This is a genomic window from Pseudoclavibacter sp. VKM Ac-2867, from assembly GCF_015351275.1.
GTDB lineage: Bacteria > Actinomycetota > Actinomycetes > Actinomycetales > Microbacteriaceae > Pseudoclavibacter.
On sequence record NZ_JADKSL010000006.1, the window covers coordinates 55911 to 112632 of the forward strand.

General features: G+C 69.4%; 45 protein-coding genes. 27 read left to right on the plus strand and 18 right to left on the minus strand.

Going from position 1 to position 56722, the window contains the following annotated elements; all coding sequences use genetic code 11:
• Nucleotides 1-94 precede the first annotated feature (94 nt).
• Nucleotides 95-1822, plus strand: coding sequence for a long-chain-fatty-acid--CoA ligase (locus ITJ67_RS07665; RefSeq protein ID WP_323741421.1), 1728 nt, complete (start codon nucleotides 95-97; stop codon nucleotides 1820-1822).
• Nucleotides 1823-1845: 23 nt separating this feature from the next.
• Here ITJ67_RS07665 and ITJ67_RS07670 read toward each other — a convergent pair whose 3' ends face one another.
• Nucleotides 1846-3066, minus strand: a complete 1221-nt coding sequence (locus tag ITJ67_RS07670; RefSeq protein WP_194677240.1) for an alpha/beta hydrolase — start codon at nucleotides 3064-3066, stop codon at nucleotides 1846-1848.
• Nucleotides 3067-3189: 123 nt separating this feature from the next.
• Between ITJ67_RS07670 and ITJ67_RS07675 the strand changes: the two genes are divergently transcribed.
• Both ITJ67_RS07675 and ITJ67_RS07680 read left to right on the plus strand, forming a co-directional pair.
• Entirely contained in the window at nucleotides 3190-3492 is a 303-nt protein-coding gene (locus tag ITJ67_RS07675; RefSeq protein ID WP_160071618.1) for a DUF4287 domain-containing protein, read from the plus strand.
• Nucleotides 3489-3917, plus strand: coding sequence for a YchJ family protein (locus ITJ67_RS07680; protein ID WP_194677241.1), 429 nt, complete (start codon nucleotides 3489-3491; stop codon nucleotides 3915-3917). The genes ITJ67_RS07675 and ITJ67_RS07680 overlap by 4 nt, the downstream gene beginning before the upstream one ends.
• Before the next feature lie 129 nt (nucleotides 3918-4046).
• Here ITJ67_RS07680 and ITJ67_RS07685 read toward each other — a convergent pair whose 3' ends face one another.
• The 4 genes from ITJ67_RS07685 to ITJ67_RS07700 form a co-directional block, all read right to left on the minus strand.
• Nucleotides 4047-6749, minus strand: coding sequence for a phosphoenolpyruvate carboxylase (locus ITJ67_RS07685; protein WP_160071620.1), 2703 nt, complete (start codon nucleotides 6747-6749; stop codon nucleotides 4047-4049).
• Between the two features lie 105 nt (nucleotides 6750-6854).
• The gene (locus ITJ67_RS07690; protein ID WP_160071621.1) at nucleotides 6855-7331 is read right to left on the minus strand and encodes an SRPBCC domain-containing protein; all 477 of its coding nucleotides are present in this window, start codon (nucleotides 7329-7331) and stop codon (nucleotides 6855-6857) included.
• A gap of 9 nt (nucleotides 7332-7340) precedes the next feature.
• The gene (locus ITJ67_RS07695) at nucleotides 7341-8450 is read right to left on the minus strand and encodes a DNA alkylation repair protein (protein WP_194677242.1); all 1110 of its coding nucleotides are present in this window, start codon (nucleotides 8448-8450) and stop codon (nucleotides 7341-7343) included.
• Complete coding sequence (locus tag ITJ67_RS07700; protein WP_194677243.1) at nucleotides 8437-9177, minus strand: TetR/AcrR family transcriptional regulator; 741 nt, start codon at nucleotides 9175-9177, stop codon at nucleotides 8437-8439. The genes ITJ67_RS07695 and ITJ67_RS07700 overlap by 14 nt, the downstream gene beginning before the upstream one ends.
• Nucleotides 9178-9359: 182 nt before the next feature.
• Between ITJ67_RS07700 and ITJ67_RS07705 the strand changes: the two genes are divergently transcribed.
• The 4 genes from ITJ67_RS07705 (at nucleotide 9360) to ITJ67_RS07720 (ending at nucleotide 13441) form a co-directional block, all read left to right on the plus strand.
• Nucleotides 9360-9968 carry a hypothetical protein gene (locus ITJ67_RS07705; protein WP_194677244.1) on the plus strand — a complete coding sequence of 203 codons (609 nt, stop codon included), beginning with the start codon at nucleotides 9360-9362 and terminating at the stop codon, nucleotides 9966-9968.
• A gap of 68 nt (nucleotides 9969-10036) precedes the next feature.
• Nucleotides 10037-11215, plus strand: coding sequence for an aminotransferase class I/II-fold pyridoxal phosphate-dependent enzyme (locus tag ITJ67_RS07710; RefSeq protein ID WP_194677245.1), 1179 nt, complete (start codon nucleotides 10037-10039; stop codon nucleotides 11213-11215).
• 56 nt (nucleotides 11216-11271) lie between these two features.
• Complete coding sequence (locus ITJ67_RS07715) at nucleotides 11272-11955, plus strand: ABC transporter ATP-binding protein (RefSeq protein WP_194677246.1); 684 nt, start codon at nucleotides 11272-11274, stop codon at nucleotides 11953-11955.
• Nucleotides 11942-13441, plus strand: coding sequence for a hypothetical protein (locus ITJ67_RS07720; RefSeq protein ID WP_194677247.1), 1500 nt, complete (start codon nucleotides 11942-11944; stop codon nucleotides 13439-13441). The genes ITJ67_RS07715 and ITJ67_RS07720 overlap by 14 nt, the downstream gene beginning before the upstream one ends.
• Here ITJ67_RS07720 and ITJ67_RS07725 read toward each other — a convergent pair.
• Nucleotides 13426-13989: a dihydrofolate reductase family protein gene (locus tag ITJ67_RS07725; RefSeq protein WP_194677248.1), complete on the minus strand. Its 564-nt coding sequence runs from the start codon at nucleotides 13987-13989 to the stop codon at nucleotides 13426-13428. The two genes, ITJ67_RS07720 and ITJ67_RS07725, sit on opposite strands and share 16 nt — an antisense overlap.
• Before the next feature lie 94 nt (nucleotides 13990-14083).
• Here ITJ67_RS07725 and ITJ67_RS07730 point away from each other — a divergent pair, with 94 nt between their 5' ends.
• The gene (locus ITJ67_RS07730) at nucleotides 14084-15127 is read left to right on the plus strand and encodes an LLM class flavin-dependent oxidoreductase (protein ID WP_194677249.1); all 1044 of its coding nucleotides are present in this window, start codon (nucleotides 14084-14086) and stop codon (nucleotides 15125-15127) included.
• 13 nt (nucleotides 15128-15140) lie between these two features.
• Here the strand turns inward: ITJ67_RS07730 and ITJ67_RS07735 are convergent, their stop codons facing one another.
• Nucleotides 15141-15704, minus strand: a complete 564-nt coding sequence (locus tag ITJ67_RS07735) for a dihydrofolate reductase family protein (RefSeq protein ID WP_194677250.1) — start codon at nucleotides 15702-15704, stop codon at nucleotides 15141-15143.
• Between the two features lie 154 nt (nucleotides 15705-15858).
• Here ITJ67_RS07735 and ITJ67_RS07740 point away from each other — a divergent pair, with 154 nt between their 5' ends.
• Nucleotides 15859-17475, plus strand: coding sequence for an HNH endonuclease signature motif containing protein (locus tag ITJ67_RS07740; RefSeq protein ID WP_194677251.1), 1617 nt, complete (start codon nucleotides 15859-15861; stop codon nucleotides 17473-17475).
• Between the two features lie 220 nt (nucleotides 17476-17695).
• Here the strand turns inward: ITJ67_RS07740 and ITJ67_RS07745 are convergent, their stop codons facing one another.
• Nucleotides 17696-18505 (minus strand): substrate-binding domain-containing protein, encoded by an 810-nt coding sequence (locus ITJ67_RS07745; protein WP_160071637.1) that lies wholly within the window; start codon nucleotides 18503-18505, stop codon nucleotides 17696-17698.
• A 96-nt stretch (nucleotides 18506-18601) separates the two neighbouring features.
• Here ITJ67_RS07745 and ITJ67_RS07750 point away from each other — a divergent pair, with 96 nt between their 5' ends.
• The gene (locus ITJ67_RS07750; protein ID WP_201297726.1) at nucleotides 18602-18958 is read left to right on the plus strand and encodes a DUF5997 family protein; all 357 of its coding nucleotides are present in this window, start codon (nucleotides 18602-18604) and stop codon (nucleotides 18956-18958) included.
• A gap of 7 nt (nucleotides 18959-18965) precedes the next feature.
• A complete protein-coding gene (locus ITJ67_RS07755) occupies nucleotides 18966-19547 on the plus strand; it encodes an MOSC domain-containing protein (RefSeq protein ID WP_160071640.1) in 582 nt (193 codons plus the stop codon).
• A gap of 635 nt (nucleotides 19548-20182) precedes the next feature.
• Here ITJ67_RS07755 and ITJ67_RS07760 read toward each other — a convergent pair.
• The 3 genes from ITJ67_RS07760 to ITJ67_RS07770 are packed head-to-tail and all read right to left on the minus strand — an operon-like array spanning nucleotide 20183 to nucleotide 23350.
• The gene (locus ITJ67_RS07760) at nucleotides 20183-21637 is read right to left on the minus strand and encodes a dihydrolipoyl dehydrogenase family protein (protein WP_194677252.1); all 1455 of its coding nucleotides are present in this window, start codon (nucleotides 21635-21637) and stop codon (nucleotides 20183-20185) included.
• Nucleotides 21627-22268, minus strand: a complete 642-nt coding sequence (locus ITJ67_RS07765) for an MBL fold metallo-hydrolase (protein ID WP_323741422.1) — start codon at nucleotides 22266-22268, stop codon at nucleotides 21627-21629. Before ITJ67_RS07765 ends, ITJ67_RS07760 begins: the two co-directional genes overlap by 11 nt.
• On the minus strand, nucleotides 22265-23350 hold the full coding sequence (locus ITJ67_RS07770; protein ID WP_194677308.1) for an S-(hydroxymethyl)mycothiol dehydrogenase: 1086 nt from the start codon (nucleotides 23348-23350) through the stop codon (nucleotides 22265-22267). Before ITJ67_RS07770 ends, ITJ67_RS07765 begins: the two co-directional genes overlap by 4 nt.
• Nucleotides 23351-23378: 28 nt before the next feature.
• On the opposite strand from ITJ67_RS07770, the gene ITJ67_RS07775 reads away from it, so the two are divergent.
• A complete protein-coding gene (locus ITJ67_RS07775) occupies nucleotides 23379-24311 on the plus strand; it encodes a DUF4031 domain-containing protein (protein ID WP_194677253.1) in 933 nt (310 codons plus the stop codon).
• On the opposite strand, the gene ITJ67_RS07780 is transcribed toward ITJ67_RS07775, so the two are convergent.
• The gene (locus ITJ67_RS07780; RefSeq protein ID WP_194677254.1) at nucleotides 24308-26557 is read right to left on the minus strand and encodes an ATP-binding cassette domain-containing protein; all 2250 of its coding nucleotides are present in this window, start codon (nucleotides 26555-26557) and stop codon (nucleotides 24308-24310) included. The genes ITJ67_RS07775 and ITJ67_RS07780 overlap by 4 nt on opposite strands.
• Before the next feature lie 69 nt (nucleotides 26558-26626).
• Here ITJ67_RS07780 and mgtE point away from each other — a divergent pair, with 69 nt between their 5' ends.
• A complete protein-coding gene (mgtE, locus tag ITJ67_RS07785) occupies nucleotides 26627-27979 on the plus strand; it encodes a magnesium transporter (RefSeq protein WP_160071648.1) in 1353 nt (450 codons plus the stop codon).
• A 331-nt stretch (nucleotides 27980-28310) separates the two neighbouring features.
• Complete coding sequence (locus ITJ67_RS07790; protein WP_194677255.1) at nucleotides 28311-30788, plus strand: helix-turn-helix transcriptional regulator; 2478 nt, start codon at nucleotides 28311-28313, stop codon at nucleotides 30786-30788.
• Nucleotides 30789-30804: 16 nt separating this feature from the next.
• On the opposite strand, the gene ITJ67_RS07795 is transcribed toward ITJ67_RS07790, so the two are convergent.
• Genes ITJ67_RS07795 through ITJ67_RS07805 form a run of 3 tightly spaced genes read right to left on the minus strand, consistent with a single transcriptional unit; the run spans nucleotide 30805 to nucleotide 35578 of the window.
• The gene (locus ITJ67_RS07795) at nucleotides 30805-31827 is read right to left on the minus strand and encodes an NAD-dependent epimerase/dehydratase family protein (RefSeq protein ID WP_194677256.1); all 1023 of its coding nucleotides are present in this window, start codon (nucleotides 31825-31827) and stop codon (nucleotides 30805-30807) included.
• Nucleotides 31824-34562: an alpha/beta fold hydrolase gene (locus tag ITJ67_RS07800; RefSeq protein WP_194677257.1), complete on the minus strand. Its 2739-nt coding sequence runs from the start codon at nucleotides 34560-34562 to the stop codon at nucleotides 31824-31826. The genes ITJ67_RS07795 and ITJ67_RS07800 overlap by 4 nt, the downstream gene beginning before the upstream one ends.
• Nucleotides 34556-35578, minus strand: coding sequence for a 3-oxoacyl-ACP synthase III (locus tag ITJ67_RS07805; RefSeq protein ID WP_160071656.1), 1023 nt, complete (start codon nucleotides 35576-35578; stop codon nucleotides 34556-34558). Before ITJ67_RS07805 ends, ITJ67_RS07800 begins: the two co-directional genes overlap by 7 nt.
• 110 nt (nucleotides 35579-35688) lie before the next feature.
• Between ITJ67_RS07805 and ITJ67_RS07810 the strand changes: the two genes are divergently transcribed.
• Nucleotides 35689-36819 (plus strand): hypothetical protein, encoded by a 1131-nt coding sequence (locus ITJ67_RS07810; RefSeq protein WP_160071658.1) that lies wholly within the window; start codon nucleotides 35689-35691, stop codon nucleotides 36817-36819.
• A gap of 128 nt (nucleotides 36820-36947) precedes the next feature.
• On the opposite strand, the gene ITJ67_RS07815 is transcribed toward ITJ67_RS07810, so the two are convergent.
• Nucleotides 36948-38654: a cation:proton antiporter gene (locus tag ITJ67_RS07815; RefSeq protein WP_194677258.1), complete on the minus strand. Its 1707-nt coding sequence runs from the start codon at nucleotides 38652-38654 to the stop codon at nucleotides 36948-36950.
• Between the two features lie 191 nt (nucleotides 38655-38845).
• Here ITJ67_RS07815 and ITJ67_RS07820 point away from each other — a divergent pair, with 191 nt between their 5' ends.
• Nucleotides 38846-40093, plus strand: a complete 1248-nt coding sequence (locus tag ITJ67_RS07820; RefSeq protein ID WP_194677259.1) for an LLM class flavin-dependent oxidoreductase — start codon at nucleotides 38846-38848, stop codon at nucleotides 40091-40093.
• Nucleotides 40090-41499, plus strand: a complete 1410-nt coding sequence (locus tag ITJ67_RS07825; protein WP_194677260.1) for an NtaA/DmoA family FMN-dependent monooxygenase — start codon at nucleotides 40090-40092, stop codon at nucleotides 41497-41499. Before ITJ67_RS07820 ends, ITJ67_RS07825 begins: the two co-directional genes overlap by 4 nt.
• Here ITJ67_RS07825 and ITJ67_RS07830 read toward each other — a convergent pair.
• Complete coding sequence (locus tag ITJ67_RS07830) at nucleotides 41451-42914, minus strand: helix-turn-helix transcriptional regulator (RefSeq protein ID WP_194677261.1); 1464 nt, start codon at nucleotides 42912-42914, stop codon at nucleotides 41451-41453. The genes ITJ67_RS07825 and ITJ67_RS07830 overlap by 49 nt on opposite strands.
• Before the next feature lie 134 nt (nucleotides 42915-43048).
• Here ITJ67_RS07830 and aceA point away from each other — a divergent pair, with 134 nt between their 5' ends.
• Nucleotides 43049-44359, plus strand: a complete 1311-nt coding sequence (aceA, locus tag ITJ67_RS07835) for an isocitrate lyase (protein ID WP_194677262.1) — start codon at nucleotides 43049-43051, stop codon at nucleotides 44357-44359.
• 94 nt (nucleotides 44360-44453) lie between these two features.
• Nucleotides 44454-46121, plus strand: a complete 1668-nt coding sequence (gene aceB / locus ITJ67_RS07840) for a malate synthase A (RefSeq protein ID WP_160071665.1) — start codon at nucleotides 44454-44456, stop codon at nucleotides 46119-46121.
• Nucleotides 46122-46239: 118 nt separating this feature from the next.
• Here the strand turns inward: aceB and ITJ67_RS07845 are convergent, their stop codons facing one another.
• Nucleotides 46240-46938 (minus strand): MarR family transcriptional regulator, encoded by a 699-nt coding sequence (locus ITJ67_RS07845; RefSeq protein WP_160071666.1) that lies wholly within the window; start codon nucleotides 46936-46938, stop codon nucleotides 46240-46242.
• Nucleotides 46939-46998: 60 nt separating this feature from the next.
• Here ITJ67_RS07845 and ITJ67_RS07850 point away from each other — a divergent pair, with 60 nt between their 5' ends.
• From ITJ67_RS07850 to ITJ67_RS07885, 8 genes are all read left to right on the plus strand, one after another.
• Nucleotides 46999-47883, plus strand: coding sequence for a VOC family protein (locus ITJ67_RS07850; protein ID WP_194677263.1), 885 nt, complete (start codon nucleotides 46999-47001; stop codon nucleotides 47881-47883).
• Nucleotides 47880-48518: an alpha/beta hydrolase gene (locus ITJ67_RS07855; RefSeq protein ID WP_194677264.1), complete on the plus strand. Its 639-nt coding sequence runs from the start codon at nucleotides 47880-47882 to the stop codon at nucleotides 48516-48518. Before ITJ67_RS07850 ends, ITJ67_RS07855 begins: the two co-directional genes overlap by 4 nt.
• Nucleotides 48519-48651: 133 nt before the next feature.
• Nucleotides 48652-50253: an ABC transporter substrate-binding protein gene (locus ITJ67_RS07860; RefSeq protein WP_194677265.1), complete on the plus strand. Its 1602-nt coding sequence runs from the start codon at nucleotides 48652-48654 to the stop codon at nucleotides 50251-50253.
• Nucleotides 50254-50257: 4 nt separating this feature from the next.
• Nucleotides 50258-51292, plus strand: a complete 1035-nt coding sequence (locus ITJ67_RS07865; RefSeq protein ID WP_160071670.1) for an ABC transporter permease — start codon at nucleotides 50258-50260, stop codon at nucleotides 51290-51292.
• Nucleotides 51289-52248, plus strand: a complete 960-nt coding sequence (locus tag ITJ67_RS07870; protein WP_194677266.1) for an ABC transporter permease — start codon at nucleotides 51289-51291, stop codon at nucleotides 52246-52248. The genes ITJ67_RS07865 and ITJ67_RS07870 overlap by 4 nt, the downstream gene beginning before the upstream one ends.
• Nucleotides 52245-53909 carry a dipeptide ABC transporter ATP-binding protein gene (locus tag ITJ67_RS07875; RefSeq protein WP_194677267.1) on the plus strand — a complete coding sequence of 555 codons (1665 nt, stop codon included), beginning with the start codon at nucleotides 52245-52247 and terminating at the stop codon, nucleotides 53907-53909. Before ITJ67_RS07870 ends, ITJ67_RS07875 begins: the two co-directional genes overlap by 4 nt.
• On the plus strand, nucleotides 53906-55948 hold the full coding sequence (locus ITJ67_RS07880; RefSeq protein ID WP_228502428.1) for an FAD/NAD(P)-binding protein: 2043 nt from the start codon (nucleotides 53906-53908) through the stop codon (nucleotides 55946-55948). The genes ITJ67_RS07875 and ITJ67_RS07880 overlap by 4 nt, the downstream gene beginning before the upstream one ends.
• Nucleotides 55875-56663 (plus strand): DUF1684 domain-containing protein, encoded by a 789-nt coding sequence (locus ITJ67_RS07885; protein WP_194677268.1) that lies wholly within the window; start codon nucleotides 55875-55877, stop codon nucleotides 56661-56663. The genes ITJ67_RS07880 and ITJ67_RS07885 overlap by 74 nt, the downstream gene beginning before the upstream one ends.
• The last annotated feature ends 59 nt before the right edge of the window (nucleotides 56664-56722 follow it).

Consider the following 56722-nt stretch of genomic DNA (forward strand, 5'->3'; position numbering starts at 1 on the left):
GGCAGTGACCGACGCACGGCTCCAGCACAACCGCCCCGTCATAGGGTTCGAGTGCACCGCTGTGCGCGCAGCCGTGATTGTCGAAGGGACCCCGGTGAACGACGCCAACGAGACCAGCAAGACTTCCGCCCTCGCATCCCGCCCTTGGCTGGCCGCCTACGCGGAAGACGTGCCCCATGACATCCCGGAGGTCCGGGAATCGCTCGTTGACCTGCTCGACAACGCGGTCAAGCGGTTCGGGTCTCGCCCCGCGCTCGAGTTCTTCGGCGCGGAGACCAGCTACGGCGAGCTCGGCGAGCAGGTGGCTCGGGCCGCCGAGGGGCTCCGCAAGCTCGGAGTCGGGGCAGGCGACCGGGTCGCACTCGTGCTCCCCAACTGCCCGCAGCATGTCGTCGCCTTCTACGCGGCGCTCCGCCTGGGGGCCATCGTCATCGAGCACAACCCGCTGTACACGGCCCGGGAGCTGCGGCACCAGTTCGAAGACCACGGCGCGAAGCTCGCGATCGTCTGGGACAAGGTCGCGGACCTCATCTCCCAGCTGCCGAGCGATGTGGTCCCGGAGACGATCGTCGCCGTCGACATGTCCTCGGCGCTCCCGTTCGGGAAGCGACTCGCTCTGCGTCTGCCGATCGCCAAGGCGCGCGAGTCTCGCGAGGCCATGACGGCGACACCCTCGGACCGCAGCGTGCTCAAGTGGGAGCGCATCGCGAACGCCAAGCGCATCTCCAAGCGAGTGCCGCATCCCGGCATCGACGACGTCGCCCTGCTGCAGTACACGAGCGGAACGACCGGCAACCCCAAGGGGGCCATCCTCACGCACCGCAACCTGCGGGCGAACGCGGCGCAGGGACGCGCCTGGGTGCCGGGCCTCACCGAGGGGCGCGAGACCTTCTACGGCGTCCTGCCGCTCTTCCACGCGTACGGCATGACACTGTGTCTGACTTTTGCCATGAGCCTCGGCGCCAAGCTCGTCCTCTTCCCGAAGTTCGACGTCGATCTCGTGGTCGCCGCGGCGAAGGCGTCGCCGCCGACGTTCCTGCCCGCGGTTCCGCCCATCTACGACGCGCTCTCGCGGGCGGCCTCCCGCAAGGGAGTCAGCTTCACGAGCATCCGCTTCGCGATCTCCGGGGCCATGAGCCTGCCCGTGAAGACCGTCGAACGATGGGAAGAGGTCACCGGCGGACTCCTCGTCGAGGGGTACGGCATGACCGAGACCTCACCGGTCGCGCTCGGCAACCCGGTCGGCCCGAGCCGCCGCCCCGGCACGGTTGGCGTGCCGTTCCCGAGCACGCACATCCGTGTCGTCGACCCCGAGGACCCGACCGTGGAGCGTGCCTTCGGCGAACCGGGCGAGCTGCTCATCCGCGGCCCCCAGGTCTTCCAGGGCTACTGGAAGCGCCCAGACGAGACGCGGGAGGTGCTGCTCGCCGGCGGATGGCTTCGCACGGGCGACATCGTCACCGTCTCGGACGACGGGTTCGTGACGGTCGTCGACCGCATGAAGGAGCTCATCATCACGGGAGGCTTCAACGTGAGCCCCTCCGAGGTCGAGGAGGCGCTCACGGCGCATCCCGACGTGGAGGGGGCGGCAGTCGTCGGCCTGCCCCGCAGTTCCGGCGGTGAGGATGTGACAGCGGCGGTTGTGCTCCGGGAGGGCGCCGCGTTCGATGCAGACGCCCTTCGTGACTTCTGCCGCTCCCGCCTCGCTTCCTACAAGGTGCCGAAGCGGGTCGTGCAGGTCGACGAGCTGCCGAAGTCGCTTATCGGCAAGGTGCTCCGTCGACAGGTGCGGGACGGGCTCGTCGCGAAGCGCAGCGAGTAGCGCGGGGAGGCTAGCGAACGAGGCTAGCGAACTAGGCGCGCATCGAGCCAATCGAGGAGCACCTCGTTGACTGCGGTGCGAGCGAGCGGCTCGCAGTGGGAGTCGGCCCCGTTGACGGCTGTGAAGCGAACGAGCTCGGCCTCGGGCACAAGCGACGCGAGTTCCTCGGATTGGCCTGGCCAGAACTGCTCGTTCTCCGGTGCCGTGATGAGCAGCGGAGTCGTGATCGAGCTGGCGATTTCAGCGGTGAGGCGATACTTCTCGACCTCGCGGTAGACGGCGAAGTAGCCGGTGCTGGCGTACGGCTTCGCGCGGAAGCTCCACACGGCGCGCTCCGCCGCACTGTGGCCGAGACCCAGCTTCATGTACTGGTCGAAGTGCTTCGAGTCGCCCTTCGCAAGTTCGCGGCGCAGGGGAGAGGGCAGGTGCGAGAGCCACGAGGTCGATACGTCCGTCACACCGGGGTCGACGATGGCCGCGGCCACGCGGTGCTCGAACGCGAGCGCTCGTGGCACCCAGTAGCCGGCCTGGCTGACGCCATAGACCGCCAGTCGTGAGACATCCACACCCGCGAGGCCGAGGGCCGCATCGATGACCGGCGTCAGCACAGCCTCGAAATCGGGCCTGAAGTGCGACCCCGCGATGAGCTGGCTCTGCTGGCCGGGGCCGTCGAAGTAGAGCACGGCGTAGCCGCGGGCGGCGGCGGAGGCTCCGATCGTGGCATAGAGGTCGGTGAGCGTTCCGTCGCTGCCGTTCACGAGCACCAGAAGCGGAGACGGCCCGTCCTCGGCACCGAACTCGGGACGCTGCAGATAGCCCGGGAGCCTGCCCCTGCCGAAGGGGATCGAGAGTCGTTCCAACGGCACGCGCCTGAGCTCCGCGAAGCGATCCCAGGCAGCACGGTGCAGTGCGAAGGCGTTCGCGTAGCCGTCATCGTCGCCGATCGCGGCGATCGCGTTCAGGGCATGGCCGTAGTAGGCGGATGCGCGAAGCCATTGGGCGGCGGCCGTCACGGTCCGCCCATTGCCCGTCGAGACCTCGGCAAGCTGCCGCGTGACCTGGGCTCGCGCGAACCACGCCCTGATCCACGACTCGCGCTTCCCGTCCTCGAAGGCGGCGAGCGTCGCGAAGATCTCGCCCAGATCGCCGGCACCCGCACCGACAGATCCGAGGACGATCTTGGCTTCGAAGTTCTGGTCTGCGTCGTGGAACAGCGGCCGCGACAGTGCTGGATGGTGCGACATAGCCTCATCATCCTCCTGCCCTGACGGGCCCGGTCCGATCCGCAGGCATTTGGAAGGAAGGTCGGGTCGTTAGGATGCCAGCACGGTTCTCCGGCCAGAGGCGAGCCCAGGGAAGGTGCATCCATGTCGTTCCAGTCGTACCTCGACAACATCGAGGAGAAGACGGGCCTCACGCCGCGTCAGTTCATCGCGATCGCGAAGGAGAAGGGCCTCGACGGCGAGGCCACGAAGGCTGGCGAGATCCTCGCCTGGCTCAAGGAGGACTACGACCTCGGGCGAGGCCACGGGATGGCGCTGGTGCATGTCATCAAGAAGGGCCCGAAGATCAGCGACAAGCACGTCGGGAAGACAGGCCCGCACGGCGACGAGTCCGACACCCTGTGGCTGGATGGCAAGGCGACCAAGCCCTCGGCGGCGGGCGAATGAGCGAGGCAGCGTCCGGCGACGCGACGCAGGGCGCCCAGGCCCAGACCGAGCTCTGCCCGTGCGGAAGCGGGGCCACGTATGCCGCGTGCTGTGGCGTCTTCCACGCGGGCGCGCCGGCGCCGACAGCTGAGGCACTCATGCGGTCCCGCTACTCCGCATTCGCGCGGCGGCTGCCGGACTATCTCAACGCGACCTGGGACTCGGAGACCCGCCCAGCGGACCTCGAGCTCGAGGACGGCACGGTGTGGCGGCGTCTGCAGATCGTCGACACGTTCGACGGGGCCGAAGGCGACTCGACGGGAGTTGTCGAGTTCCGGGCGTCCTACCGTGACGCGGACGGTGCCGGCCTGCTCCACGAACGCGCCCGCTTCACGCGAGGCAACGGGCGCTGGGTCTACGTCGACGGCAGGGTCATCCGCGACTGAGGCGGGCACGCCGGAGGGACGTGCCCGCGCGATGTCCAACAGCCAGCGACGCCAGAAAGACGGAGAGGCCTTCATCCCTGCGGGGATGAAGGCCTCTCGCTGTGTCGGCGAAGACGGTCGCCGGTGGCGTCAGCCGGTGTTCTGGAGACCGGCCGCGACGCCGTTCACGGAGAGCAGCAGGAGTCGCTGGAGCTCGGCGGCCTCATCCCCGTCGGGCTTCCTGGCGTCGTCACGCAGCCTGCGGAGCGCGCGCAGCTGCAGGAGCGACAGCGCGTCCACGTAGGGGCTGCGCATCTTCACGGCGCGCTGCAGCACGGGCTTGCGCTCGAGCAGCTCGGCGCCACCTGTGATCCGGGTGACCCAGCTCGCCGTGAGGTCGAGCTCGCTCGTCACCAGCTCGGCGAGCTCCGGGCGGTCGCCGAGCTCCAGGTAGCGGCGGGCGATGCGTCCGTCCGTCTTCGCGAGACTCATCGCGACGTTGTCGATCATCGACCTGAAGAGCGGCCATTCGGCGTAGGCGGCCTGCAGCTGGTCGAGGTCGCCGACCGCGTCGAGCGCCGTGCCGAGGCCGAACCAGCCGGTGAGGTTGATGCGCGCCTGCGTCCACGCGAACACCCACGGGATGGCGCGCAGATCCTCGAGGGACTCCACGGAGAGGCCGCGGCGAGCGGGGCGCGACCCGAGGGCGAGCATCCCGACCTCCTCCATGGGGGTCACACGGGCGAACCAGGGTGCGAAACCGGGGGCCTTCACGAGCGCGAAGAAACGCTCGCGTGAAGCGGAGTCCATGGTCGCGGCGACCCCTGCGTACTTCTGGGCGGCGTCCGCGTTGCGGGTCTCCGTCGACGGGGCAGAGGCGAGGAGCGTCGCCGAGATCACCTGGTCGATGTGCCTGGCCGCGATGTCCGGGTCGCCATACCTGGCGAAGATGACCTCACCCTGCTCGGTCAGCTTGAAGCGACCGTCGACGGAGTGCGGCGGCTGGGCCAGGATCGCGACGTTCGCGGGGCCACCGCCGCGGCCGAGCGCACCGCCGCGACCGTGGAAGAGGGTGAGCTCGATGCCGTTCTCACGGGCCCAGGCGGCGATCTGGCTCTGCGCCTCGTACAGGGCGAGCGTTGCAGCCACTGGCCCGACATCCTTCGAGGAGTCGGAATAGCCGAGCATGACCTCGAGCCTCCGCCCGTTGCCGGCGAGCAGCTCGACGACCTCGGGCTGCTCGAGCATCTCGGCGAGGATGCGAGGAGCCGCCTGCAGGTCGGCGAACGTCTCGAAGAGGGGGATCACGTTGAGCGCGGGCGGCGTCGCCCCGGGGCCTGTCGCCGCGACGGCGAGCTTGTAGACGTTGGCAATGTCCTCGGACGACTGCGTGAAGGACACGATGTAGCGGCCTGCCGCGCGCGGGCCGTGGCGCTCCTGGATGAACGCGATCGAGCGGAACACGTCGAGCACCTCGGCGGCCAGCTCGCTGGGCTCTGCGCCCGCCTGCTGCTCGGCGAGCTCGGCGAGCACCTTGCGGTGCACCTGCGAGTGCTGGCGCACCTCGAGCTCGGTGAGGTGGAAGCCGAACGTCTCGACCTGCCAGATGAGGTGCTGCAGCTCGCCGTAGGCGTGCCGGCCAGCGCCAGCGGCGACAAGAGATGCCTGCAAGATGCGCAGCTCCCGCAGCAGCTCGTCCGGCACCTTGTAGGCGAGGTCCGCGTTGCGTCTCCGGGTCGCCTCGATACGGCGGGCGATGAGCAGCAGGATGCGGCGGTGCGGCTCCCCGGGGGAGCGCTGGGCGATCTCGGCTGCCGCACTCTCGTCGCCGCTGCCGAGTCGCGCGAGGAGGGTCGCTGCGGCCGGGTCGAGGGGGGTGGTGTCGGCGCCGAGCGTGAGCGTGCGCCCGATTCGAGCCGAGGCGCGTTCGAGGCCGAGGAGGACGTGCTCGGACGCGATGACTGCTGCCTGACGGCTGACCTTCGCGGTCACGAACGGGTTGCCATCTCGGTCGCCGCCGATCCAGGAGCCGACGCGCACGAAGGGCTCAGCGATGGGCTTCGACGTTCCAGAGAGCGCGCCCTGCAGGGCCTCGTCGACTCGGCGGTAGACGCGGGGGACCGTCGTGAAGAGGGTCTCGTCGAAGACGGCCATGACGGTGCGCACCTCGTCGACGGGCGTCGGCTTGTCGCTGCGCAGCGGAGAGGTGCGCCACAGCAGGTCGATCTCCTCGAGCAGGCGACGGGTCAGCTCCTGAGCGGCGGGGCTGCCCTCGGATGCGCCACCCGAGAGCCGCTGTTCGTCGCGTTCCTCGAGCAGGTCGCTGATGCGACGGATCGCCGAGGAGACAGCGCGACGGCGGGCCTCGGTCGGGTGCGCCGTGAAGACGGGGTGGAAGCGCAGGGCGCGGACCCGCACCGACGCGGCGTCCGCGCCGATCTCGTCGCTCAGGCGCGCGAACGCCTGCGAGATCGTGTCCTCCTGCTGCTTCGAGGGTGAGGTGCCGCGGGCGCGGAGCACGCGCACGCGGTGGTGCTCCTCGGCGAGGTTCACGAGGTGGAAGTAGCAGGTGAACGCGCGCGCAACCTCGTCCGCCCGTGCCGGTGAGAGTGCATCCACGAGCTCCTCGGCGGAGGCGAACGAGTCGTTCGCGGCCGCGCCGTCGTGCTCGTAGGCCGAGATCGTGAGGCGCCGCAGCCGCTCGACGTCGTCGAGGAGCTCTGGGCCTCCCGTCTCTGTCAGAACCTGGCCGAGCAGGGTGCCGAGGAGGTGCACGTCAGAGCGCAGCTCATCTGGCAGTTCAGCGCCAGCCTCAGTGCGGCTGGCGGGGGAGTTCGTTGGGGCTTCGAGCATGAGTCCAGGCTACCGATGCCGTGTATCGACAATGTGACACGGCATCCATCATGACCGGGAATGACATCCCCCGAGTGAGGCGAAGGGGAGTGCGGACCGCCGCGGTCACGCCTCTTCTGCAGGGGCCTCCAGGTAGTCCTCGAAGACGGGCGTCTCGAGGCCGTCCTTGGCCGCCAGCATCAGGTCGAGATAGTAGTTCCAGCCTGCCCGGATGTCCGAGATCATCGCCACGGGCACCTCGAAGTGCTCGAAGACGAGCCGAGTGGCCTCGCCCCGCACCCCGGACTCCGCCAATGAGACACGCAGATGCCACGATCCGGCTGCATCCTCGGTCGTGAGCTCCAACAGGCTCGGGGGCTCGCAGCGCCAGATCGTCGCCGCGCTTGCTGGGGCGCCCTCCTCTGCCACGAGCTGCAGCCCGATCCGACCGCGCTCTTTGTCAGTGAAGTGCCACGGGCCGATCCACTGGGCCGTCTTCTCGCTCGCCGTGAACCACAGCCACAGCTCCTCCCGAGCGGTGTCCACGCTCCGCTCGAGGCGAATGGTCTCGGTGTCGACTGCTTCGGAGCGATCTTCGGACATGCGGGTATCTCAGCACACCGGGTCGAGAACCAGGTCGAATTCGGCGAAACCGTGCCGGATCCCGTTGACCTGCAGCTCGATGGCGTGCACGCCGGCGTAGTAGCGACGAGTGGTGATGGGCCTGACGGCGTGCCGCTTGCCGATGCTCAGCGTGGCGCCGGGTGCGAGTTTCGTCGTCGAGATCTTGAACGTCTTCGGGGTGCGGCTGCCGTCCGCCTTCACATGATGCACGACATAGTCGACGACAAGATCCGCGGCGACTTGCCCACGATTCGTGATGCTGGCGGTGATGAGCAGTTCCTCGCCGAGCACCAGGCTCGCTCGATCAAGCGTGGGCCCGTCCACGACGACCTCCGCCGAGCCGAAGCCGAGCAGGGCCAAGGCGTTGGGGTCACCGCGTTTCACGAGCGTCCTGAGGGCGTGGCGGACGAGCTTCGGCGTGCGCTCGTCACCGTCGGCGAGCCACGCGGCGGCCGTCTCGCGGACCAGGTCCGCGTCGTGCCTGCTGACGTCGTTCAGGTGGTTGGCGACCGAACGGCGAACGTACTCGCTGTCGTCGCGGTAGAGCGCATCCAGAATCGGGATGCAGAGACGCGGATCGCGGGTGATCTCGGCCACACGAGTGCCCCACGGCAGGTACGGCCTCGTCCCCTCAGACGCGAGCCGACGCACGTGCTCGTTGTCGCTCCTGGTCCACTCGAGCATGATCTCGAGTGCCCGCTCGAGCCTCGCCCGCAGCATGGGCCGCACCGCCCACTCGCAGGTCAGCCGAGGGGTGAGTTCCGCGAGGAGCCGCATTCCGTCGTCGAACGCCGGAGCGCCGCCATCGGCGATGGCGGCGGCGGACACCGCGTTCGAGATGGGCCACACCATCCACCCCTCGAGGGACGACGACACCAGCGCGCGGCGAATGATCGAGGCGAACTCGGGGTAGTCGACCGGGAGGTCTTCCAGGATGGAGGCTGCCAGATGGGAACTCCGCGCGCCGAGGGCGAGCCCGTCGAGGCCCTCAGCGGTCGCACGCGTCGCGGAGAGCTGATGGTTTCCGGCCGCCGATTGCAGCAGCTTTACCATCGCGGAAGCCTGCTGGGGTCCCAGGAGCTCATCAGCGAAGGGCATGCTGCGTCTCCTCCTCGAAAGACGTGCCTCGCGCGTCGTCATCCATCTCAGAGATGCCGCCCGTCTGGGAGCCACCGAAGGCTGAGTCCATGAGCTTGCCGACGCGCTCGGCGCTCTCCGGCGTCGTCAGGCCGAGCAGAATGATCCGCCAATGCACCCCGATGCGCTCCAGGAGGTCCTGCCGGTCGGTCAGCGCCCCAGAGAGCAGCTGCGTTCCCGTGAAGGACGAGACGAAGAGCGAGCTGACGTCGTCGGCGCTGAAGTCGCCGCGGATGCTGCCCTCTCGCTGGCAGATCCGAATGACGGGGCGGATGCGCGCAAGCCAATCCAGATAGGAGCCGTGCGAGAGGAAACTGCAGCCGATCTCCGACGTCACGATGACGCCTGCGAGGACCACTACATCGCTCTGCAGGAGCTTCGCGAAGGCGACGGACACCCTCAGGAGTGCATCGATGCCGCTTGACGCTGATCTTGTGGCCTCGGCCACCGCGTTCGAGGCCCGCGCCGCGTACTCGCCGAGGACTGCCTCGGCGACAGCCTCGCGCGTCGCGAAGTGGTGGTAGAAGGCCCCGTTCGTGACTCCCGAGTTCGCCCGGATGCGCGACAAGGTCGAGCTGGCGAAGCCGTACTCCACGAAGGTCGTGGCAGCGGCGAGCACCAAGCGGCTCCGGGTCTGGATGCTGCGCTGCTGCTGGGGTCCGCCGGCCGATCGGGCGAGGGCATTCATAGCCAGTGAGTGTAGTGACGATCGGGGCAGCACCGCACCCGTTCGGGGTGGGTCGGGGATGCCGGATTCCGCCATATGTGAAGACGAATTCGTCGCGAACAGGAGGCGGATGCCCCTTCGGCGTGCTACGTTGCGCGGAGATTTTCAGCGCGGAGCAACACCGCTCGCGAGGTTGGAGAGCCGTGGGAATACTCGTACATCCGGACCAGGAAGTGCACCCCGCCGTCCGGTGGGCGATCGTCGAGGGGCTGCTTCGAGTTGTCGCCGACCACGGTTCGGGTGCACCGTGGCTGCTCGCGCGACCATTGGAGCGGGCCCTCACCGAGGTCCGAACGAGGCACCTCGACCTCATCTTCCTCACTCGCCTCTCCAGCGAGCCGGCGACATCCGTCGTGCTGCGGGCCCAGGGGCGACGATTCCTGGACGAGCTCGACGACCTCCCGGAGCTGCTCGTACCATCCGCGGTCATGATCGCCAAAGACCGGACCGGAGCGCTGCGGGTCCAAGGCGCACGCCCCGGAGAACGAGGGCAGAGCAGACCGGTGTGGCTGGAGGAGGGAATGGCGGCCTTCATCAGTGACGACCCCCGTCTTCTCGAGGAGGTCTTCTCGCCCCGTTCTGGGCACCTTGACCGGGACGCCTGGCAGTTGATCAAGACCATCCCAGCGGGCACGTGGCTGCACACCCAGGCGGGCAGGAGCCCGCGAGTGCGCGCACTCGTCGACGACCCGGCCCCTTCACCTTCCGAGAACGAGTGCACGGAGGCTGGGGCTGGCGCCACCAGCAGTTGAGCCTCACGCTGCTCAGCAGGCGCGCCCGCTCACCGCCGCGAGACCGGGCTACCTGGCATCCTTGGGGCATGAAGCTCTCGCATCGCGCCCAGACGGTCGAGCCGTTCCACGCCATGGCGTTCGGGCAGCGCGCCGCTGCCCTCGAAGCCGAGGGCAAGCGCGTCGTGAAGCTCTCCTTGGGGGAACCCGACTTCGGGGCGCCACCCCAGGTTCGGGAGGCGATGCGCGAGGCCATGGACGGTCGACCGCTCCCGTACACCGTCGCGCTCGGTCTCCCAGCGCTGCGCGAGGCGATCAGCGAGTTCTACCGCATCCGTCACGGCGTCGAGGTCGACCCGGCCCGCATCCTCGTGACCTCAGGCGCATCGGCAGCCCTCCTCGTCGTCGTGGCCGCCACCACCGACCCCGGTGACGATGTGATCATGGCCGATCCGTCGTACCCCTGCAATCGGCAGCTGGTCGAGAGCTTCGGCGGGCGGGTGGTCGGCGTCCCCACGAGCATTGAATCTCGCTACCAGCTCGACGTGCCCAGCGTCGAAGCGGTCTGGGGTGAGCGGACGGCCTCGATCATGATCGCGACGCCATCGAACCCGACCGGCACCTCCGTGCCATTCGAGGAGCTTGCCACCCTCTGCGCGTTCGCCCGCGAGCGGGGCGCGTGGCGAATCGTCGACGAGATCTATCTGAACCTCTCCGACCCGGGCGAGGGTGGCACCCCGCCGCGGAGCGTCCTGAACGTCGACCCTGAAGCGATCGTCGTCAACAGCTTCTCCAAGTACTTCGGCATGACCGGCTGGCGACTCGGCTGGGCCGTCCTCCCGGAGGCTCTTGTTCCGGCCGTCGAGAAGCTCGCGACGAACTACTTCCTGTCGGCGTCGGCACCGGCACAGCTTGCCGCGCTCGCTGCGTTCACCCCCGAGTCGCTGTCGATCTGCGAAGAGCGCCGGGTCGAGCTCGCCGATCGTCGCGATCTCGTGCTCGAGGGCCTGAAGCGCATCGGACTCCCCGTTCCGGTGCTGCCCGACGGTGCCTTCTACGTGTACTTCGACGTGTCTCGGACCGGTCTGTCCTCGTGGGATTTCTGCGGACGGGCCCTCGAGGAGGCCCAGGTCGCGCTGACGCCTGGCCGCGACTTCGGGGCGCACACGGGCGAGAGCCACGTCAGGCTCTCCTACGCCGCCTCGCGAACGGAGCTCGTCGAGGGGCTGCGCCGCCTCGAGTCGTTCGTCGAAGGGCTGCTGCCGTGAGCGGGTCTGGCCCCGAACGACTTGATCGCGGTCCTGGTCGAGGGGAGGATGGCTGCATGCCAGTCGTGCGCGTCGAGGGTCTCTCCGTGAAGCGTGGGGGCATGCGGGTGCTCTCCGATGTCGATCTCGCGGTGCCTGCCGGATCGGTGCTGTGCCTCACCGGGTCGAACGGCTCCGGGAAGACGACGCTGCTCCGCGCGCTGGCCGGGCTCGTGAGGCCGAGCGAGGGCCGAATCCTCCTCGACGACGGGCCGGTGGATGAACGGAGTCCGCGGTTCCGGCGAAGCCTCGCGGCCTTGCTCGGATCGGTCCCGTTCTCGCTGACCCTGACTGCCCGAGAGCATCTGACGGCGGTCGCAGCGTCGTGGGGGACCAGCACGCTCGAGGGGCAGCGTTCCGCCGATTCGGTGCTGGCGCGCCTCGGCATCGAGCACCTTGCGACGCGGTTCCCGCACGAGCTCTCGTCCGGGCAGTTCCAGCTGCTCTCACTGGCCACGGTGCTGGCGCGCCCGTTCGACGTGCTCGTGCTCGATGAACCCGAGCAGCGTCTCGACGAGGAGCGACGTGAGCTGCTTGCCCGCATCCTGACGGAAGAGCGAGACAGGGGCGCGGCGATCATCGTCGCGACCCACAGCCGAGCGCTCATCGAGGCGCTGGGCGCGGACGAGTTGCGGCTTGCCGGGGAACGCGAACGCGACGCCGACAACCAGGGCAAGGGCGGTGGGCGTGCGGCGGCGTGAGGATGCGTATCGCGCGTACCTTGCGGGAGCGGTGGTGCTCGTCGCGGTCGCGCCGCTGGCGCGGATGCTGTTCATTGCGCTCCTGGAACCGGCCTCGATCGCCTGGCTCACGTCCCCGGCGTTCGCGGAGCAGCTGCGGGTCTTGTCTGCGGCGGTGGTGCCGCTCGGCCTGCTGGTGGGGACGACTCGTGGTCCGGCACTTCTTGATCCCTTCGCGACGGTCACCCTCGGTTCCAATCACGTGCCGAGGCGCTTCTCGTTGCGTCAGCCGTTCCGGCGGAGTGTGCTCGCTGCCTCGGTGGGGACGGGGCTACTTGCCTGTCTCCTTGGGGCCGCGTTGGTCGTGGGCGTCGGGGCCCCTCTGGTGCCAGTGGTGTGCTTCGTGGCGGCGTCCGTCGCACTGGCCTACCTCGGCGTGGTCGCGGCGCTTGTGGGGCAGGTCATCGGCAGCCTGCGCGCATGGGTGGCGGCGATCGCTCTCGGTCTTCTCGGGGTGTCGCCCCTTGGGGTCGGGGCCTGGTTCGGGTCGATCTGGACCGGCGTCGTGGGCCGGAGTGGTGGGAACGGTCAAGGGCTTCATTCGGCCCTCGAGGGTTTTCTTGGTCATGACGGCGGCCTGAGTCTCGTTCTCGTCGGTGCGCTGGCGCTCCTCGGGGTCTTGGCGGCTGCGCTTGTATCCGTGCCTCGGCTGCTAGACCGACTGCGGGGTGACGCGCTCCTTCGGCAAGCTCGGCGCCGTGAGGCTGCCGCGTTCGCTGCAGCTGCCGGGGAGTTGTCAGGCGCATCGGCGGCCTACCGCGAGTTGCCCTTGGTGGGGAGGGGGGTTCCTGCCGTCGTCGGCGGGCCGCGCGTGCTCTCCATGCTCGTCCGCGATGCGGTCGGTGCGTTGCGGACACCGCAGCGCACCGCGTTCGGGCTCGTCGGGGTTGTGGTCGCGGCCCTCCTCATGGGTCTGGCGGTCAGCCCGTCGGCGGTCGCCGCGCTGGCCGCTGTCGGTGGCTCCATTCTGATGTTCCTCGCCCTGGCCCCGTTCACCGAGGGGTTCCGGCATGCGGCAGACGCAGCGGCCGGTGCCGCCGTCTTCGGAACGCCTACGGCAGAGCAGTTCCTGCTGCACGCCGTGTTCCCGTTGGTCGTCATCCTCCTTGTCGTCGGTGTCACGCTCCTCGTCTCGAGCGGTGGCGGTGGTGCTGCCGCGCCCCTGCTCGCAAGCCTCGCCATGGTCGCCGTGCGCGCCTACGAAGCGGGCCGCGGGCACCTCCCTCCGCTGCTCCTGACGCCCATGCCGAGCGAGGTCGGCGACGTGTCCGTGCTCGCGAGGCTCGTCTGGCAGCTCGACTCGGTCATCATCGCTGCGCTCATCGGGCTCGCCACGACGATGCTCTGGACCGTGGGCCTTCCTGTCGTCTCGGTCGTGCTTCTGCTCGCGGGCGCGTTTGTGCTCGCTCTCGCGACGAGATCGCGTCTTCGTCACCTCCGCGGGTAGCGCACCTCGTAGCGCGCTTCCACGAACTGTCCCCGGGCGTGCGCTGAAATCAGATGCAGTGCATCCGCTTCAATGCGGCGGGGGAGCACCGGAGCGCCGGAGGCCAGGGTGACCGGCGCGATCGAGAGGCGGATCTCAGTCAGGTGGCCCGAGTCGTAGAACTGGCCGGCGAGGTCTCCGCCACCCACGACCCAGACATTGCGGTCGCCGCCGGCGGCAGCGATGGCGCCGATGTGGTCGGCGACGGCACCCCGCACGAGGTGGATGTCGAGTCCCTCAGGGACGGGCAGGTCGCGGCTCGTGAACACGAACGTCGGCCGGTCGGCGTAGGAGGCTCGCCACTTCTCGGGATGCTCGTCGAGACCCTCGTGGTCGTAGACCCACTGGTAGGTGGTCGATCCCATCACGAGCGCCCCGACGCTCGCCAGGAACGAGGCGAAGCTGTCGTCGTCGGGCTGGTCGACGACGAACAGCCAGTCCAGAGCGTCGTTGTCGTCGGCGATGAAGCCGGAGAGGGTTGTGGCGGTGTTGTAGATCACGTTCGTCATGCGAGGAAGGTAACCCCGACCTCCGACATTCGGGAGAGGGCGACACGCGAGCGGTCTCGGGAATGCGGCATCCATCCCAGACGCTGTGCTCAGCATGCGCAAGAAAATCGGCTTCCTCTCGTTCGGGCACTGGCACCCGTCTCCGCAGTCGGGCACGCGAACGGGCGGTGATGCGCTCGTGCAGTCCATCGAACTCGCGGTCGCGGCGGAAGAGCTCGGCATCGATGGCGCCTACTACCGCGTGCATCACTTCGCGCGACAGCTTGCTGCCCCATTCCCGCTCCTGGCAGCCGTCGGGGCTCGGACCAGCCGCATCGAGATCGGCACCGGCGTCATCGACATGCGCTACGAGAACCCGTTGTACATGGCAGAGGAGGCTGCCGCTGCCGACCTCATCAGCGAACACGCCGGCGGCGAGGGGCGGCTCCAGCTCGGTCTGAGCCGAGGATCGCCCGAGCCTGCCCAGGACGGCGCGCACGCGTTCGGCTTCACACCGCCTGAAGGCAAGACCGATGACGAGCTGGCTCGCGCCAAGACGGAGCTGTTCCGAGCGGCGATCACCGGTGCGGGGCTCGTCGCCGGCAACCCGCAGATGACAGGTTCGACGGCGCCGCTCCCCATCCAGCCACAGTCCGCCGGCCTGGACGACCGGATCTGGTGGGGCTCCGGGAGCCGCGCCAGCGCCGTGTGGGTAGCGGAGCAGGGCATGAACCTCATGAGCTCGACGCTGCTCACGGAAGACACGGGCGTGCCCTTCGACGAGCTTCAGGCCGAGCAGATCCAGGGGTACCGCGACGCATGGGCAGCCGCAGGACACCGTCGAGAGCCCCGGGTCTCGGTGAGCCGCAGCGTCATTCCCATCACCACCGACGAGGACGTGACCTACTTCGGCGGGCGAGGTGGCGGGGAGGGCGATCAGGTCGGCGTACTCGATGGGATGCGTTCACGCTTCGGTCGCACCTACCAGGGCGCTCCCGATCGTCTCGCCGAGGAGCTCGCAGCGGATGCTGCCGTCCAGGCGGCGGATACCCTCCTGCTGACCGTGCCGAATCAGCTCGGTGTCGCCTACAACACGCGGATGCTCGCCACCATCGCCGAGCACATCGCTCCGGCGATCGGCTGGTCGCGCGAGGTGTAATCGACAGTCCGGGTCAGCGCAGGACTCGGTAGCGCAGATGCACGACGCCCGACTCGAAGGTTAGGGAGTCGAGCAGCTCGAGGTTCGTGCGGCGGTCGTTCTGTGAGAAGAACGGCGTGCCGCCTCCGACGAGGACGGGGCAGATGCGCAGCAGGTACTCGTCGATCAGATCGAGATCAGCCACCTGATGCGCCAGCTCTGCTCCACCGATCGCGATCGGTCCTTCTCCCGGTTCAGCCTTCAGGCGCTCGATCTCCTCGGCGAGTCCGTTTCCGGCGATCCGCGTATTGCCTTGCACCTCGGTGATCGTGTTCGAGAACACGATCTTCGGCAGGGCACGCCAGAGCTCGGCGAACTCCGTCTCGAGGTCCCCGTAGTCCCGCGCTTCATCGGTCGGCTCCCAATAGACCATCGTCTCGTAGAGGCGGCGACCCATCAGGTGGAAGTCGGCTGCTCGAACTTCCTCAGTCGCCAAGCGGAACACCTCTTCGCTGGGGTCCCCCCAGTCGAAGCTGCCGTCCGAGTCCTTGATGTAGCCGTCGAGGGTGAGGGCCAGTGAGTAGGTGACCTTGCGCATCAGCGAACCTCCTTGTTCGTGCCTTTGAATCTACCACCGGCTGGGGCAGCAAAGGCGTCCCGGCGTCTCGGAAACTCGCCGTCTGATCTGGGTTTTCACTGGGTTGTGAGCCTCTGGGGCCGCGATTGTCGGTGGTCCGGTCCAAGATGCGGGTATGTCTTCGACCGATGATGTGACGCCGACCGGGCTGGGGTGCGATCCCCGCGATCCGGGGTCGGTCGCTGCGCGTCGTCGGCTGCTCCTGGCGCGGGAGACGGGGCTGATGGCAGCGGCTGCTGTGGTCGCGGCGGCGCAGGTGCGAGTTCGGGCTGAGCTGGCGGAGATTGCGGCAGCCTTGGATGCGGCTGAGGGCTCGGTGGAGCACGGTCTGCATGTGCGGTCATTGGCAGCCGAGGTGGCGCTGGTCGAACAGGTTGGGCAGTCGGTCGCGGAGGGACTGCTGCAGGAGGCGGTGACAGCGGTGCGTGAGTTCCCGGGGCTCGTGGACGCACTGGGTGCGGGCGCGGTGAGCGAGGCGCAGCTGCGGGTGCTGACCGAGGCAGGTCTGTCGGTGTCGCATGTGGATGCGGTGGAGCAGACAGCGCGGCGGGCTGCGTTCGTCCGCGAGATGCTCACGGAGGTCGGTGCGCGGGTGCTGCCGCCCCGCGCGTTGCGGGTGGCGGCCGCGAGGGTCGCCGAGTCGTTGACGCAGGAGTCGGTGTGCGAGCGGTTCGCGCGGGCGCGGACGACGCGGTACGTGTCGGTGACCGAGGCGGAGAACGGCATGTGCCTTCTGCGAGCGCGGTTGCCGCTCATCGAGGGCAAGGCGATCGCGGACCGCCTGCGCAAGCAGGCGAAGGCCGTGATCCGGGCGAGGCCTGCACCCACGGGCAGCACGGGCAGCGACGGGAGTGCCGGCAACACCCAGAGTGCCGGGAACATTCAGAGCACCGGGGGTACTGGGAACAGCGAGAGCGCCGCGAGCGGGGCCCGCGCTGAGGGGCCGGGCGAGATGCTGGACGAGGCTCCGGATGAGCGGACGGTCGACCAGGTCAAGGCCGACCTGTTCGCAGACGTGCTCCTCACCTCGACGCCCACCTCCAACGTCGCGGCTGCGGGGATCCAGGCGAGCGTGCAGTTCACGTTCCCGATCCTCACGCTCCTCGGCACTGGCGGCGCTCTCGCCTCGGATTCTTCCCGCCTGACTCCGGCGCCCGCGCTGCTCAACGGCATGTCACCCATTCCGCTCGAGGAAGCAAAGCGACTCGCGGCAAACGCTCCCTCATTCCAGCGCATCCTGACCCACCCCATCACGGGAGCGGTCGCGGCCGTCGATACCTACCGCCCCACCGCGGCGATGCGGGCCTTCCTCACCGCGAGAGACATCCACTGCCGCTGGCCCGGCTGCCGGCAACCCGCCGCCCGCTGCGACCTCGACCACACCCACGCCTGGGAACACGGCGGCACAACCAGCATCGACAACCTCTGCGGACTGTGCAGAGGGCACCACGTCATGAAACACGCCACCGCCTGGACTGTGAGACAACTCGGAGGTGGTGTCCTCGAATGGCGCACCCCCAGCGGCAAGAGCTACACCGACCGCCCAGAACACCACGACACTCACGCCAACCCCAACGTCGAATTCAGGCCGAGCGACGAGGCGCGCGACGGCCGCGCCGCGACAGGCACGGGGATGCCGTGGCCTGCGTCTCAGCAGAACAGCAACGCCGAGCCGCCAACCGCAGATGAGTCGGAACAGCGGGGGAGCGCAGACGAACCGCCGCCCTTCTAAGCTCGGAGCCAAGCGGCGTCAGGAAGGCTGATCGCTGCCCCGGGCGCGAGGTCTCACCCGAAGCCTGCTAGAGAATGCGGCAAGAGCTCTGCCTGCCTGCCTGCCTGCCTGCCTGCCAGCCCGCCAGCCTGCCTGCCCGCGCGTTGGTTTGTCGGCACATCTGTTTGGCAAGCCAGCAGGCAGAAGGGCGGCGAACCAGCGAGCAGCGAACCAGCCAGCGCTAGCGGCGCTTGCGCTTGCCGCCCGATCCGCCCGCCTTGGCGCGCTTCGCGGCGAGCTGCGCGCCGCGGCTCGTTCCGGAGGAGGTTCCGATTCGCTTCGCGGTCGCCCGCTTCTTCTGCTGCTCCTTCACGCGGCGCTCGGCCTCCGCTAGCGCCTGCTGCTCTTCCCGCTGCAGCGCGGCCGACTTCGCGCCGGTGCGTCCCCTCGAGCTGCCCGCGGTGCGCCCGCGGACGATGCCCACGAACTCCTCGGTGTCGAGACGGTCGTCGGCGACCGCCCAGACCACAGAAACGGGAACCCGAGGGAGGTCGCTGATGACCCGATACGTGACGTCCTTGCGAGCGTGCTGCCTCGCGACCGACTGAGGGACGATCGCGACCCCCGCGCCGCCCGCGACAAGCTCCATCGCATCCGCCGGATCGGTCGTCATGGCCGCCGCGCCCGAATCGAGCCCAAGGCGCTCTGCCGCCTCCGCCCAATCGGGGGTCCACGCAGCCAGCACCAGCTGCCAGTCGTCGAGCTCCTCCAACCGCAACGGCTCATCGATGTCGAGATCCGACTCGACCGCCACCACAGCCACCACGTCTTCGGCGAACAGATCGATCGCGTTCAACCCCTCACGTTCGAAGGGGTGCCGCACGAAGGCGACCTGCGCTCCGTCATCGAGAACGAGCTGCCTGGCCTCGGCCGAATGCAGGGTCGTGAACTCCAGCGGCGTCTCTGCTCTCCGCTCCTCCCACACTCGAGACCACTTCCGTGGGTTGATGCCGGGGGCGAGAGCGACCGTGAGGTGCGTCGGAGTCTCCATGCCCGCAAGGCTACTGGGTACGATGCTCAGATGAGCGAATCAGAAGGCAACTCGGCCGAGAGCCACACCGCGGCCGACCGCGGGTCAGACCAGACCATGAAGCCGGCGACCGCCGCCAAGAAGCTCGGCATCTACCTGCCGGCAACCCCAGAAGCGTTCCAGGAAGCCCCGCTCACCCGGAGCGAGTTCCTCGAGCTGCAGGAGACCCCGCCCGAATGGCTGCAGGAGCTGCGCCGCACGGGTCCCCACCCGCGCGACATCGTCGCCCGCAAGCTCGGCATCACCAACTCCGGCCTCGCCCGCGGCGGTGTCACCGAAGCGCTCACCACCGAAGAGATCCAGGCCCTGCTCGAGAACGCTCCATCGTGGCTCTCCCACGAGCGGGGCGTCCAGGCGAAGGTCCGCGCCGAGAACGCCCGCGTCGCCGAACTGCACGCGAAGCGAAAGAACTGAGCCGACCTTGGCCCAGCTGCTCGCCGTCTGCGCCGTTGCGCAGCTCCGCCGGGACCCCGGTGCCGTCGGCGTCACTGCGATCGACAAGCGAACCCTTGAGGGCGCCGTCAAGGTGGGGCGCTACGGGGTCTACGGCGACGTGCAAGCCGATCGAAAGCACCACGGCGGCCTCGACCAGGCGGTCTACGCCTACTCGCAGATCGACGCCGACCACTGGGCTGAAGAACTCGGCCGTCAGCTTCCACCGGGCTTCTTCGGCGAGAACCTCCGCATCGACGGGCTCGACGTCAACGAACTCCACATCGGTGACACCCTCCGCATCGGAGACCTCACCGCCGCGGGCTCGTCCCGCGTCGTCGAACTCGTCGTGACCGCCCCGCGTGTCCCATGCCAGACCTTCGCCAGGTGGGTCGGGGGAGACGACGAACGTGGCTGGGTGAAGCGATTCAGCTCAGCCGCCCGCGTCGGCGCCTACCTGCGCGTCGCGAGGAACGGCAAGATCGCGGCGGGCGACACCGTCGAAGTCCTCGAGACGGCCGAGGGTGCGCCGACAGTTCGTCAGGTTTTCTCCGGCGCCCACGGCGGCTGAGACGAGCGAAGTCGAAGTCGAAGTCGAAGTCGAAGTCGAACTCGGTGCCGGTGCCGGATCCGGAGCCGAGGTCGGAACCGGATCCGGAGCCAAAGTCGGAACCGGAGCCGAGGTCGGAACCGGTCGAGGCCGAACCGAAAGCCAAGGCAAAGTCAGAGCCGTCGCCGTCGCCGAAGCCGAAGTCAAAACTGAAGTCAAAGCAAGAACAAGAGTAAGACCCGGGTCGGAGCAAGAGCCGGCGCGAGACCGAGCGCCGGATCCCGGACCAAGCGCCGAAAGCACACGGCCTCGTGCACACCTGGCTCCCGCCCGTTTGCTGACGCCGAGCCGTCGGTCTGCTGACGCCGGACGGCTGGTCTGCTGACGCCGGACGGCTGGTCTGCTGACGCCGGACCGCCGGTCTACTGACGCCGAGCCGTCTGCCGAGGTCGAGCCGCCCGTCTGCTGCCGTCGAGCCTCGAGCCTCGACCCTTTGAAGCCGAGCCGCGCGTCTGCCTCGCCCAGTCACCGGCGGGAGAGTGTTTCGAAGCCCGCTCGCACCCTCCGCCGGTGGGCAATCGCTTGAGCGTTTGCCGCAACCGCAACCGCAACCGCAACCGCAGCCGCAACCGCAACCGCAACCGCTACTGCTACTGCTACCGCGGGCGCTCGTAGCCCTCGAGCAGCCGCAGCCAGAGCTCGCTGATCGTCGGGAACGACGGAACCGCATGCCACAGCCGTGAGAGGGGCACCTCGCCGACGACCGCGATCGTCGCCGCGTGCAGCAGCTCGCCCACGTCGGGGCCGACCATGGTGAACCCGACGACAACCCCGCGATCTTCGTCCACGACCATCCGGGCCGTTCCCTCGTAGCCCTCCGCGTGTAGCGAAGCCCCCGACACGTTGCCGATGGGCACGTCGATGGCCCGCACCCGAAGGCCCTGCTTCTCGGCGGCACCGCTCGTGAGCCCGACAGCGGCGACCTCTGGGTCCGAGTAGACGAGCTGAGGCACCGCGGCGTGATCAGCCGTGGCCACGTGCGTGCCCCAGGGTCCATCGTCGAGGGTGCGTCCCGCGGCGCGCGCCGCGATCGCGTCACCGGCCGCCCGCGCCTGGTACTTGCCCTGGTGCGTCAGCAGGGCGCGATGGTTGACGTCGCCCGCCGCGTACAACCAGTCGCTGCCGCGGACGAGCATCGTGTCGTCGACATCGATCCAGGCCCCGGACTCGAGCCCGGCCGTCTCGAGACCGACATCGCCCGTGCGCGGGACCCGGCCCGTCGCCACAAGAAGCTCACTGCTCTCGAGGGTGCGGCCGTCGTCGAGCGTCACCGTGACAAGACCGGACGCAGCCCGGGCAACACCGGTTGGCGACGCGCCCGTGATGATCGTCGCCCCACGCGAACGCAGGGCCGCCACGACCGCCTCACCAGCAAACTCCTCGAAGCCGCCGAGGACCGTGCTCCGGGCGACCAGCGTCACCTGGGCGCCGAGGTCCGTGTATGCGGTCGCGATCTCGACCGCCACAACGCCGCCGCCGACGATCGTGATCGATTCTGGGATGCGCTCGACCGACGTCGCCTCTCGGCTCGTCCACGGCTCCGCGTCAGCAAGCCCCGGGATGTCCGGCAGCAGCGCCGCCGATCCGGTCGCGACGACGACGGCGACACGCGCCGAGTACGTCGTCTCGCCGACCGTCACCTCACGCTCACCCGTCAGGCGGGCATGCCCACGGACGAGTTCGATGCCGGCGTCCGACAACCAGGCCACCTGACCGTCGTCGCTCCACCCAGACACGTACGAGTCGCGACGGGCCAGGACTGCCGACACGTCGAGGTCACCCGTCGCCGCCTCGCGGCTGCCCGGCACGGCCCGCGCCGCGCGCAGAGCAGCCCCGCTTCGAAGGAGCGCCTTCGAGGGGATGCACGCCCAGTACGAGCACTCACCGCCGACGAGCTCCTTCTCGACGATGAGCGTGCTCAGGCCACCCTGGACAGTGCGGTCAGCCACGTTCTCCCCGACGGGGCCCGCGCCGATGACGATGACGTCGAACGTCGTCGCACTGGTTGGAGGCACGTTCGCCTCGGACGAGGGCTGAGACTCAGTGGCCACGCGCGATCCATTCTTCGAGGTGCGGCGATTCCGCCCCGATCGTCGTCGAATCCCCGTGACCCGTGAAGACCTTCGTTTCCGCCGGCAGCGTCAGCAGGCGCTCCGAGATCGACGCGATGATCGTCCCGAAATCGCTGTAGCTCCGACCCGTGGCCCCGGGCCCGCCGCTGAAGAGCGTGTCTCCGCTGAACAGCGCCCCGAGGGCCGGAGCGTAGAAGCAGACCGACCCGGGCGAATGGCCCGGCGTGTGCAGCACCTGCAGGTCGACCTCATCGATCACGACGCGGTCGTCGTCCGCGAGCTCGATGTCGGGAGCCGAATCGGGGTAGACCGCATCCCAGAGCATCCGGTCGCCGTCGTGCAGCGCGACGGGCGCGTCCACGAGCGTCGCGAACTCCTGCGCCGCCGCGATGTGATCGTCATGCCCGTGCGTCAGGAGCACCCGGCGCACGCGGCGGTCGCCGACCGCGTCACGCACAGCCTGGGCGTCGTGGGCCGGGTCGATCACGACGACGTCCTCGTCGTCGCCGACCAGGTACACGTTGTTGTCGACGTCCCACGTGCCCCCGTCGAGGGAGAACGTGCCGCTCGTGACGACACGGTCGATGCGCACCTTGCCGTGGCCGCTCACAGCTCCACCACCGAACGCAGAACCGTGCCGTCCTTCATGCGGCCGAACGACGCCTCGATGTCGTCGATGCCGATGCGCTCCGAGACGAAGGCGTCCAAGTCGAGCCTGCCGAGGCGGTACTGCTCGACGAGCATCGGGAAGTCGCGACTCGGGAGGCAGTCCCCGTACCAGGACGACTTCAGAGAGCCGCCGCGGCCGAAGACATCGAGCAACGGAAGCTCGAGGGTCATCTCAGGCGTCGGCACCCCGACGAGCACAACACGACCGGCGAGGTCGCGGGCGTAGAACGCCTGCTTGTACGTCTCGGGTCGACCAACGGCCTCGATGACCACATCGGCTCCGAACCCGCCCGTGAGGGCTCTGACGCCTTCGACGACGTCCTCCTCACGGGAGTTGATGGTGTGCGTCGCCCCGAAGTGGGCGGCACGCTCCAGCTTCGCTGGGTCGATGTCGACGGCGATGATCGTCGTCGCCCCGGCCAAGGCGGCCCCGGCGATCGCCGCCATGCCCACCCCACCGCAGCCGATGACCGCGACCGACTCGCCGCGCTTCACCTCGCCCGTGTTGATGGCGGCACCGATGCCGGCCATGACGCCGCAGCCCAGGAGACCGACGGCAGCCGCATCCGACTCCTCGTCGACCTTCGTGCACTGGCCAGCGGCGACGAGTGTCTTCTCGATGAACGCGCCGATGCCGAGAGCGGGGGAGAGCTCCGTGCCGTCCTCCAGAGTCATCTTCTGCGTCGCGTTGTGGGTGTTGAAGCAGTACTGAGGCTGCCCCTTCGCGCAGGCACGGCACTCGCCGCACACCGCGCGCCAGTTCAGGATGACCCGGTCGCCGACCGCGACCTCCGTCACGCCCTCGCCGACCGCCGACACGCGACCGGTGGCCTCATGGCCGAGCAGGAACGGGAAGTCATCGCTGATCCCACCCTGCTGATAGTGGAGATCGGTGTGGCAGACACCGCTCGTGATGATGTCGACCACGGCTTCGCCTGGCCCCGGATCGGGGACCAGCACCGTCTCGATCGACACCGGTTCGTTCTTGCCACGGACAACTGCACCTTTGACACGGGAGACCATGTGGCAAGGGTAGTCGTAGTCTCTCTGGATGGTCATCCTGATCGATCCGCCCGTCTGGCCCGCGCACGGCACGACGTTCTCGCATCTCGTGTCCGACGACTCCGTCGACGAGCTGCACGCCTTCGCCCGGAAGGCGGGCATCCGCGACCGCGCCTTCGACGTCGACCACTACGACGTCCCGGCCGAGCAGTACGGCGCTCTCGTCGCGCTCGGGGCCGAGCCCGTCGGGGGCTCCGAGCTCGTGCGCCGACTCGTCGCGGGAGGCGTGCGCGTGCCCGCGCGCGACAGGCCCAAGCGAGCCCGGCTCACCCTCGTCCGACGCTGGGCCGAGCTCGAGCTGCCCGTGACTGGTGGCAGGCAGCGGGCGACGGATGCACTGCGCGACGAGCTCCTGGACGCCTGGTCGGCTCCCTCCCGGCACTACCACGACGTGACGCACCTGCTCTCGGTGCTGGACGCCATCGACATCATGCGCCTCCGCGCCGCCGAGACCCGGGAGCCCCTGGCCGAGCGCGAACTGCTGACCGCCAGGCTCGCCGCCTGGTTCCACGACGCGGTCTACGAGGGCGCCGCAGGCGACGACGAACGCGCCAGCGCCGACCTCGCCGTCGAGCGGCTCACGGCCCTCGGCGTCGACTCCACCCTCGTCGCCGACGTCGAGCGCCTCGTGCTCGCGACCATCGTCCACACGGTGGCGGAGAGCGACGCGGCCGGTCAGATCCTCATGGACGCCGACCTCGCCGTCCTCGCACGCTCGGAGGACGGCTACGCGCGCTACGTCGCGCTGGTGAAGCGCGACTTCGCGCACGTTACCGACGAGCAGTGGCGAGCCGGCCGCGCGTCCGTGCTCGAGACACTGCTCGCGACGCCCCGCCTCTTCGTGTCACCCGCCGCCCCGGAGGACTGGGAGGAACGGGCGAGACGAAACCTCGAGCACGAGCTCGACGCACTTCGACGCTAGGCGCCCACGTAGCCCGCGAGGTGCTTGCCGGTGAGGGTCGACGGGTCGGCCACGAGCTGCGCGGGTGTCCCCTCGAACACCACCGAGCCGCCATCGTGGCCAGCGCCGGGGCCGATGTCGATGATCCAGTCGGCGTGCGCCATGACCGCCTGGTGATGCTCGATGACGATGACCGACTTGCCCGAGTCCACGAGCCGATCCAGGAGCGAGAGCAGCTGCCGCACATCCGCGAGGTGCAGGCCCGTCGTCGGCTCGTCGAGCACGTACACGCCGCCTTTCTCCGCCATGTGGATCGCCAGCTTGAGCCGCTGGCGCTCGCCACCCGACAGCGTCGTGAGCGGCTGCCCGAGCCCCAGGTAGCCGAGCCCGACGTCGACGAGGCGCCCCAGCACCTTGTTGGCGGGACCGGTGGCGAAGAACTCGTGCGCCTCCGCGATCGACATCGACAGCACCTCGCTGATGTTCTTGCCGTCGAGCGTGTAGGCGAGCACCTCAGCCTGGAAGCGCTTGCCCTCGCATTCCTCGCACACCGTCGACACCGCCGCCATCATGGCGAGGTCCGTGAAGATGACCCCGAGGCCGTTGCACTTCTGGCAGGCACCAGAGGAGTTAGCGCTGAACAGGCCAGGCTTGACGCCGTTGGCCTTCGCGAAGGCCGCCCGGATCGCGTCGAGGACCCCCGTGTAGGTGGCGGGCGTGCTCCGCCTGGAGCCGCGGATGGCGGTCTGGTCGACGACGACCACATTGGCCGACTTCGGGATCGACCCGTGGATGAGGGAGCTCTTGCCCGAGCCCGCGACCCCCGTCACGACCGTCAGCACGCCAAGGGGGATATCGACGTCCACATCCTTGAGGTTGTGACGCGTCGCCCCGCGGATCTCGAGGCTCGTCTTCGAACCGCGCGTCTCCTCCTTGAGCGAGACCCTGTCGTCGAGGTGCTTGCCCGTGAGGGTCCCCGACGCGCGCAGTCCCTCGACCGTGCCCGCGAACTGCAGCTCTCCGCCGCCGGACCCTGCGCGGGGCCCAAGATCGACGACGTGGTCGGCGATCGCGATCGTCTCGGGCTTGTGCTCAACGACCAGCACCGTGTTCCCCTTGTCGCGCAAGCGAAGCAGGAGCTCGTTCATGCGCTGGATATCGTGCGGGTGGAGCCCAACCGTCGGCTCGTCGAACACGTAGGTGACGTCCGTGAGGCTCGAGCCCAGGTGCCGCACCATCTTCACGCGCTGTGCCTCGCCACCCGAGAGGCTCCCCGACTCGCGGTCGAGGCTCAGATAGCCGAGCCCGATGTTCACGAGGGAGTCGAGCGTCTCCTGCAGAGTCGCGATGACCGGGGCGACCTGCCGATCCCGCACACCCTTCATGAACGCCGCCAGGTCGCTGATCTGCATCGACGAGCAGTCGGCGATGTTCTTGCCCTGGATTCGGCTCGCGAGGGCCACCTGGTTCAGGCGCGTCCCCCCGCACTCGGGGCAGGCGGTGAACGTGACCGCACGGTCCATGAAGGCGCGGATCGCGGGCTGCACCGCTTCCGGGTCCTTCGACAGGATCGACTTCTGGATGCGGGGGATGAGCCCCTCGTAGCTCAGGTTCATGTTGAGGGCCGGCATGTTGACCTTCGTCGGCTCCTTGTAGAGGAAGTCGTGCAGCTCTGCCTCAGAGAAGTCGGCAACCTTCTTGTCGCCGTCGAGGAACGGCGCGTCCGAGTATCCGCGCACCATCCACCCATCGACCTTGTAGCCGGGAATCGTGATCGCGCCCTCGTTCAGCGACTTCGTTCGATCGACGACCTCATCGATGTCGAGGTCGGTGATGCGTCCGATGCCCTCGCAGCGAGGGCACATGCCCTCGGCGAGGTTGAAGCTGAAGTGGCCGGCCGGTCCCGCCGATGGAGCCCCGAGGCGGGAGAAGATGATGCGGAGCATCGTGTGCGCGTCGGTCGCCGTGCCCACCGTGGAGCGGGCGTTCGCGCCCATGCGCTCCTGGTCGACCACGATGGACGCGCTCAGCCCCTCGAGCACCTCGACGTCCGGCCGCGCGAGACTGGGCATGAACGACTGCACGAAGGCCGTGTACGTCTCGTTGATGAGGCGCTGGGACTCGGCCGCGATCGTCCCGAACACGAGCGAGCTCTTGCCTGATCCGGAGACGCCAGTGAAGACCGTGAGCTTCCGCTTCGGGATGTCGACGTCGATTCCCTTGAGGTTGTTCTCGCGAGCGCCGCGCACGCGGATGGTTTCATGCATGCGGTGATCGTAGCGACCCGCCGGGGTGCGAGCCACGCTCCGGAGGTCAGGGTGTGCTTCGATGCCCCCATGCCTCCGATCCACTCCCTCGACGATCTCGTCGAACTCGTCACGACCGATCTCGCTCGCGGAGACCTGAGCGCCGCCGCGACCGCCCTGGGGAGCGCGCCGCTCCCGGACGTCGCGGTCCTGCTCGAGCGCCTCCCGGCCCGGGATGCCGGGGTCGCGTTCCGGCTGCTGCCGAAGGACGAGGCCATGACCGTGTTCGAGCGGATGGACGCCCCAGCGCAGCGTGAGGTCGTCACGCAGCTCTCCGATGCCGACGTCGCGCGGGTGTTCGCGGAGCTCGACGCCGACGACCGGGTCGCGCTGATGGACGAGCTCCCGGCGAAGATCGCGAAGCGCCTCGTGCAGGAGCTGCCGGCGGATGAACGCGGCGAGACGGCGATCATCCTCGGCTACCCGGTCGGTTCCGTCGGCAGGCGGATGACGCCCGACTACGTGCACGTGTACGCGCAGGAGCTCGTCGGAGTGGCGCTCGAGCGCATCCAGCAGCGAGGCGCGGACGCCGAGACGATCTACACGATCCCGGTCATCGACGATGGGCGGCGCCTCCTCGGGGTCGTCAGTCTCCGCGAGCTGTTCTTCGCGTCGCCGAACGACGCCGTCGAGGAGCACATGGCGACCGCCCTCTACGCGCACGCCGATGACGACGCGGAGGTGACGGCACGGACGCTCGTGGACCGGGGAGTCCTCGCGATGCCCATCGTCGACCGCGAGGAGCGCCTCCTCGGCCTCCTCACGGGCGACGACGCACACCGCATGGTCGAGGCCGCCCGCGACGAGGACGAGGCGCACGCGGGAGCCTCCGAGCCGCTGAGGCGCCCCTACCTGACGACCCCCGTCTTCGCGGTCGTGCGCTCGCGCGTCGTCTGGCTGTTCGTGCTCGCGATCTCCGCCATCCTGACCGTCAGTGTCCTCGAGCTCTTCGAGGCGACCCTCGAGCAGCAGGTCGCGCTCGCCCTGTTCATCCCGCTCCTCACGGGTATCGGCGGCAATACGGGCTCGCAGGCCGCGACAACCGTGACGAGGGCCCTGGCGATGGGGGAGGTGCGCCCGAGGAACGCCTGGCCCGTCGCCCTCAAGGAGCTGCGCACGGGCATCGTGCTCGGCATCTCGCTAGGCGCGGTTGCCTTCGCCGTCGCGACGTTCTTCTACGGGCTGGGCATCGGCACCGTCATCGGCCTGACGCTGCTCTCCGTCTGCACCATCTCGGCGACCGTCGGCGGCGTCATGCCGCTGGTCGCGAAGTCCATCCGGGTCGATCCGGCGGTCTTCTCGACGCCCTTCATCTCGACGTTCTGCGACGCGACGGGACTCATCGTCTACTTCTCGATCGCGAAATCCGTGCTGGGCATCTGACCTATGCGCCCCTGGCTCCCGTCCAGAGGTCGGACACACCCGAGCTGATTCGGGGGCATCTCATGCTCCTCGAGCTCGCGGGGCTCGCGAAGCGACGGTCAATTCTGCTTCTCAAGGGGGGCGAAATCGGACACGGCGCACTGCACACGTCTCCTCCGCTCGTCGCCTCAGATGGAGATCGCCGGACAGCGCCGGACCGTATACGACGCGCGTAACTCCGAAACCGTATCGTGGGCCGAGGCGTGGCGACGGAGGACGAGCTCCGACACGACGCAGGACTCTGGGGGGAGTCCGCAGCGCGAAGCGCTGAGAACCAGCGGGGGAAACAAGCATGTCCAGCAGCACGCTCAACGATGGAGCTCGAGCCGCAGAGCCTTGGCACACGCTCGAACGCGACCGGCTCTCGGGGCTCGCGCTCGCCGAACAGCGCCTCACCCTCATCGTCGGGATGCCGGGCGACGGTCGCACTACCCTCCTCAGGCAGATGCGGGGCAAGCTCGGAGCGGCCGGCTCCACGGTCCTCTGGTGCGCCTCTCGGGCCGAGCTGCTTCGCGTCCTCGCCGAGCTCGACTCCGGGGCGCACACGGGGCGCACCGCGGTCATGCTCGACGACCTCATCGTGGCGCAGGACGACGAGCTGTGGGAGCACATCAGGCGGTTTGTGGCTGGCCCCGACCGCGAGCTGGGTGTGCGGTTCCTCATCGCCTCCCTCGGCATGCCGGACTGGGCCTCCTCGCTCGGCCCCGAAGGCATGGTCATCCACCCGAGCCAGCTCGCCTTCGACGCTTCCGAGCTCGACGGGCTGCTGGCCCTCAACGAACCGGGGGCACTGCCAGAGCTTCGGATGCGGCTCCTCGATGCGCTCGCTGGCCACCCCCTCACAACCCGCATCGCCCTGCAGCGCTCCCGTTCTGACGCGGACGCGGACGCGGAAGGATGGTCCGTCGTCGGTGGCACGTCGAGCGCGGCCATGACGCTGCAGGAGCTCCGCCGTTTCGACCCCGCCGAGCTCGACCGCGTCGACGCGGTCCGCATGATGCGAGCCCTGAGCGTGCTGCGCCGCTTCTCGAGGGGCGACCTCCAGCTGCTCACCGCGGAGATCGCCGGTGATCACTGGTTCGACCAGCTCGTCTCCTCGCCGTACGGCACCACCGAAATCAACCGTCTCACGCTCGACGTCGAGTTCGTCTGGCACGCCGACACCTTCAGGCTCCTCACCGCCGACCGCTCCCCACACGAGGCGCGGACGTTCGCCTCCGGGGCCATCGGATTCTTCCCGGGGGAGCAGAACGTCATGCAGCGACTCTTCCTGGCTTTGAGGGCTCGCGCGTGGGGTGAGGTCGAGTCGATAGCGCAGCGTCACTTCAGGACCATCTACGAGTACGCGCCCCGCGAGAGCGTCGAGGAGATGGTGCAAGTCCCCGCGAGCGTGCTCGCTCGACTCGTGAGCACACGCCTGCTCGTCGCGCTCTTCAAATGGCGACGCTTCGGGGCGACACGGGGCGTCCTGCTCAGCCTCCGCGAGTCCAGCCTCGCGACCACGAGGATCGCCCCAAGTGACCCCGTCGGACTGTTCGCTCAGGTCACCAGGCACTCGCTCGCGACCTCCTTCGGGGGCGACCGTGCGGCTGCCCGGCGGGGCCTCCAGGATGCGAAGGCACTCATCCGCGACGTCGACGAAACCCTGCTCGCCGCGCTCGCCGCTTCTCCCGTCGCTCGCGGCCGGTTCGCAGCCGACTGCCTCGTGCTCGAGTGGGCAGCGATCCTCTCCGACGACCTGCCCTTCGCGCTCGAGCTCGCCGCGCTCGCCGCCGAGCAGGGCGAGGGCTTCAACCGAACCGACGCCGATGCGCTGCGGCACGTCGAGATCATCGGCGTCATCTGCGGCGTCCGCCAGACCGACGCGGAGATGCTCAGCGGCCGGAGCCTCCCGGGCTTCGCCGAGTGCTTCGAGCTCCTCGATGACGGCAAGGAAGCCGGGGCGCTCGACGTGGCCAGGAAGCTCCGAGACCTGCCGCGAGCGGTCCTGCCGAAAGACACGGCGGCCAGCGTCCGGATCCTCATGGAAGCCCTCGTCGGCGACGAGGACCCGGTCGCCGAGGTCGAAGAGCTCCTCGAGCTCAGCGCCGAGTCCTGGCGCGATGGGCGACCCTCCACTCTGCTGACGTTCGCGGCGACCACCTTCTTCCTCACTCGCGGCCAGAGCGCTCGCGCGCAGCGGGCGGCCGACTACCAAGGTGCGCCGGGCGACTGCTACATCAATCTCGCCCGGTCCCTCGTCGAGCTCGCCAGCGGCCGGCACAGAGAAGCCATCGCACTCGCTGAAGCAGCCCTGGCCGACACCAAGCTCGCCTCGAGGTTCGCATCGATCGCGAGAACGATCACGGCGCTGTGCCTGCTGCGGATGGGCAACCTGGCCGCCGCCGCCAACCGCATCGCGACGATCGCCACCCAGTGCCTCGACGACCGCAACGCCCGGTTCGCGCTCCGCTTCGCGACGGACAGCGACGCTGCCCTCATGGCGTCTATCAGCGACAAGCTGCCGGGCCGCATCGCCGCCCTTCTTGTTGTCGTCGCGGCAGACTCCCGACCCCTGTCAGCCTGCACGGTCGGCGAGGAGCTCTCGAGCGCCGAGATCGAGGTGCTCAGGCTCGTGGGCCAGAACTGGACCAACGCGCAGATCGCCGCGCAGCGCTTCGTCTCCGTGCACACCGTGCGTGCTCAGCTGCGCAGCGCGTTCCGCAAGCTCGGGACCGGCGACCGGCGGTCCGCGGTGGCTGCCGCCGAGCGGCGGGGCTTCCTCGACTAGGAGTGCCTGACACGAGCTAGCGTCGCTCTCGGCCCGATCCCGAGCCGGAATGCGAGCCGGATCCCGAGGCGGAACCCGCGGTGTGGTCGGTGAGTCGCTGCAGCCCCTCTTCCAGCGAGACCGCCGGCGTCCAGTCCAGATCCGCGCGCGTGCGTCGCTGATCGAACCAGTGCGCCGTCGAGAGCTGCTCGGCGAGGAATCTTGTCATCGGCGGCTCATCCTGCCCCGGTCGGATGCGCCACACGCCCTCGATGAGGGAGCCGGCGGCCCGAGCGATGACGGCTGGCACTCGGAGTCGGGGCGGCGGCGCTCCACCCGCGCGGCAGATCCCCTCCATGAGCTCCGCAACGGTCCGCGGCTCCCCGTTCGTGATGACGTAGCTGTTGCCGTGGGCGACCGGCGCTCGCCGCAACGCCGCTGCGATACCCGACGCGGCGTTGTCGACGTAGCAGGAGTCGATGAGGGCCGCACCGCGCCCGAGGAGCGGCAGCGTGCCCCTCGTCGCCCGGTCGAGGATGCGAGCCACGAGCTGCGTGTCACCGGGGCCCCACACCAGGTGGGGGCGCACCGCGACGACGGCGAAGTCCGGGGAGTCGGCGGCGAGAGCACGCAGCTCCGCTTCCGCCTTCGTCCGGGCGTAGCTTCCGTGGGCGAGGTCGGGCCTGGCCTCATCCGCACCCGCGCCGTGGATGGCGGCACCGAAGTGGGCCACGGAGGGGGAGGAGACCATGACGAAGCGGGTCGCACCCGCAGCCTTCGCCTGCTCCACGAGACGCTCGGTCCCGGCGATGTTGACGGCCTCGAACTCCGCCTCCGCTCCGCTCAGCGACACCTTGGCCGCGAGGTGGACAACCCCCTCCATGCCGACGACAGCACGCGCAACGGCTGTGTCGTCGGTGATCGAGCCGAGCGCGTCCGTCACTCCGGCGATGCCGCTCGCGCTGCGCTGCATCGTCGTGACCTCATGGCCCTCGTCGCGCAGCTGCACCGCCACGGCGCGCCCCAGCATGCCGCTCGCCCCAGTGACGAGCACCCTCATGGGGCCGACACCAGCTCCCCGGAGAGCGCGCGCTCAGCCCAGCTGGCGAGCGCGGTCCGGTCGATCTTCGAGTTGTGTCTGATGTCGGTGGGCAGCTCGGGCACGATGAGGGCGGCAGCGAGGGGCTGCGTCGTGGAGGCGCGGAGCGCGTCGGCGAGCTCCGCCTCGGCCACACGGACCCCGCGAGAAGGCTCCCGGGTCTCGAGCACGGCCACCGCCTGCGCCGTTCCGGCTGGTCCGACACCGACGACGGCGGCGCGCCGCACCCACGGCAGCGTCTCGAGGTCCTGCTCAGTGCCGACCGGCGCGAGTGGACCGTCGACCGTCACGAAGACGTGGGGGAGGCGCCCCTCGATCCAGAGGCGTCCCTCGGCGTCGAGGTGGCCGACGTCGCCCGTGCGGTGCCAGCGGCGCCGGTCATCGTGATCGGGATGTCCGTGATCGGAACGTGCGTCATCGGAACAGGCCTGATCGGAAGGTCCCCGACTGGCGGACCCTGCGCCGCCGCCGGGCAGATCGCGCACGGCCGCCCGATCGGTCATCGCGAGGCGGTCGTAGCGCTCCTTGAGGTGTGGGGCGCTGATGATGACCTCGCCGAGCACTCCAGCCTGGTCGGAGGGGGCGCCGGTCGCGGCACCCGTCTCGTCAAGAGCGCTGATGCGGACGACGTTGCGCCCGATCGGCGTGCCGACGCACACTCCGTGGTCAGCGGCGAGCGCGGCGGCGGAGATGCCCTCGCGGTCGATGTCGGTGACGAGCAGGCACTCGGTCATCCCGTACGGCGTGTGCGCCTCCGCGTTCGGCATGAGGGCGCAGGCGTCGTCGAGCAGCCGCGCCCCGATGGGCGCCCCCGTCGAGAGGAACGTGTCGACGCTCCCGAGGGCCTCGCGCTGCGCCGCATCGAGGTCGTCGCGCGTCGCGACGACGTTGAGGATCGCGGCGGGCGAGAGGAACACGATGCGCGCATCCGCCGCTACGACCGCATCAGCCACGGCCGTGGCCGTGAGAGTTCGGGGGGAGGTGACGTCCATATCCGGCGTCACCGATCGGGTTCCGAGGGCCGGGCCGAGCAAGGCGAAGGGGGCGAAGCCCGTGACGAGGCCCGATTCGGCCGTCACCCCGTAGGTGTCGCGGAGCGTGTCCCGCACTGCCTGCAACTGGCGGTGCGTGTACACGACGCCCTTCGCGGGTCCGGTCGAGCCCGAGGTGAACAGCACCGCTGCAAGGTCCTCTGGACCTGGAGGAGTCGGCAGCGCCGCGCCGCGCCCGAGGGCGGCCACCTCGGCGAGCGAGTGCGCCACACCGAGGGCGGCTCGAGCGCTGGCCGGGATGCTCGTGGCGCTGATGCGCAGGCCAGGCCAGCCGAGCGCCTTGGCCGCTGTCAGACCGGGGACCTGGCCGATGATGACGTCGGGCCAGGCGCCGCGGACGGCGCGTGAGAGACCCTTGACGCCGAGCCCGGCATCCGCGACGACGACGACGGCGCCGATGCGCAGGCAGGCGTAGACGATGGCGGTGAGGGTGACACCAGGCTGCACGAGCAGCGACACGCGGTCGCCCCGGCGCACCCCGACGGCGCTCAGGCCGGCCGCGATCTCGTCGACTCGGCGCGCAAGCTGCCGCCAGGAGACCCGCAGCGGAGCTCCATCCGTCCCGCGCCCCATCTCGAGGGCAGCGATGCTCGGGTCGTCACGGTGCTCGTCCAGTGCAGCCCACATGGGCGTGGATGCGTCCTCGGGGCTCGGTTCCGGAGCGTGCTGGCCCCGGCGACGAGCAGTTCCCGCGGCGACGTCGTCGAGCCAGGCGAGGAGATGCGTCGCGTACGGGGTGTCCTCCGCGATGAGGTGTCCAGCGCCTTCGAAGCGGTGCACCTCAGCGTGGGGGAGGCGACGCATGAGGTCACCCAGGTACAGGTCGGTGAAGATCGGGTCGCGGGGGCCCCAGAGCAGCAGCGCTGGCACGTCGAGCGCGGCGACACCAGCGGAGACACCCTGCAGCGCCTCGTGGCTCCGTGTGGATTCGTCGACCGGGATGTCGGCCACGAACTGCTCGATGCCGAGCCGCGAGGCCCGATCGAGGTAGGGCGCCGAGTAGGCGGCCTTCACCTGGGGGGCGAGCGGCGGATTCGCGAGGGCGAGCGTCGTGGCCAGGAAGGCCGGACTCGTCGACGTGGATGCGCGCAGCACGGGGCCGAAGCGGGCGAGACGCAGGGCGGCCGGGATGGGCAGCTCGCTCGGCTGGTCGACGGCGGTGTTGAGGGAGGCGACCGCCGTGAGCAGCTCCGGGTGGCGGACCGCCCAGCCAAGCGCGACGACCCCGCCCCAGTCATGGCCGAGTGAGACGACGTTGCCGCTGAGACCGAGCTCGTCGGTCAGTGCGCCGAGATCGAGGATGCGCTGCTCGAGCGTGCGACGCACCTCGGTGCGCTCGGAGAAGCCCATCTCGAGCTGGTCGACCGCGATGACGCGCCACGCGGCCGCCCCGGATTCGGCGGCCGAGATCGATTCGCTCACCAGCGAGCGCCAGAGGTACGACCACGTGGGGTTGCCGTGCACGGCGAGGACCGTGCCGACGGGTTCGATGCCCAGCTCCTGGAGTATCGGCCCCGTGTCGAGGAGGTGCCAGGTGCGGCTCGAGCCGGTGTCCTCGCCGACGCCCGTCGTCTCGACGAGGCGGCTGAATCGTTCCTGGAGGCCGGGCAGGCCGGCGGGTGGGCGAGAGGCCGACCTCACCACTTGAGCTCCATCATCGCCGTGTTGAGGCCGGACCCGACCCCCATGAGGAGGACCCGGTCGTCGCGCTTCAGGCTCTTCGACTGCAGGTCGAGGGTGATGGGGATGGACGCGGGACCGACGTTCCCGAGCGTCGGGTAGGTGGTCGGCACGCGCTTGGCGTCGAGGCCGACGGCCTTGACGATCGCGTTGGTGTGGACGCGCGACACCTGGTGGGTGATGTAGTGGTCCATCGACGACCAGTTCCAGTCGGTCTGCGCCTCTTTCCAGGCCGACACGACGAGGTCGAGGCCGCCGCGCAGCAGCGCCTTGGCATCCGTGAACATGCCCTGCACGCTGCCGACGCACAGCTCGTGGAACTGGGTCGCTGCTCGCGTCACGCCGCCGAGGATCTGGTGCCCCTCGGGGTGCTCGTCCGTGCGTCCGAGCACGGCTGCCGCCGCACCGGAGCCGAGCGTGAGGCTCGCGAACTCACTCATGAAGTCCTCGCGCCCGATGTCGTCGCGGAGCAGTCGGTTGATGGTGTTCACCTGGATCTCGTCGGCGTCCTCGCCGTTGACGATGATGGCGTAGCGGATCTGGCCCGCCTCGATCATCTGCGCTGCGAGCGTCATGCCGTTCACGAAGCCGAGGCACGCGTTCGCGATGTCGAAGTTCACGGCGGAGCTCGGCATACCCAGGCCGTGGTGCATGCGCACGGCCACCGATGGCTCGAGATGGGTGCGGGTCACTGACGTGTTGATAAGCAGGCCCACCTCGCTCGCGTCCACACCCGCGCGGCGGAGCGCCTCGTGGCCGGCGGCGACGGTCGCCTCGGTGAACGATTCGCCCTCAGCCCAGTTCCGTCGCTCGGTCACGCCGGCGACGCGCTCGAGGAGGTTGCCTGGGAGTCGAAGCCGCTTCAAGCCGGCGGCGAGCTTGCCTTCGATGTCTGCCGAAGCCGTTGCCTTCGAGGGAAGGCTGCTCGCAACCGACAGCAGCGAGACGTTGTGGAAGCGAGTAGTCGCGTTACCTGTCATAGATGTAATTTGCGTCCTGAGCCGTGCAGAGAGTGGGGAGGGGCGTAACCACGTCAGTCTAGGTGTTCGTCGATGACCGTATTCTCAGGCCCGATCATTAGCGTGCAGAGATGTTGCCAAGTGATATTCCTAGCCATGAAGATCTGCTTGAACTGACCGAGTACCGGGGCGAGGGCAGCGTGAGCATCGCCATCCCGGCCTCGAGTGCCCCGAGCGAGTCGGAGGCCCTGCGACTGGAGTTGCGGGCCGCCGTGAGCCAGGCGGCGAAGGAGCTCGAGACTCTCGGTCTGGATCGGACGCGTATCGCGAAGATCCTCGATCCAGCGAAGCAGCTCGAGTCCGATCCCGAGTTCTGGCGGGCTCAATCCCGCTCCCTCGTCATCCTCGCGTCCGCCGACCGTTTCCGCACCTTCCGCCTCGCCAACCGCCTCGGCCAGCACGTCGCGGTTGGCGACCGCTTCGACGTCGGCGCACTGCTGCGCGCGACGACGTTCCCGAACTGCGGCTTCGTGCTCGGGCTCTCTCGAGGCGAGGTGACGCTTTTCGAGGTGCTCGCCGACGCGAAGCCGCGCCAGCTGCCCATCGAGGGGCTCCCCGACGACCTCGCGACGGTGCTCGAGCACACGACCACCGGCGGCCGCTTCGATCGACAGCGCGCGCAGGGAACGACGGGCGACCGGATCGGGCACGAGCGCTTCGCGCGCATCGTCCAGGAGCAGGTCATCCCGATTCTCCGAGACTCGGGTGCCCCGCTCATCCTCGCCGCGACCGGCGACTTCGACACCGCCTACCGGGCCGTGAACGAGTACCCGGGGCTCCTCGAGCAGCGCATCGGCGCCCACCCGGGTTCACTCGCGCCGGGGGAGCTCGACGCGAAGGCGCGCGGCATCCTCGACGACCACTACCGGGGGGAGATCAACGACTGGCGGGAGGAGTTCGGCACGAAGCGGAGCAACGGCCACGCGACCACCTCCATCAATGAGGTTGCGAAGGCGGCCTCGCAAGGCGCCGTCGCCGAGCTCTACTTCGACATGGACTCGACCCTGGAGGGCGAGCTGGACGAGGACGGCAAGCTCACGCGCGCCGAGACCCCCGGCCCGCACACCTACGCCATCGTGGACGAGATCGCCGCCCGCGCCCTCAAGCACGGCGCCAAGGTCAGGGCCGTTCGGCGAGGCGACCTCGTCGACGGCGCCGAGGTGGCCGCGACGCTTCGGTATCCCCTGAACGCCACGGCGTAGCCGCACCAGCAGAGCCCAAGGCAGCGCCCGACAGGCGCTCGAGCGAAACGGCGGGGTGCGGGCTCAGGACGAGCCCGCACCCCGCCGTCGTGCACGAGGGTGTAGCGTCGGGCGTCGCCGAACTCGCGTCAGGCGCCACCGAAGCGGAGGGCCTCGGCATCGAGGCGGTGCTGCGCCTGCTCGATGGTCCGAGACGAGTAGCTCCCTGACGACCTCGCATCGAGCAGCGCCAGCTGGGCGTTGTCGAGCAGGATGCGGGTGAGCTCTCGCCGCTGCACGTGCGTGTCCTGCGCGTCCTCGTCGAGGTCGACGGGCTTCGAGAGCAGCCGACTCATGCGGGACGCGACTGCCTGCACCTGCTCAAGCAGCTCAGCGTCGTACTCTCCACCATCCGCCCGCCGAAGCTCCGGGTTCGCGAGCGACTCGCGCGCGACGTCGAACACCTCGTCGGCGAGGCTCGCGAGCTCCCGCGCGTCCGCGTCGGCGTCCGTGCCGGTGACCCCGAGCTTCCTGATGAGGAGCGGGAGGGTCCCGCCCTGCACGACGAGCGTCACGATCGCCACCGTGAAGGCGATCAGCACGAGCTGCGGCCTGTACGGGAAATCGGCGGGCAGCGACTGCGCCGCCGCGAGCGTGACGACCCCGCGCATCCCGGACCACGCGAGCACTGCCCCGCCTCGCCAGCCGAGCCCCTCGTCACGATAGAACGCGATGTCGGCGCTCGCACGCTTGGCTCGGTCGACGAGGCGCGGTCGCGCGCTCGCGAGTCCTGGGGCGGTCACCCGCTTGAGGAACTGCTCGACGCGAGGCGCGACGAGCTCGGCGCGGCGCTGCTCCCTTCGGAGCATGAGCACGAGCGGGATGACGAACAGCACTCGGATGACGACCAGCGCGATCGTCGCGAGCAGGCCGATGCCGACAGCATGCAACAGCCCGATGCCGTCTGCGTCGCCGTCGACGGACTCGATGAGCGCGGACAGTTCGAAGCCCATGAGGAGGAAGACGCCGTTCTCCAGCAGGAGCTGCGCCGTGCGCCAGTTCGTGCGCTCGCTGATGCGATCCTGCGGGCTGAAGCGGCTCGCACTGGCGTGCCCCGTGATGAGGCCCGCGACCACGACCGCGAGCACACCGGAGCCACCCACCTCCTCCGTCGGCACGTAGGCCAGGAAGGGCACCGTGAAGGAGATCGCCGTCGTCAGCACGGCGCTGTCGAGCTTGGAGCGCACGTACACGGTGACCGCGCCGACCACGGCGCCGAGCACCACGGCCAGGGTCACGGCGAGCACGAAGTCACCGACAGCTCCCCAGAACGACAGCGCTCCCGCCGTCGCCGCGATCGCGCTGCGGAGCATGACAAGCGCCGTCGCATCGTTCACGAGGCCCTCGCCCTCGAGCACCGTCACGAGGCGCGGAGGAAGACCGAGCCGCTTGCCGACCGCCGTCGCGGCCACCGCATCCGGCGGGCTGATGACGGCCCCGAGCGCGATCGCGGCGGCGAGGTTCAGGTCGGGGAGGAGCGCGTAGAGGAGCAGCCCGCTGCCGAACGCCGAGATGATGACGAGCAGCACCGACAGCCCCGTGATGGAGCGCAGGTTGCGTCGGAAGTCCGCCAGCGGAACGTTCACGGCGGCCGAGTAGAGGATGGGCGGCAGCACGATCGTGAGGATCAGCTCAGGGGGGAACTCGAAGTCAGGGACCCCGGGCAGATAGCCGACGCCGATACCGACGAGCACCAGCAGGATGGGCGCCGCGACCCCCAGCTTGGGCGCGATGGCGGCCACGGCGACGATGATGAGGACCGCCGCGACACCGAAGACTGCGAGTTCGAGCTCCATGGAACAGCAGACTAATCGGCCACGGCCGTGATCCCGGTCGCTCGCGCGCGTCGCAATGTTGCACTCCATTTCGGCGGGTGACGCACCCAGGCTCCTGGCTGTGACGCGCGGAACTACGATCGGGCAACCCAGAACACCGCGGCTGCTGCGCTCCGCGGTGCTCGGACACCGGATCCCGTGAGAGAGGCATCATGTCGAGACGACCAAGCCCCGGACGATTCACGGTCGGGCTCGCCCTCCAGGGCGCAGGCTGGCACCCGGCCGCGTGGACGGTGCTGCCACGCGGTGACGGGACTCGGCTCACGGAGCTCGGCTACTGGCGCGATCTCGTCCAGCATGCCGAGCGCGCCGGGATCGACTACGTCACCTTCGAGGACGCCTACCAGATCGAGGGGAGCGCCCCGGACTGGGAGGCATCTCGCGATCTCGCCGAGGTGTCGCTCGACGCGACCCTGCTCGCGGCCGCCCTCGCCCCGCACACCAAGCGGATCGGGCTCGTCCCCACCATCGGCCTCACGCACGCGGAGCCCTTCCACGCGGCTACGAGCATCCAGACCCTCGACTTCGTGTCGCTCGGCCGTGCGGGCCTTCGGGCCAAGCTCAGCGCGAGTGCCGCGGAGGCGGCGAGCTTCGGACGCAAGAGCTCACTCGGTCTCGACGCGATCTTCGCCGAGGGGGCGGACTCGGTCGAGGTCATCCGGCGGCTCTGGGACAGCTGGGAGGACGATGCCGTCATTCGCGACCAGCCCACGGGCCGATTCATCGACGCGGACCGCCTGCACTACGCGGACTTCGAGGGCGAGCACTTCAGCGTGAAGGGGCCCTCCATCGTGCCGCGCTCGCCGCAGGGGCAGCCGCCGGTCTTCGCGCTCGCGCAGACGCAGGACGCGTTCGAGTTCGCGGCGCGGCAGGCCGACGTCGTGTTCGTCACGCCTGGCCGAGCCACGGTCGCCGAGCTCCTCGCTGCGATCCGCGAGGCAGAGCAGCGCGTGGGCCGCACGGGCGAGCCCCTCCGCGTCGTCGCCGACCTGGAGATCTTCCTCGGCGACGAGGACGGGTCGACGGAGGAGCACTTCCGAGCGCTCGACGAGCGCGTCCGCGCTGACTCCGGCTACCGCAGCGACACCCGAGTCGTGGTCAGATCAAACGTGACGACTGCCGAGCTCATCGCCAAGTACGCGGACGCTGGCCTCGACGGCGTGCGCGTCCGCCCCCTGACCCACGGCGACGTCGCCGAGTTCGTCGACAGGGTGCGCCCCATGCTGGAGGCTCGAGGCATCGTCTCGCCCCCCAACCCCCGCGAGAAGTCACCGAGCCTGCGCAAGACGCTCGGGCTCGAACCGCGTCCCGCGAATCGCTTCGCCGCAGCCCACGCAGACCGCCAAGCGGCTCGCTGCCGCGGTGCCCTGGTCAACGATGGAAAGGCACAGCGCGCATGAGCGGCACGCCCCTCAAGCAGGTCCACCTCGCGGCGCACTTCCCCGGCGTCAACAACACGACCATCTGGACCGACCCTGATGCAGGAAGCCAGATCGACCTCGCCTCCTTCCGGGCCTTCGCGGAGACGGCCGAGCGCGGCAGGTTCGACTACCTGTTCCTCGCCGAGGGGCTTCGGCTTCGCGAGCACAAGGGGCGCATCCACGAGCTCGACGTCGTCGGGCGGCCCAACACGCTCGTGATCCTCGCCGCACTCGCCAGCCTCACCGAGCACATCGGACTCGTCGGCACACTCTCCTCGACCTTCAACGAGCCGGCAGATCTCGCGAGGCAGCTCGCGACCCTCGATCACCTCTCCGAAGGCCGAGCCGGCTGGAACGTCGTCACTTCGAGCGACGCGTTCCACGGTCAGAACTTCCGCCGCGGCGGGTTCCTGGAGTACGCGGAGCGCTATGAGCGGGCCGAGGAGTTCGTGCGGCTCTCGAAGCGCCTCTGGGACGCGTGGGAAGCGGACGCGATCGCCGCCAACCCCGGCCGCGGCGAGTACCTGCGCCCCGGCGGGGTCAGCCGCATCAACCACGTCGGCAAGCACTTCGACGTCGAGACGATCCCGAACGTGCCACGCAGCCCCCAGCGCTACCCGGTCATCGTGCAGGCCGGCGACTCCCCGGCGGGGCGCGACTTCGCGTCGGCGAACGCCGAGATCATCTTCTCTCTCCACGCCGCCTTCGAAGACGGCAAGCGGTTCTACGACGACGTCAAGGGCCGCCTGCCTGCCGCCGGCCGCTCACGCGACTCTCTCCTGATCATGCCGGCAGCGACGTTCGTCATCGGCGATTCGGAGGCGGACGCCCGCGAGCGATCCCGCGAGGAGGCCCTCGCCCAGGTCAGCCCGCAGACGGCGATCGCGATGCTCGAGCAGGTGTGGGGGAGGGACCTGTCTGGCGTCGACCCGGACGGTCCGCTGCCCGACCTCGAGCCGGGCGACGAGCGCATCCGCGCCGGTCAGGCGAACGACCTCTCCAAGCAGCGCGCCCAGATCTCCAAGTTCAGGGAGATCGCGGAGCGCGACTCGCTCACCGTGCGCGAGCTGATGGTGAAGCTCAACACGCGGCACACCTTCGTCGGGACGGCGTCGCACATCGCCGACGAGATCTCCCGCTACGTCCAGGGCGGTGCGTCCGACGGGTTCGTCATCGTGCCCTCGCTGATCCCGAACGGGCTCGACCGCTTCGTCGACGGAGTGATCCCAGAGCTGCAGGAGCGCGGCGTGTACCGCGAGGAGTACGCCCCCGGGGCCACCCTCCGCGAGACGCTCGGACTGCCAGCGGAGCCGCCGTCGGCGGATGCGCCCAGCGGTCAGCTGCTCGGCGCTGGCGGTGCCTCCGCCGGTGTCGGCGGGGCGTGACGCTCCAGGAACTCGTACACCTCCACCTCGTCGACGCCGGGGAACGCCCCGGTCGGCATCGCCGCGTGCAGTGAGGTGTGGAGTCGGGCGTTCGGGAACGAAGCGCCCGCCCACCTCGCCGACAGCTGCTCCGAGGGGCGGCGACAGCAGTCGCCGTTCGGGCAGGTGGAGGTATGCCTTCGCGTCGTCTCGCGTCCCGCGAACCACTTCGCGTGCTCGAAGGCCGTGCCGACGCTGACCGAGAAGGTACCCCGAGGCGTGGTCTGGATGCGCGAGGTGCACCAGTAGGTCCCGACCGGCTTGTCCGTGTACTGGTGGTACGGGCTGAAGCGGTCCTCAACGTCGAACACCCGTCGCGCGCTCCACTGCCTGCACACGAACTGGCCCTCCACGGCGCCGAGCGCGTCGGTGGGGAAGCTGACGCTGTCGTTCTCGTAGGCCTTCGAGATGACCCCGGACTCGCTGACCTTGAGGAAGTGGACCGGGATGCCGAGGTGATGGGTGCTGAGGTTCGTGAACCGGTGCGCGGCGGTCTCGTAGCTCACGCCGTACGCGTCGCGGAGGTCCTCGACCGAAAGCGCCCGACGCTGCTGGGCCGCGCCCATGAGCTTCGCGGCGCCCAGCTCCGGGATCAGGAGCGCGCCGGTGAAGTAGTTCGTCTCGACCCGCTGCATGAGGAACTCCGCGTAGTCGCGCGGCGCCTCGTGGCCGAGCACGTAGCTCGAGATGGTCTGCAGGATGATCGATCGGGGGTCCGCATCCGCCGACTGGGCCAGGGGCACGTAGATGCGACCGTGCCTCCGATCGACGACCGAACGGGTCGAGACGGGCAGGTCGCGCACATAGTGCAGCGTCAGCCCGAGGTGAGCCGCGATGTCGGCCGCGGTGCGCTGCGACAGCGGCCCGTCCGTGTGTCCGACGCTCGTGAGCAGCGCAGCGGCCTGCTCCTCGAGTTCCGCGTAGTAGTTGTCCCGCTCGCGCATGGCACGCCGCAGCTCGGTGTTGGCTCGCCGCGCCTCCTCAGGGGTCGCCGCCCGCTCTGAGTCGATTCTGGCGAGCTCCCCGTAGAGAGCGAGGATCGTCTCGATGGCCTCGTCGCTCAGCGAGCGGCGGATGGGGAGCGGATCCAGGCCGAGCGCGAGCGCGATCCGGCCCGCCTGCGCGCGTTCGAGTTCGACTTCGAGGGACGCGCGCTTCGAGAGCGGGGCGTCGGAGAGCAGCTCGTCGACGCTCACCCCGAACAGGCGCGCGAAGGCCTGCAGCTCCGTCAATCGAACCTCGCGCTTCCCTGTCTCGATGGCGGAGATCTGCGAGGGTGCGCGCTTGATGGCGGTACCGAGCGCCTCGAGAGTGAGGCCCCGCTCCTGCCGTATCGAGCGGATGCGTCGGCCGAGCGTCAGAACGTCGATGTCCATGTGCGCAACCGTGCCACACACATCCTTCTGCGCGCTAGAAGAACGGGCAGATTTCTAGTCGGAGTTTCCATCTCGGGCGTCCAGAACGGCGCAGGATCGACACAACACCAGTTCTTCGAGCAAAGGAGCTCATCATGGACCAGACGACGCCTCACGGAACCGAGTCGGCGCAGGCGAAGGCCGCGAGCATCGAGAATGCCTGGAAGACAGAAGCGCGCTGGAGTGGCATCACGCGCGACTTCTCCGCCGAGGACGTCGTCGCCCTGCGGGGGAGTGTCGTCGAGGAGCAGACGCTCGCACGCCGAGGAGCGGAGCACCTCTGGGACCTCGTGAACGACGACGACGGCAGCTGGGTCGCTGCCCTCGGAGCCCTCACTGGCAACCAGGCCGTGCAGCAGGTGCGCGCCGGCCTCAAGGCCATCTACCTCTCCGGGTGGCAGGTCGCGGCCGACGCGAACCTCTCCGGCCAGACCTACCCGGACCAGAGTCTCTACCCGGCGAACTCCGTGCCGGCCGTCGTCCGCCGCATCAACAATGCCCTCCTCCGCGCCGACCAGATCGAGACCGCCGAGGACGGGGCGCCGAGCCGCGACTGGCTCGCGCCCATCGTCGCCGATGCCGAAGCGGGCTTCGGCGGCCCGCTCAATGCCTACGAGCTCATGGCCTCCATGATCCAAGCAGGAGCCGCTGGCGTGCATTGGGAAGACCAGCTCGCGAGCGAGAAGAAGTGCGGTCACATGGGCGGCAAGGTCCTCGTGCCGACCCAGCAGCACATCCGCACCCTCAACGCGGCCCGTCTCGCCGCCGACGTCGCCGGCGTGCCCAGCGTCATCATCGCCCGCACCGACTCCCTCGCCGCGAACCTCATCACGAGCGATGTCGACGAGCGCGACCGACCGTTCCTGACGGGCGACCGGACCGCCGAAGGGTTCTACGAGACGAAGCCAGGCATCGAGACCGTGCTCGCCCGCGGGCACGCCTACGCCCCGTACGCCGACCTCCTCTGGGTCGAGAGCGGCGAACCCGACCTCGAGCTGGCCCGAACCTTCGCCGAGAGCATCCACGCGGAGTTCCCCGGCAAGAAGCTGGCCTACAACTGCTCGCCGTCCTTCAACTGGAAGCGACACCTCGACGACGCGCAGATCGCCGCGTTCCAGCGTGAGCTCGCTGCGATGGGCTACACCTTCCAGTTCATCACCCTTGCCGGATTCCATGCGCTCAACCACTCCATGTATACCCTCGCCCGCGACTACAGCGCCCGCCACATGAGTGCCTACGTCGACCTCCAGGAGGCCGAGTTCGCGAGCGAGGCCGACGGCTACACGGCGACGAAGCACCAGCGCGAGGTCGGCACCGGCTACTTCGACCGCCTGTCCTCGAGCCTCAACCCCGCCAGCTCCACACTCGCGCTCGTCGGCTCCACCGAGTCCGAGCAGTTCCACTGAACCGCGCGACGTCACGCTCTCCCGCGACCCCTCTGACCCCCGCGACCTCTCTGACCCCAACGACCTCCCTGACCCATCGACGCAGAAAGCAGCCATGACCATGAACAGCACACCAGAACCGCGCCTGAAGGTGACGGGGCCGATCGGCGACCGCTTCGACGAGATACTCACCCGCGAAGCCCTCGAGTTCGTCCTGCGCCTCCACGACCAGTTCGCGGGCCGCCGCCACGAACGCCTCCTCGCCAGGATGGACGGCCGGAAAGCCGTCGAGAACGGCCGCGACTTCCGCTTCCTGAGTGAGACGGCAGCCGTGCGGGAGGACCCGAACTGGCGAGTCGCCGGCGCCGGCCCCGGCCTCGAGGACCGCCGCATCGAGATCACCGGCCCCACCGACCGAAAGATGACCATCAACGCCCTCAACTCGGGAGCGAACGCCTGGCTGGCCGACCTCGAGGACGCGACGAGCCCCACCTGGCAGAACATCGTCGGCGGGCAGGTCTCGCTGCTGGACGCCGTCAGAGAGCGCATCGAGTACACGAGCCCAGAAGGAAAGGAGTACTCGGTCACCGCCGACACGACGCCGACCATCATCGTCAGGCCTCGCGGCTGGCACCTCGTCGAGAAGCACCTCAGCTACACCGACCGCTCGGGCCAGCAGCGGCCCGCTTCCGGTTCCCTCGTGGACTTCGGGCTCTACTTCTTCCACAACGCCACGGAGCTGCTGGCACGCGGGCGCGGTCCGTACTTCTACCTGCCCAAGCTCGAGAACCACCTCGAGGCGCGCCTCTGGGACGACGTCTTCACCTTCTCGGAACGGGCCATCGGCATCGAGCACGGCACGATCCGGGCGACCGTGCTCATCGAGACGCTCCCGGCGGCCTTCGAGATGGACGAGATCCTCTACGAGCTCCGCGAGCACTGCGCCGGCCTCAACGCCGGACGATGGGACTACATCTTCAGCTTCATCAAGCACTACCGCTCGCGCGGACCCCAGTACGTCTTCCCGAACCGTGACCGGATCACGATGACGGTCCCGTTCATGCGTGCATACACGGAGCTGCTCGTGCGGACCTGCCACGCTCGGGGCGCGCACGCAATCGGCGGCATGAGCGCCTTCATCCCGAACTCCCGCGAGCCCGAGGTCACGGCGCGTGCCCTCGAGAAGGTGCGCGCCGACAAGGCGAGGGAGGCCGGTGACGGATTCGACGGGTCGTGGGTCGCGCATCCGGGACTCATCGACGTTGCACGCACTGAATTCGACGCCGTGCTCGGCGGGGCACCGAACCAGCTCGGACGGGACCGCTCCGAGGTCGACGTCACGGCGGCGCAGCTCCTCGACGTGCGCTCGCTGGAGAAGCACGTCACCGATGAGGGGGTGCGCGCCAATGTCTCCGTCGCGCTCCGCTACATCGAGAGCTGGCTGCGTGGGGTGGGTGCCGTCGCGATCGACGACCTCATGGAGGATGCGGCGACGGCGGAGATCTCACGCTCCCAGCTCTGGCAGTGGATCGCCCAACAGACCGTGACCGACTCCGGCACGGTGGTGACGCGTGAGCTGGTCGCGTCGCTGCTCGACGGCGCCCTCAGTGACGCGCAGCGCTTCGAGGGCGACCGCTTCGAGGCCGCCGCGCAGATCCTGCGACGAGTCTCACTGGACGACGAGTTCCCGACGTTCCTGACGATCCCCGCCTACGCGCACCACCTCTGCGAGCGGCCGGTCGCGCGGAGCATCGAGCGTGAGGCGCACCTCGCCGCAGCCTGAGCGAGAGTCAGCCCGCTGCCCGCCGTTGCGGCATGCCGCGGTGCTGACGGCCCTGGCGGTCCGGGCGTCTCTGTCCGTGTCTCTGTCCGTGCCTCTGCACGCGTTCCTGCCCGGACCGTCAGCGCTGCAGCGGTGCGAGTCCGCGCGCCTCGAGGGCGCCCTCGAGGATGCCGACGGCGCGGGGGCCGACGCCGTGCAGGGAGAGCAGGTGCTCGCGGCTCGCACCGGCGACGTCGCCGAGCAGGGTCTGCCCATCGCCGGCGAGCGCACGGGTCGCTGGAGCCCCGATGCCCAATCGGGCGATCGGCTCAGAGTCCGAGCCTGACGGCTCCGTCGCGGTCCGGTGGACGCCGAAGCGGTCTTCCGGGTCGATCCGGTCGAGCAGCTTCTGGGAGATCCTGCCGAGCGCGCTGAACTCCTCGGGGGTGAGGGCATCCACGATGAGCTCCCGCACCTTGCCGACGTGGCCGGGCGCGGTCTCCTCGAGGAACAGCATGCCGCTGTCGCTGAGCTTCGCGATCTTCGCCCTGCGGTCGCCGGGGTGGCTCGTGCGCTCGACGTGACCGCGCTGCTCCAGGCCGAGGACAACACGGGAGAGGCGTGGGAGCGTGGCGTTGGTGCGCGTCGCGAGGTCGGTCATGCGCAGACTCCGGCCCGGCGACTCCGAGAGGACCGCCATCACGAGATACTCGTAGTGCGTGATGCCGGCGTCGTTGCCGAGCTGCGTGTCGAGCGCACCCGGGAGCAGCTCGACGACCCCGATGAAGTGCAGCCACGAGTGCTGCTCGTCCGCGGAGAGCCATCTGGGTTCGGTCATGCCTTCATCCTCGCGTCTTTTACTTGTAGATGCAAGTTCTTGAGTGCTACGGTTCGTGCCATGACGACATCAGATGGCGACAAGCTCGACGCAGGCACCGGGATGGGCCTCGTCTCACTCCACGTCGGCGACCTCGCCGCGCAATCCGAGTACTACCGCACGGCGCTCGCCCTCGAGCCGATCGCCGAGACCGACGGCGAGATCACGCTCGGCCGAGGAGCCGCCCCGCTCGTGCGCCTCCGGCACACCCCCGGCCTCCCGGTCGCTCCGCGACGTGCCGCCGGGCTCTTCCACACCGCCCTCCTGTTCGACACGCCGAGCGACCTCGCCGCGACCGTCTACCGGGCGGCCCAGCACCCGCGCTCCCAGTTCGTCGGATCCTCCGACCACCACGTCAGCGAGGCCTTCTACTTCACCGACCCAGAGGGCAACGGCATCGAGCTCTACACCGACCGTCCGCGTGACACGTGGCTCGACGCCGCCGGGCGCATCGCCATGTCCACCGAGTTCCTCGATCCCAACGCCTACCTGCGAGCCAATCTCGTCGAAGACACCGCGGATGCGCCCCAGAAGGCCGCGGCGGACGTCGGCCACGTGCACCTGCAGGTCGGCGACGTCGACACGGCCAAGAGCTTCTACGTCGACACCCTCGGCTTCGAGACGACGACCACCTATCCGGGAGCGCTCTTCGTGAGCGCGGGCGGCTACCACCACCACATCGCCCTCAACGTCTGGAACAGCGCAGGCGCCGGACCCCGAGCCGCGACCCTGGGGCTCGGCCAGCTCACGATCGAGGTTCCAGAACGGACCGAGCTCGACGCGGTCGCCGACCGGCTCCGCGGCGCCGGCCTTCAGTTCGCCGACGATGGGGCGACCATCACCGTGCTGGACCCCTGGCGCTCCGAAGTCGTGCTCCGCACGCGTGAGCAGGCAGTCGCAGCATGAGCGAGCTCGCGATCAGCACAGCCCTCTCGTCGATCGATGCCTCGGGCAAGCGGCCGATCCTCCTGCTCATGCACGGCTACGGGTCGCACGAGGACGACCTCACGAGCCTCCTGCCGACCCTCGGCGACGGCTTCGACTGGGCGTCCCTGCGTGCGCCCCTCGTCCTCCGAGAGAAGACGCCCGCCGAGGTCGGCTCATACGCCTGGGTGCCCATCGACCGGCCCGGCCTGCCCGACCCGGCCAAAGCCGCAGCGGCCACGGACGCCGTGCTCGCCTGGCTCGACCGGAACACGGCACCGGCCGCGAGCGTCATCCCGATCGGCTTCTCGCAGGGCGGGCTCATGGTGACCCAGCTGCTTCGCCGGGAGCCGCAGCGCTTCGAGCGCGGAGCTGTCCTCTCCGGCTTCTCCCTCCAGGGCGAGCAGCCGGGCGACGAGGAGCTCACCAGCATCCGCCCACCCGTGTTCTTCGGGCGTGGGGACCGGGACCCGATCATCAGCGACGCCACCTTCGACCGGACCACCGCGTGGCTGTCCGATCACGCGACGGCCAGCGAGCACGTCTACCCGGGCCTTGCGCACGGCATCTCGCCGCAGGAGCTGGAAGACCTCGCCGGGTTCCTCAGCGCAATGTGACCCTGCGTGTCCTCCTGGTACCTGAGATTTCGGCCGTCCACCTGAGTGGGCGGCCGTCTTCCTAGTCTCTGGACATCCCCGTACCTGGGGCCGATCCCGCAAGTGGGATGCGTTCCGCCTAGAAGGAGTCCAGATGACCCGCTCGACCAGACCGCTCTCCGCCGCCGCCCTCGCCGCGGTCGGGATGATGGCGCTCGCCTCGTGCGCGGCGCAGTCTGGAGCGGTTCCGGCGGCCGACGCAGAGCCCGTCCAGGGTGGCAACCTGCGCGTCGGCATCCTCAGCGACATCGGATGCATCGACCCGGCCCAGGTCGGCAACAACAACAACGTCAACATCGCCCGCCAGACCGTCGCGTCGCTCACGACGCAGGACGTCGAGACCGGCGAAGTGCTTCCGTGGCTCGCTGAGTCCTGGGAGATCTCGGACGACGCGAGGGAGTTCACCTTCACGCTCGCCGAGGGGCCGACCTTCGCCGACGGCACGCCCATCGACGCCGAAGCCGTCAAGGCCAACGCGGAGGGCGTCCAGGCGCTCGGCGCGAAGTCGCCGCTCGGCAACCTGTACCTCGCCGGCCTCGAGTCGGTCACCGTCGTGGACCCGCAGACGGTGACTTATACCTTCGCCGAGCCGTCCGCGCAGTTCCTGCAGGCGACCTCCACCTTCACGCTCGGGCTCGTCTCCACCGAGAGCACGAAGCTCAGCCAGGAAGCGCGCTGCGCTGGCGACTTCATCGGCTCAGGGCCCTTCTCCGTCGAGAGCTACACCCCCAACGCCGAGACGGTCCTCGCCGCCCGCGAGGACTACGCGTGGGGTGCATCGACGACCGGCAACACCGAGCGTCCCTACCTCGACACGATCACGTACTCCGTCATCCCGGAGGCATCGACGCTCACCGGGTCGCTCCAGTCCGGCCAGCTCGACGTCTCGACCGACGTCTCCTTCGTCGACCTCGACGCACTCAAGGGCGCCGGCGCGAACGTGCAGAACCGCGCCAACCCCGGCGTCGTCTACAACCTCATCCCGAATGCCTCGCACCCGATCCTCTCCGACAAGAACGTGCGCCTCGCCGTGCAGAAGAGCATCAACCGCGAGGAGCTCCTCGCCCTCCTGACGCCAGAGGACAGCCCAGCCACGAGTGTGCTCGCCACGTCGACGCCCTACTACAGCGACCAGAGCGACATCCTCGAGTACAACGTCGAGGACGCCGCGAAGCTGCTCGACGAAGCCGGCTGGCTCGAAGGCGCGGACGGCGTCCGCGAGAAGGACGGCCAGAAGCTGAGCTTCGAGCTCGCCTACTGGCAGCCGACCACCAACGTCCTCGAGCAGGTGCAGGTCCAGCTCGCCGCCGTCGGCATCGACCTCCAGCTCCGCGAGGCTCCCATCGCCGACGTGACCGCGATCAACGACGGCACGCAGCCGTTCACCTGGGCGAACATCACGCGCGCCGACCCGGACGCGCTCCGCGTGTTCTTCTCGGCTGAGGGCGGCAACAAGTACAACTACCGCGAGGTCGGCCCGATCGACGAGGTGCTGAACTCGCAGGCCGCCATCGTCGATGCGGATGCGCGCCAGACCGAGGTCGACGCGGCCGTCACCCAGCTGCTCGAGGAGGGCTACGCCGTCCCCGTCATCCAGCTCTCCACGAACCTCATCCAGGCGCCCGGCGTCCAGGGAGTGCAGTTCGAGGCGTCCAGCAGGCTCGACTTCTCAGCAGCCTGGAAGGCCGCGGAGTAACCGTATGGCTCGCTACTTCGCGTGGAGGCTCGCCCTGGGGATCCTGGTCCTCTGGGCGGCCTTCACCCTGTCGTTCCTCCTCCTCTACCTCCTCCCTGGCGACGCGGCGGCCGTGGCGGCAGCTGGCGGCGGAGAAGGGGCCGCAGACCCGGCCGCCATCGAGGCGCTGAGAGCGGAGCTCGGGCTCGACGCTCCGTTCCACGAGCAGTACCTGGCCGCCCTCGGGGGGGCCCTGGTCCTCGACTTCGGCAGCTCCGTGCAGAACGGCATCCCCGCCACCGAGGTGCTCGCCCGCGCGCTCCCGTCGACGGCCACCCTCGCCGGAGCGGCCCTCGTCCTCTCCGTCATCGGCGGCATCGGGCTCGCGCTCATCAGCAACCTCATCCGATCCTCCTGGCTGCGCGGCATCCTCCAGTCGCTGCCCTCGCTCGCCATCGCGGTTCCGACGTTCTGGCTCGGGCTCCTGCTCCTGCAGGTCTTCTCCTTCCAGCTCGGCTGGGTGCCGGCCTTCGGCAGCACGGGCTTCGTGGGGCTCATCCTCCCTGCGCTGACACTCTCGATCCCGACCGGCGCCTACCTGGCCCAGGTGCTCACCCGCAGCCTGCACGAGACCCTCGCCCGGCCCTTCATCGAGCAGGCCAAGGCGAAGGGTGCCGGCGACACGCGCATCCTCGTGCGCCATGCCCTCAGGAACGCGGCCCTGCCGACTCTCACGATCGGCGGGGTGCTCGTCGGCCAGCTCCTTGCAGGAACCGTCGTCACCGAGACCGTCTTTTCCCGCGACGGCGTCGGCCGCATGATCGTGACCGCCGTCGCCAACCGGGACATCCCCCTCGTCATGATCGCGGTCGTCTTCGCCGCCGCGATCTTCGTCGTCACCAACCTCATCGTCGACGCGCTCTACCCGCTCGTCGACCCCCGCCTCTCGCACTCCACGAAGCAGCGCCCGGCGACCAAGGCGCGTCCGACACCCCCACCGGCGTCCGGTACCACTGCCACGGAGCCCGGCAGGACTCGAGCGAACGAGGTCGCAGCATGACCCAGCCCCTCCTCACACCGCCGTCAGACCTCGCTGCGCTGAGTCGCACCGAGCGGTACGTGGCCCCCGGCAGCGCTGGCGGCGTCGCCGCCGAGCGGACCCCGCAGCCCGTGCCAGCTGCCGCGAAGCCGTCGTCGTTCGCGCGCTTCCGCAGCCTCCTGCGCCTCCCGTCCCTCATCCTTGCGATCGCCGTGCTCGCAACCGTCATCGCGTGGGCCGTCGCGCCGTCGATCTTCACGCCGTACGACGCCATTAACGGCACCCTCCTCGACCGCCTCCAGCCGCCGAGCCCCGCGCACCCCTTCGGCACCGACAACCTGGGCCGGGACACCCTCGCGCGCTTTATCCACGGCTCGCAGACCACCCTCCTCGCTTCCGGCCTCGCCGTCGTCATCGCGCTCGGCACCGGGGCGCTCCTCGGGCTTCTCGCCGGATACCTCCGGGGCTTCGTCGACGAGGCGATCATGCGATTCATGGACGTCATCCTCGCGATCCCAGCCCTGCTGCTCTCGCTCACCATCATCACGGGACTCGGCTTCGGGACGCTCAACATCGCGATCGCGGTCGGCCTCGCGTCCACCGCAGCCTTCGCGCGCATCATGCGCTCGCAGGTCCTCTCGGTCGCCACTGCCGGCTACATCGAGGCGGCGAAGCTCTCGGGCGCTCGCTGGCCGAGCATCATCTTCCGCCAGGTCCTCCCCGCCGCGATCACCCCGGTCCTCGCGCTCGCCGCCATCGAGTTCGGCGCGGCAGTGCTCGCCATCTCCGCCCTCAGCTTCCTCGGCTTCGGAGCCCCGCCGCCCCAGCCGGAGTGGGGCGCCCTCATCTCCGAAGGCCGCGACTACCTCCAGGCCGCCTGGTGGCTCACCACCCTGCCCGGACTCGTGATCGTCGCGGTCGTGCTCTCCACGGCGCGCATCTCGCGCTGGCTCCAAGAACGAGGAGACCGCTCATGACCTCCACACCCCTGACCCAGCAGGCAGGCAGCGAAACGCAGCCGCTCCTGTCCGTCCGCGACCTCCAGCTCGCCTACAAGGGGGCCACGACGCTCGCCGTCGCCGGCGTCTCCTTCGACGTGTACCCGGGCGAGCAGGTCGCCATCGTCGGCGAGTCCGGCTCCGGCAAGACCAGCGTCGCCAAGGCCATCGTCGATCTCCTCCCCGCGAGCACCGCGGTGACCGCGAACGCACTCCGCTACGACCGCCTCGACCTCACCGCCCTGACGCCGCTCGAATGGCGTGCCGTCCGCGGCGCACGCATCGGCCTCATCCCGCAGGACCCATCGGCGTCCCTGAACCCGCTGCAGACCGTCGGAGCGCAGGTCGCCGAGGTGCTCCTCATCCACGGCCTCGCCACGAAGAAGGATGCACGCGCGCGAGCCGTCGAGCTCCTCCATGACGCCGGGATCCCCGACGCGGCAAAGCGTGCAGCGCAGTACCCGCACCAGTTCTCCGGCGGCATGCGGCAGCGAGTCCTCATCTCGGCCGCGCTCGCAGCCTCGCCCGGCCTCATCATCGCCGACGAGCCGACGAGCGCACTCGACGTGACCGTCCAACGCCAGATCCTCGACCTCATCGCGGAGCGGGCCGCCGTCGCATCCACGGCCGTGCTCTTCATCACCCACGACCTCGGCGTGGCAGCCGACCGGGCCGACCGCATCCTCGTCATGCAGCACGGAACGATCGTCGAGGCCGGCCCGGCGGCCCAGGTCCTCGAGGACCCGCAGCACCCGTACACGAAGCGACTCGTCGCGGCCGCACCCACCAGGACCTCGACGCGACTCGCGCCGGCCAATGGGGCCCTCGGCATCGACCGCAGCCGCCCGGTTCTGGAGGTCAGGGGACTGAGCAAGACCTTCCGGCTGCCAGGAGGCGCACGGGTCGACGCGACGAAGGACGTCGCCTTCTCGATCGCCCGCGGCGAGAGCTACGCCCTCGTCGGCGAGTCGGGCTCCGGCAAGAGCACAACCGCTCGCCTCGCCCTGCTCCTCGAACGACCGGACCAAGGGAGCATCCGCCTCGACGGCCTCGAAGTCGCCGGCGCCAGAGGCAGCGCCCTGAGAGCCTTCCGCCGCAGGACCGGGCTCGTGCACCAGGACCCCTACTCATCGCTCGACCCGCGATTCACGGTCGCGGACTCCATCGAGCAGCCGCTGCGGGCCTTCGGGGTCGGCGACAAGCAGTCGCGCCGCGCGCGGGTGCTCGAGCTGCTGGACGACGTCGCGCTCCCTGCCGATTTCGCGCAACGGCGCTCGACGCAGCTCTCCGGAGGGCAGCGGCAGCGCGTCGCCATCGCACGAGCACTCGCCCTGAAGCCAGAGCTCATCGTCCTCGACGAAGCCGTCTCCGCCCTCGACGTCTCCGTCCAGGCGCAGATCCTCCAGCTCCTCGTCGACCTCCAGGCCGAGCACTCGCTGAGCTACCTGTTCATCACCCACGACCTCGGGGTCGTCCGCCAGATCGCCGACCGCGTCGGCGTGCTCCGAGGCGGCGAGCTGCTCGAGGAAGGCACCGTCGACGAGGTCTTCGAGCGCAGCACCAACGCCTACACTCGAGCGCTCGTCGACGCCATCCCGGGCGGCAAGCCCACCGAGCGCGTCCTGGAGGCGATCGCATGACATCCGCAGCCAGGCTCATCGATATCGACAGCACCAGGGGAGCCAGGTGCATCGCGGTCCTCGGCGCCGGACCTCGCGGAGCTGGGCTCCTCGAGCGCATCGTCGCCAACTACGACGGCGAGACCACTGGCCCGCTTGTCGTGCACCTCATCGACCCGCACCCGCCTGGAGCCGGACGCATCTGGCGAGACGCCCAGTCCGGGCTCCTGAAGCTCAACTCGCTGGCGGCCGACGTCACCATGTTCACCGACGAGACGAGCACCATAGAGGGCCCGGTCAGGCAGGGCCCCTCCCTCGTCGAGTGGGCTGAGCTCGCGAGCCGCGGCGAGCTGGCAGGGTACGACCTCGACACGGAGGACCAGCAGGTGGCCGACGAGGTGCGGTCACTCGGTCCGGCGAGCTTCCCCACGAGGCGCCTGCAGAGCAGGTACCTCGGCTGGTTCTTCGAGCAGGCGGCAGACGCGGCGCCAGAGGGCCTGACGGTCCTCGTCCACGCCGCCGAGGTGACGGGCGTCACGACGATCGACAACGGCGCGCAGCGCGTCGAGCTCGATACGGGCGACAGCCTCACCGTCGACGTCGTCGTGTACGCGCTCGGCCACTCCGGAACCCTGGTCCACGAAGGAACGAGAACCGCCGAGCTGAGCGAGTTCGCGGCCCGCCACGACCTCGCCTACGTGCCGCCCTCGTTCACGGCAGACGCAGACTTCAGTGCAGTGGAAGCTGGGGAGCCCGTCATCGTCCGCGGTCTCGGCCTCGCCGCCGTCGACCTGCTCGTCCTGCTCACCGAAGGGCGCGGGGGAGCGTTCCTGCCCGGAGACGAGCCGGGACGCCTCAGGTACCGTCCCTCCGGCCGCGAGCCCCGCATCCTCGTCGGCTCCAGGCGGGGCGTTCCCTACCACTCCAAGGTCACGAGCGTGCTCCAGGGGGAGCCGTTCGAGACCCGCTACTTCACGGCGGACATCGCCCGCGAGATCGTCGCCGAGCACGAGATCCTGGATTTCCGCACGCACTTCTGGCCGCTCCTCGCCAAGGAGATGCTGCACGGCTACTACCGCGAGCTCTTCACGGGGCACCCAGATCGAGTGCGCGTGTCCTGGGTCGAGTTCCGGGCCGAGCTCGACCGATTCGCCGCCCAGTCGCCCGAACTCCACGAGGCAGTGCTCGCCGCGCTCGTCGACCCGAGCGACGAGCTCGACATCGAGACCTTCGACCACCCCCTGCGCGGGGCCGCGGCAACCGACGTCGGCTCGGTGTCGGTCGCCCTCCACGACTACATCCGCGAAGACCTCCGCAGGAGGAACAGCCAGCAGCACAGCGAGAACCAAGGGCTCTTCCTCGCCCTCCTCTTCTCCTTCATGACCTTCGTCGAATTCCAGGATGCTCCCAACTGGTCGCCGGTATCGCTCGCCGGAGACGTTCGCGTCTGGTGGAAGGGCTTCTTCAGCTACGTTGCGTCCGGCCCGCCAGGACACCGTCTCGACGAGCTCCTCGCGCTCAGCGAGGCCGGTGTCGTGCACTTCCTGGGCGGCGAGCTGCGCGTTTGGGAGGACGAGGAAGCCGGCCTCTTCAGGGCAAAGGGCACAACGCTCGAGCGACAGGTGTCGGCCCGCGCGCTCATCGACGCCTGGCTTCCCGACGCCGACGTCGCCCACACCGACAACCTGGCGCTCAGGCAGCTCATCGAGTCGGGCGAGGGGCGCGAGCGCATCGCAGCCACCCCGGAGGGCAGCCTCGCCACCGGCGTCATCGAGGTGCGCCGCGAGGACTCGAGGATCGTGCAGGCAGACGGGACGACGCATCCCCGTCGGTTCGCCATCGGCCCGTACACGTCCAATCCATTCGTCGGGGCGTTCTCCCGCCCGCGGACCAACGCCGTCTCGTTCCGCGAGAACGACGCCGTCGCCCTGAGTACGTTGAGACTCGTCGGCGAGATCAGCAGAGAGAACGAGGAGAGGGAACAGCATGAGCACGCAGCAGAGCACCACTACCGGAGACCACTTCAGCGCACGCTGGGCGGTCTGGCACGAAAGTCGTGAGCGCGCGGTCCGTGCCCCGTACGGGCCGGCGGCCCTCGTCGCGACCAACTGGCTCGCCGACGGCATCGAGCTCGAACTGGAGGGCGTCGCGGGAACCTGGAGCATCGTCGACGGCACCGTCGTCGGCAGCGGGCTCGCCGAGAGCGGGTACGTGGACGCCTCCGGCTCCGGAGTCGGCGACCGTGTGACGCTGAAGACGGGTGAGGAGCTCCGCGACGGTGCGCGCATCCTCCGGGCGTTCGCGCGCGACGATCAGCGCGCCCTCCGAGTGCTCGACCCCGAGGCGTCGGGGCGAGCCGCGCTGCTCGGCATCGACAGCTACCAGCCTGACGACGACTACGTCGTGTCTGCGAGCTTCCGTCCCTCGACCGAGCAGGTCGACGTGCTCCAGGCAGACGGCTACGTGTCCAGGAAGGACCTCGGCGGGAAGCTCGACTTCGAGCTCGGCGGCTCGGCGTTCTCGATCGACGCCGACCACACCGAGGCAGGACTCCAGGTCGTGTTCGCCGACACGACGAGCGGTGTCGAGAGCTACCGTTTCCGGTTCCTGACCGTCCCCGCCCCCGAGGCCGACGGGGCGACGACGATCGACTTCAATCGCGCCTACCTACCGCCGTGCGCCTTCAGCGACCACTTCGTCTGCCCGACGCCTGCCGCCGACAACCGACTCAGCGTGCCGGTCAGAGCTGGCGAGCGGAACGCCATCAAGGCCTGACGCCCCAGTCCGATCGCTGACGACGATCGCCAACCGCGCGCCGCGGAACCCAACCCGGA

What these genes read in the sequence shown, in the direction of transcription:
- aceB (WP_160071665.1), top strand. Translation starts at nt 44,454, where the DNA reads ATGACCATGAACAGCACACCAGAACCGCGCCTGAAGGTGACGGGGCCG.
- ITJ67_RS07780 (WP_194677254.1), bottom strand. Translation starts at nt 26,557, where the DNA reads ATGCATGAAACCATCCGCGTGCGCGGCGCTCGCGAGAACAACCTCAAG.
- ITJ67_RS07775 (WP_194677253.1), top strand. Translation starts at nt 23,379, where the DNA reads ATGGTCATCCTGATCGATCCGCCCGTCTGGCCCGCGCACGGCACGACG.
- ITJ67_RS07805 (WP_160071656.1), bottom strand. Translation starts at nt 35,578, where the DNA reads ATGACAGGTAACGCGACTACTCGCTTCCACAACGTCTCGCTGCTGTCG.
- ITJ67_RS07825 (WP_194677260.1), top strand. Translation starts at nt 40,090, where the DNA reads ATGAGCGGCACGCCCCTCAAGCAGGTCCACCTCGCGGCGCACTTCCCC.
- ITJ67_RS07850 (WP_194677263.1), top strand. Translation starts at nt 46,999, where the DNA reads ATGACGACATCAGATGGCGACAAGCTCGACGCAGGCACCGGGATGGGC.
- ITJ67_RS07730 (WP_194677249.1), top strand. Translation starts at nt 14,084, where the DNA reads ATGCGCAAGAAAATCGGCTTCCTCTCGTTCGGGCACTGGCACCCGTCT.
- ITJ67_RS07670 (WP_194677240.1), bottom strand. Translation starts at nt 3,066, where the DNA reads ATGTCGCACCATCCAGCACTGTCGCGGCCGCTGTTCCACGACGCAGAC.
- ITJ67_RS07790 (WP_194677255.1), top strand. Translation starts at nt 28,311, where the DNA reads ATGTCCAGCAGCACGCTCAACGATGGAGCTCGAGCCGCAGAGCCTTGG.
- ITJ67_RS07885 (WP_194677268.1), top strand. Translation starts at nt 55,875, where the DNA reads ATGAGCACGCAGCAGAGCACCACTACCGGAGACCACTTCAGCGCACGC.
- ITJ67_RS07870 (WP_194677266.1), top strand. Translation starts at nt 51,289, where the DNA reads ATGACCCAGCCCCTCCTCACACCGCCGTCAGACCTCGCTGCGCTGAGT.
- aceA (WP_194677262.1), top strand. Translation starts at nt 43,049, where the DNA reads ATGGACCAGACGACGCCTCACGGAACCGAGTCGGCGCAGGCGAAGGCC.
- ITJ67_RS07710 (WP_194677245.1), top strand. Translation starts at nt 10,037, where the DNA reads ATGAAGCTCTCGCATCGCGCCCAGACGGTCGAGCCGTTCCACGCCATG.
- mgtE (WP_160071648.1), top strand. Translation starts at nt 26,627, where the DNA reads ATGCCTCCGATCCACTCCCTCGACGATCTCGTCGAACTCGTCACGACC.
- ITJ67_RS07685 (WP_160071620.1), bottom strand. Translation starts at nt 6,749, where the DNA reads ATGCTCGAAGCCCCAACGAACTCCCCCGCCAGCCGCACTGAGGCTGGC.
- ITJ67_RS07795 (WP_194677256.1), bottom strand. Translation starts at nt 31,827, where the DNA reads ATGAGGGTGCTCGTCACTGGGGCGAGCGGCATGCTGGGGCGCGCCGTG.
- ITJ67_RS07675 (WP_160071618.1), top strand. Translation starts at nt 3,190, where the DNA reads ATGTCGTTCCAGTCGTACCTCGACAACATCGAGGAGAAGACGGGCCTC.
- ITJ67_RS07880 (WP_228502428.1), top strand. Translation starts at nt 53,906, where the DNA reads ATGACATCCGCAGCCAGGCTCATCGATATCGACAGCACCAGGGGAGCC.
- ITJ67_RS07845 (WP_160071666.1), bottom strand. Translation starts at nt 46,938, where the DNA reads ATGACCGAACCCAGATGGCTCTCCGCGGACGAGCAGCACTCGTGGCTG.
- ITJ67_RS07735 (WP_194677250.1), bottom strand. Translation starts at nt 15,704, where the DNA reads ATGCGCAAGGTCACCTACTCACTGGCCCTCACCCTCGACGGCTACATC.
- ITJ67_RS07820 (WP_194677259.1), top strand. Translation starts at nt 38,846, where the DNA reads ATGTCGAGACGACCAAGCCCCGGACGATTCACGGTCGGGCTCGCCCTC.
- ITJ67_RS07680 (WP_194677241.1), top strand. Translation starts at nt 3,489, where the DNA reads ATGAGCGAGGCAGCGTCCGGCGACGCGACGCAGGGCGCCCAGGCCCAG.
- ITJ67_RS07865 (WP_160071670.1), top strand. Translation starts at nt 50,258, where the DNA reads ATGGCTCGCTACTTCGCGTGGAGGCTCGCCCTGGGGATCCTGGTCCTC.
- ITJ67_RS07740 (WP_194677251.1), top strand. Translation starts at nt 15,859, where the DNA reads ATGTCTTCGACCGATGATGTGACGCCGACCGGGCTGGGGTGCGATCCC.
- ITJ67_RS07695 (WP_194677242.1), bottom strand. Translation starts at nt 8,450, where the DNA reads ATGCCCTTCGCTGATGAGCTCCTGGGACCCCAGCAGGCTTCCGCGATG.
- ITJ67_RS07810 (WP_160071658.1), top strand. Translation starts at nt 35,689, where the DNA reads ATGTTGCCAAGTGATATTCCTAGCCATGAAGATCTGCTTGAACTGACC.
- ITJ67_RS07700 (WP_194677243.1), bottom strand. Translation starts at nt 9,177, where the DNA reads ATGAATGCCCTCGCCCGATCGGCCGGCGGACCCCAGCAGCAGCGCAGC.
- ITJ67_RS07745 (WP_160071637.1), bottom strand. Translation starts at nt 18,505, where the DNA reads ATGGAGACTCCGACGCACCTCACGGTCGCTCTCGCCCCCGGCATCAAC.
- ITJ67_RS07830 (WP_194677261.1), bottom strand. Translation starts at nt 42,914, where the DNA reads ATGGACATCGACGTTCTGACGCTCGGCCGACGCATCCGCTCGATACGG.
- ITJ67_RS07750 (WP_201297726.1), top strand. Translation starts at nt 18,602, where the DNA reads ATGAAGCCGGCGACCGCCGCCAAGAAGCTCGGCATCTACCTGCCGGCA.
- ITJ67_RS07860 (WP_194677265.1), top strand. Translation starts at nt 48,652, where the DNA reads ATGACCCGCTCGACCAGACCGCTCTCCGCCGCCGCCCTCGCCGCGGTC.
- ITJ67_RS07875 (WP_194677267.1), top strand. Translation starts at nt 52,245, where the DNA reads ATGACCTCCACACCCCTGACCCAGCAGGCAGGCAGCGAAACGCAGCCG.
- ITJ67_RS07690 (WP_160071621.1), bottom strand. Translation starts at nt 7,331, where the DNA reads ATGTCCGAAGATCGCTCCGAAGCAGTCGACACCGAGACCATTCGCCTC.
- ITJ67_RS07725 (WP_194677248.1), bottom strand. Translation starts at nt 13,989, where the DNA reads ATGACGAACGTGATCTACAACACCGCCACAACCCTCTCCGGCTTCATC.
- ITJ67_RS07815 (WP_194677258.1), bottom strand. Translation starts at nt 38,654, where the DNA reads ATGGAGCTCGAACTCGCAGTCTTCGGTGTCGCGGCGGTCCTCATCATC.
- ITJ67_RS07715 (WP_194677246.1), top strand. Translation starts at nt 11,272, where the DNA reads ATGCCAGTCGTGCGCGTCGAGGGTCTCTCCGTGAAGCGTGGGGGCATG.
- ITJ67_RS07855 (WP_194677264.1), top strand. Translation starts at nt 47,880, where the DNA reads ATGAGCGAGCTCGCGATCAGCACAGCCCTCTCGTCGATCGATGCCTCG.
- ITJ67_RS07770 (WP_194677308.1), bottom strand. Translation starts at nt 23,350, where the DNA reads ATGGTCTCCCGTGTCAAAGGTGCAGTTGTCCGTGGCAAGAACGAACCG.